The following is a 57,671-nucleotide window of genomic DNA, read 5'->3' as shown; positions in this document are numbered from 1 at the left end:
CTGCCTTTAAATACAAAAGGCTCATGCAGACATAATTGTTGAACAATGTCATCGCGAGTAGCTAAGTCAGCAGTTGCAGTTAGGGCGATAACGGGAGTTTGTGGAAAGCGTTGCTTGAGTTGCCCCAATTGGCGATATTCCGGGCGAAAGTCGTGCCCCCAATGAGACACACAATGCGCTTCATCAACTGCGAATAAGCGAATGGGTAAGTCTTGAAGTGCTTGAATAAAATCCCATTGCATAAGCCGCTCTGGTGCAACATAAAGTAATCTGTATTGGCCTTGTGCTAAGCCTCGACAAACCTGTTGTTGTTCTGCCGGGGTTTGTGTGGAGTTTAAAAATGCCGCGTTGATCCCCGTTGCTTTTAACGCATCGACTTGGTCCTGCATTAAAGAAAGCAAAGGTGAAACCACAACGGTAATACCATCGAGCAATAAAGCTGGAATTTGATAACACAACGACTTGCCGCCGCCGGTTGGTAGCAGCACCAACACGTCTTTTCCTGCCGCGACTGCGTTAATTATTTCTTCTTGGCCATCGCGAAATGATTCATATCCAAAAGTGGATTGAAGAATACTAAGGGCGCGATTTGAAGCGGATGAAGTGTCGGTTGCGTGTTGTGTCATGGGAGCGTCGGCAATTTCAATTGAGGCGAAGTTTACCTATGTTTCGTTTGAAATGCATGTGGCTATTGTTAGTGCTCTACTCCCTTTTTTGAGTGTGCTGTCGCGCTTGGTCAACTTAATGATCGCTTCGGTCAATTTCATTTAACATTTTGCTGACTAAACTCAAACACACTTTTATGTGGAGTTAAGCATTTATGAATTTACCTTCTGATACAGTGTTAAGTGGTGAGCAACTGGGGAAGTTTGTCTCAGATATTTTTGGAAATCATATGCCGTTTGTTAATTTACTTGGCATGGAAATGGTGTACCAAGGCATGGACAAAGCAGAGATTCGCCTACCTTGGAAAGATGATTTAATGGGCAATCCCATTTTGAAAGTGCTTCATGGTGGAGTAACTGCTGCGATACTGGATACCGTTGGTGGATTGATGGCTATTTTACATGCCGTGTCAACGTGGCCCTCAGTGAGTATTGCACAACTGCAAGAGCGGGTGGGAAAGATGAGTACCATTGATATGCGTATCGATTATTTGCGTCCGGGAAAAGGAGAGTTATTCATTGCCACGGCAGAGGTGATACGAAAAGGTAGCCGTGTAGCGGTGGTGAGAATGGAGCTTCACAATGAAAAGGGCACGCATATCGCTTTTGGAACAGGCACTTATATGATCGGATAATACATCCAATAAAAACGTGAGTTTGTTATCTAAAATTTAACAAAACAATGCTTTGGCTTGTAGTAGAATTCGGCCCTCGAAATACACTGCTTTTGCACATTATTTCGTTACATTCCTTCCCTATTCGAATTTCACGTAGAGAGAAACGCATTGTTTTCAGATCGATCCAAACAAGGTGTCTTATTTGCACTCGGAGCCTATTTAAGTTGGGGAGTCGCGCCGCTTTATTTTAAAGCGTTGGGGAATATTCCCGCACCCGATATTTTAACGCACCGTGTTGTGTGGTCTGTTCTCGTATTGGTTCTATTTTTGTTTGTGGCGAAGCAGTGGGGAAAAGTCAGGGCGGCGCTTCGTAGCAAAAAAATCATGTTAATTTTGGCTGCCAGCGCGGTGTTGCTGGCAGGAAACTGGTTAGTGTTTATTTGGGCGGTGAATAATGACCACCTATTGGATGCCAGTTTAGGTTATTACATTAATCCTCTGCTAAATGTATTTCTTGGGCGCTTATTTTTAGGTGAAACACTTCGCCCAATGCAAAGAGTCGCCGTTGGTTGCGCGTTTATCGGCGTAGCAACCTTGCTGGTGGCTCATGGCAATTTACCGTGGATTGCGTTGTTCCTAGCTGCCAGTTTTGGCACTTATGGTCTGCTACGCAAAAAGATCCTTGTTGAGTCGATGCCGGGACTTTTACTTGAAAGTCTAATGATGCTTCCCTTTGCCCTGTATTTTTGGATTTTCCATGCATCAGAAAGTAGTCATTTTGCTACCAACGACTGGCAAACCAATGCCTTGCTAATCAGTGCAGGATTGGTGACGACGGTTCCATTGATCTTCTTTAATGCCGCCGCGCAGCGTATAAAGTATTCCACGCTAGGATTTTTCCAGTATTTAGCCCCGAGCATGATGTTTTTAATGGCGGTAATATTGTTTGGAGAGCCGCTTGATGAAGCGCGTTTGCTCACTTTTGTATTTGTATGGGCGGGGCTCGCTATCTTTACAATTGACTCTTTGCGCTTTTACCGTAAAGAAAGGAAATTGAGAAAAAGCATCGGTTGATGAATGATAGTTATGTGGTGTTCTAGCTGAACACCACTTGGTTATCACCCTGTTCTCTCGCCTTATGCAGATTAGCACCAGCCACTTTTAGCGACTCATGAATATCACCATTAAACTGGCTGGTGACACCTATGCTCACTTTGCTTTGAATTTCATTGCCTTCGAAATAAACCCTATGATGTGACACTTCTTCTTGGAATGCCTCAAAAGCTCCTGCAATGCTGGCAATGGGGAGGCCAGAAGAGTAGATGCAAAACTCTTCACCGCCAAAGCGAGATACGTGGCTATTTGGGAAGTGCTTTTCTAATAGTGCGGCGATTTCTTTTAATACTTTATCGCCGGCTTCATATCCGTAGCTTTCATTAATCCAATGCACCATATCCACATCCACCATACCAATAACCACGTTGACCGGCGCGATTTTCAGATTAGCGCTGATCCGGGTAAAGAAGTGGCGGCGGTTAGGCAAACCGGTTAGGTAGTCCGTGTTGGATGCACGTCTTATTGCTTCGATATTTTCGATGTATTCAACGTTTTGAATGACACGGCAAAAGAATTCTTCGTGACAGTAAGGTTTGTTTAAATAGTCGTTTGCACCGCTTTTAATGAATCGCGCTGACAACGCAGAACTTCCTTCACCGGACAAGCCTATAATGGCTAAGTCATCTTTGGAAATGGTGCGACGAATTTCCGCAACCATATCCAATCCGGTCATATTCGGCATATTTTCATCAGTAATGACAAGTTGAATATTTTTGTACTGGCGTAACGCTGCTAAACCTTCTTCTCCATCACTGGCTTCGTAAGTAATAAAGTTGTGACGGTCTAGCAAAGAAGTGATCATAGTGCGACTTAGGCGTGAGTCGTCCACGACTAATACTCCAATTTCACGGTTCTTTTCTAAACGTTTGATCAAACGTCCAAGGTATTCATATACCTGAGCATTTTCTTTGGGAATATAGTCAACGACATCACGATTAAGAACGCTGGTTCGGGTTGCTTCATCTAATCGACCCGTGATAACGACGGTTGGAATTGCGGCAGAAATAGTAAAATCGATGGCTTCACCATCTAAAGCGTCAGGTAAGCAGTAATCGACTACCGCACAAAGGAATTCGTCTGCATTGGTGCGAGCGAGTGCCATTTCGGCATCGGCAAGACAATTAACACCAACAGGTTCCAAGCCAACGTTCATAATCAGGTGTTTTATCACCTTCATACTCGTTACGCTATCTTCAATTACGAGAACTTTCGGTACTTCGTCTTGCATATTTATATTCTTTTTAGGCAAAAATGGAGGCTACTATAACCTAGCCGCATGTTACGTTTTATTAGACTTTAGTTAAAGAGGCATAGCTCATTACAAGTCGCTTCATTCCAGCGTTGTCAAAGTTAACTTGCACAATCGCGTTTTTTCCACAGCCTTCGAAGTTAAGAATAGTGCCTTCCTCGAATTTCGGGTGCTTGACTCTGTCACCCAAATTGAAGCCAGTCTCTTCGAATACCCCCTGAGAAGTGACTTGTTGGAAGCGGCTGCTAACAGGTTTAGAGACTGTTGAGCGTAATCTGACTTCTTCTAAGCATTCGCTTGGCATTTCACGAATAAAGCGGGAAGGGGTATGGAATTTTTCTTGACCGTAAAGTCGGCGCGATTCTGCGTAAGTGACGTAAAGTCGCTGCATTGCGCGAGTCATGCCTACGTAGCAAAGCCGGCGCTCTTCCTCTAAGCGACTGGATTCTTCAGCACTTTGCATACTGGGGAACATGCCTTCTTCAACGCCGGTTAGGAAAACTTGCGGAAACTCTAAGCCTTTTGCTGAGTGAATAGTCATTAGTTGAATAGCGGATTCATGGGCCTGCGCTTGGTTTTCCCCCGAGTCCAACGACACTTGTGCTAAAAATGCCGCCATAGGTGTCATGTCTTCTGCTTCTTCGGGCACAACAAACTGCTTACAAGCCGTCACTAACTCCTGCAAGTTTTCCACACGGGTTTGGCCTTTTTCCCCTTTTTCCGCTTGGTACATCCCCATTAACCCAGATTGATTCATAATTTTTTCTGCTTGCTTTTCTAGCGGCAGACTTTGCACGTTTTGTTCTAGGCTTTTAATTAACGCCATGAAATTATTCAGTGCGTTGGCTGCGCGGCTTGATAAACGCTTTTCTGCAACTAAGTAAGCACTTGCTTGCCACATAGGCTTCTTTAATTCTTTAGCCGCTTCACGTATTTGCGCAACACTTTTTTCTCCTAGGCTTCTCGCTGGTACGTTGACAATACGCTCGAAAGCGGCATCGTCTTCAGGATTGTTGACCATACGCATATAGGCTAGCGTGTCTTTAATTTCCTGACGCTCGAAGAAGCGTAGTCCACCGTAAATACGATACGGCAAGTTTGCATGGAGTAGTGCTTCTTCCAGTACACGAGATTGTGCGTTGTTGCGGTATAAAATGGCGTTATCCGAAGGAGACCCGCCGCTTTCTATCCAACGTTCAATTTGCGACACAATGAAACGCGCTTCGTCAACTTCATTAAAGCCGGCATATAGTTTGATAGGCTCACCTTGGCCTGACTCGGTCCAAAGTTCTTTGCCTAATCGAGATGAGTTATTGCCGATAACGGTATTGGCGGCTTTTAGGATGTTACCGGTGGAACGATAATTTTGCTCCAAACGTATCGTTTTGGCATTGGGGGAGTCTCGTAAAAAGTGTTGAATATTTTCAACATTTGCACCGCGCCATCCATAAATAGATTGGTCATCATCGCCCACAATCATCATATTGTTTTTATCGTTGCACAAAAGGCGAAGCCAAGCGTATTGGATGTTGTTGGTGTCTTGAAACTCGTCTACCAAAATGGCGCGAAAACGCTGTTGATAGTGAGCCAAAATATCAGGATTATTGAGCCAAAGTTCATGAGCACGCAAAAGCAGTTCAGCAAAGTCCACTAAGCCGGAGAGATCACACGCATCTTGATAGGCTTGATAAATATCGCGCATCTGGCGCTTTTCGTAATTGTCGCCAACTTCGATGTGTTTTGGGCGCAATCCGTCATCTTTATTAGCGTTGATATACCACTGAATTTGTTTGGGTTGCCAAAGCTTTTCGTCCAAGTTTAAGGACTTAAGTACACGGCGAATGAGGCGGTATTGATCATCAGAATCCAGAATCTGAAAATTTTCTGGCAGATTGGCGTGTTGGTAATGACTGCGTAAAAGTCGGTGTGCTAAACCGTGGAAAGTCCCCATCCACATACTGCTGAGCGGCACGCCCATGAGTTGCTCGATACGTCCACGCATTTCACGCGCGGCTTTATTGGTAAAGGTTACTGCCAAGATATTGCGCGGGGAAATGCCTTCAACCTGCATTAACCACGCAATTCGATGCACTAATACACGGGTTTTTCCACTGCCCGCCCCCGCGAGAATAAGCATATCGGAAGCTGGTGCCCTAACGGCATCGCTCTGTTTTTCATTGAGGTTATTGAGGAGGTTGGAAACATCCATAGGCGAATATCACGAGTTGCGGAAAAACAATGCCGCGATTATAAACATAAATACTGTTTATTTATACACTCACTCGGCGTCTTTTATTTTGGAGGCGTTATGCTCGATGCGAGTTTGCCACAACATCGGGCCAATAATGAAGGTGATGCCAAGCAACATGGTAGAATCAATGTTTTCACCGAAAAACCACCATCCTAAAGCCAGCGCAAAAATTAACCCGGAATATTCTGCAATAACGATCCCCCCGGCTTCAGCCTTGCGATAGGCAAAAACACACGTAATTTGATAAATTCCCAAACTAATTGCACTGCCGAATATTAAATACCAAAGCTCTTTTGTGAATGGTTGCCAGTCGGTTAAAGATAATAGCCCAAGTAAAGGCAGTGAGCAGGCGGTGCTCCAATAGAAAACGCTCATTGAAGATATATGGCTAGGGATGATACGTGTTGTTAAGTTATACACAGCAACACATAAACTGGCCGCAATACCAGCCGTCACACCCCAGCCAAAGTCGTTTGGTTTGAGCGCGATAAGCACGCCAACAAAACACAACATAACGTTGATAATACGGTGTTTTTGCACGGCTTCATTGAATAGCCACAATGCAATGAGTAGGGTAAAAATAGGCGTTGTATAAAACACGACATGCGCGGTTGATAATGGCAGGTAAGACAAAGTAACAACCACACAAGCGCCGCCTACTAATATCAAGTTACCCCGAAAAAATTGGAGTTTGGGATGTTCAAAGCGTCGACTAGAAATGGGTTGCCGAATAAAAAAAGGAAATAACACAACAACAACAGTGAGCTGGCGTAAGAATAAGTATTGGTAGATACCCGAAAAAGATGAAAACTGTTTGATGAATACATCTGCAATAACGCCGGAAAAGTTCCCGAAAAGTAGTGCAACAATGGCGATCAGGGCAAGTGAATATCGAGCGCTAATGATCGTTTCCTCTCACCATATGAATATGGGAAATACCGTCTTCTAAATAGGGCTCACCAACTTGAATAAATTGATACTGGCTGTAAAAGTCTTTCAAATGAGTTTGAGCGCCAATTTTTATGGGATACGCAGACCATTGCGTTAAGCATAAATCAAGGGCCTCTTTAACGACTCTATGTCCCAAACCTTGACCTCGGTAATCCGGCGAGACAAGTATTCTGCCGATGCTACTGGCTCCTGAATAGGATGCGCCCGGCGCGAGGATTCGGGCATAGCCCGCGATTTGGTTGCCTTCTTGAATTAGCAAGTGACGTGTTTCTGGGAGAGTGTCAAGGCCGTCTAGTTCTTGGTAGTAACATGTTTGCTCGACCACAAACACACTCACTCTAAGCTGCATAATCCGGTATAGCTGCTTGGGAGATAATTCGTTAAATGAAAGAATATTGCTTGTCAGATTATTATTGCTTTGCATAGTTAACTCTATTACAACGGGGAAATCCGTTTGCTACTGAAATAAAGGCGGCTAAGGATAGCAACGAAATACCTGAATTGCTTTACCTTGCGCGCCAAAATACCAATACCTTCACGAAAAAGAATAGGTTAGGAGAAGTTAATAATCCGTAGCCCTTGTTCATTTGATTGACAAGCGGTGAGACTTTGAGCACATCGGTATAGAGTTGTGTTTTCAATGGTGGAATCAGGGTTTTTGGTTGCCGGTTAAACTCGGTTAATAATGTTGGCGTGATGAGGCACTTTACTGAGTTTAGCGAGCTTTCTTCTTACCTTCTCGGGAAATTCTACTTGTTTCCATAGTGCTTCACACACGGTTTCGGTGTCATTCCACTGCTTTGATTTGATCCAATCAATGAGTATTTTTGGATCATTTGGAAACTTAACAGCTTCGCCTTGAGGAATGAGCAGCCAATTTTCTACTTCATCTACATCGAGTGTGTTCATGGTGTGGCACAGCTCTAGCGTTTCCAGAGTGAGTGCATTCGAAAGTTGTTCAAATTGTCCATGTAAAGGCTTAATTAAAAGCTTCTTGCCGAGTTGTAAGCACTCACTTGATAATTCAAATCCACCATTAGCAATGACACCAGCACAATGGTGTAGCGAGTGATGAAATGCGCGTTTACTGGTGGGATGCCAGTGCAGGTGACTTTCTTGAGTGCTGTTTGTTATTTCGGGGTGATATATCTCGAAGGTATATTCTGTAAGGCTTTCTAGAAGCGCTCGAATCTCATCAATGTCTTCAAAAGGCAAATACACCAAAAAATGTTGGCCCTGTTGACTGGCGCTAAATTCATCATCAATAAAAGGTGGCATGATGTTGTGTCCGAAGTGATACCAGTGAACACCTAATTGTACCGAGGTAGGAGCAAAGTATTTCATGATAAATTCATCAAGTAATTTTTGCCCTCGTTTTGGAACAGAGTGCATAAACGCGGCTTGATGACTAATAGAGATTGAAGCAATATTTTGCCGTTTGGCTGCCCAAGCGCTAACAGGCTCGAAATCATTTAAAACCAAATCATAACCGGATAAATCTAATTGTTTTACATCGCGCCAAAACTGCATCGGTTTGGCGTTTTTTAATGTAAGCCATTTATTGATTGCGCCGTTTCGGTGAATGAAGGTCAAGCCTTGTCGTGTTTGATAATCGCCGAATTCTTCCATATCGAAGTATTTATCGGCATTGCGACCAGTGAACAAATAGTCAACATGAACATCAGGGTGCTGAGAAAAAGCTCGGGCCATAACGCGAGCACGGGTAATGTGCCCGTTTCCGGTTCCTTGTATGCCGTATAAAATTTTCATCATAAGAGATTACGCAAGAATGTTAATGCTAAGCACTGAAATGGTTAAGCCAAGAAGGGCACCAGCAATGATGTCCGTTGGATAATGTACGCCCAACAATACTCGTGACACCCCAACTGTGCTTGCCCATAAATACACAAACACGGTGACGCTAGGGTAAAAATACGCAAGCAGTGAGGCCATTAGAAATGCGGCTGTGGTGTGTCCCGATGGTAAACTGAATTTGTCCGAGGGTTCGACAAACGCGTTAAAGTGATTAAAAAAATCACATGGTCGTTGGCGTTTAAAACTTTTCTTCAAAATGATGAATAGGGGTAATTCCAAGCCGTAAGCGAGTAATCCCGTGTAAAGAAAGATAACGCCATGAGTGGGCTCGAATGCCCAGAGCAATATGGCAAGCACAAGGTAAAGATGACCATCACCGGTTTTTGAAGCCAGTCTAACCCAAGCGCAGTTCCGCTTCGTCACTTTGCCGTAAAGCCAGTGAAAGAGCTGGGTATCGTAGCGTGTGATAATGTTCATCCTGATGCCACCAATATTTCTAAGATGGTGAAAATATAAACATCCTGTATTAACAGGTTGTGACGCCTTGGCTACAGCCTGATGACATCTCCATGACGAACAGATGACAGTGCGCCTTGTAGAATAGAAAATGACAGACACTTATTTGCGATAATGTTGACGTGTTTCAAGCCATTATTAATTACTTAATCACGGGGTTTACTTTAGTGCGTTGATAGGAATCGATTTGTGTTTATACTAGTAGCCAAACCATTTCTTAAAGCACTTATGGCAAAACTCCTTCATAAGTTGTTGAGAGCAATGAGAATAACCATCTTCTTCAAGCAAAATACAGTTAGGTATTTTTATGCAATATAACACTTCGGAACTGTGCGATTTATTCGCAGATAATATTGATGTCGTAGAACCTATCTTTGTTAGCTACGGCGGGAGAGACTCCTACGGTGGCGTTGTTGTAACGGTAAAATGCTTCGAAGACAGAGGGCTTATCGACATCATGTTACAGAAGCCAGGGGAAGGAAAAGTGCTGGTGATTGATGGTGGTGGCTCGTTGCGACGTGGTTTAATTGATAGTGAGTCGGCTCAGATAGCAGCGGATAACAACTGGGAAGGCATTGTTTGTTATGGTTGTGTAAGGGAAGTCGACAAACTGGTTGATATTGATATTGGTATTCATGCCATTAGCGCTATGCCCGTTTCAGCAGATACTGAGGAAGTTGGTAATCCTGACATCGCAGTGAATTTTGCTGGCGTTACCTTCTTACCTGAAGATCATATATACGCAGATAGCACGGGAATTGTACTGTCGCCAGAGCCGCTGGATATTGAATAACCAAAGGAATCTGTGTTGAAGCTACATTACCCTAACCCCGAGCATCTTACTGAACAGTTTTCCACCCGTCCGGGAGAGATGAAAATTGGGCAGCAAGTTTGCCTTGCACAACCAAAAAAGGCGTGGGATGAATACTCATGCCGCTATGCATTAGTCGGCATCCCTGAAGATATTGGGCCTCGTGCCAATTTGGGATTTGCTGGGGCGACAGGTGCATGGCAGGCGTTTTTAAAATACTTTCTGAACTTACAATCAAACAGGTTTTTATCTGGGCAAGACATCCTCATTCTTGGTGAAGTGGAAACGCAAGATATTCAAGCCACACCAAATGACACAGAGGCATTGAGACGCGCATGTGAAACCCTTGATTTAAGGGTTTTTGAGGTGTTGTCGCAAACCTTTAAAGCGGGACTGATTCCAATCATTATTGGTGGCGGGCATAACAATGCATTTCCAATTATGCAAGCGTGTCATCAGGCAACCAATCTGTCATTGGCTGTGGCAAATTTAGATCCTCATTCAGATTTCAGAGCAATGGAAGGGCGACATAGCGGCAACCCGTTTCGTTATGCACATGATGCCGGCTTTTTGAAGCGATATGCGGTGTTGGGCTTGCATGAACAGAAGAATAACCAAGATAGTTTGGACGCGCTAAAAGCGTGTGGTTTTCCTTGGTTTAGTATTCAACAAACGCATTGGAGCAATTCTCACAACTTTGACCAGTGTTTAGAGCAGGTTGGTAAATACCTTCTGGAGTCAGGTTTGCCTGTAGGTGTAGAGCTTGATCTTGACGCCATTACTAATATGCCGACGAGTGCGATGACGGCGGCGGGGGTTTCACTGACGGATGCATTGTATTACGTTGATCAAATGGCGCGATTACCGCAAGCTCAGTATTTGCATTTGGCGGAAGGCGCTCCGCAACGACATGCGATAAGCCCTCAAGAAGGGGAAAGAATTGTCGGACAATCGTTGGCAGAGTTGGTTAGTATTTTTGTTAAGGCTAAATCCTGTTAATGGGCATAAAAAAACCTAGCGAGTGCTAGGTTTTTAAATCTAAATCAAATGCGAAAATTAGATATTTTCGTTAATGAACTCTGCAAGTTGGCCCTTAGAAAGTGCGCCGACTTTTGTTCCCGCAATTTCACCGTTTTTAAACAATAAAAGTGTTGGAATGCCGCGAATTCCGTATTTTTGCGGAGTTTCGTTATTCTCGTCGACATTCATCTTGGCAACTGTTATCTTGTCGGCATATTCGTCAGCAATTGTACTAAGAGCTGGGGCAATCATTTTACAAGGTCCACACCACTCCGCCCAGAAATCTACTAGTACAGGTTTGTTAGAGTTAATGACTGCTTCATCAAAAGATGAATCGTTCACATTGATAATATTTTCGCTCATTAATGTCTCCAGGATGCCGTTGGCGCGATTTGGTAATAGAAAACGCGCAGTATATGCGTCTATTAATATATAAACCATTAACTAATGCAAGCAATGATAAGCTATAAGCTATGCAAACAACACATTTAACAGAAATACATTTCTCAGAATTAGGGTTAGATAAACATGTTCTGGATGCTATGAAGGCAACCAGTTTTGAGCATTGCACCCCGATTCAGGCACTAGCCTTACCACCACTTATTGAAGGTCAAGATATAGCCGGCCAAGCTCAGACCGGCACGGGCAAAACTATGGCATTTTTGGTCGCAACCTTCAATCATTTACAAAAAAACAAGCACACTAAAACAGGTCAACCGCGTGCGATTATTATGGCACCCACCCGAGAGCTGGTGGTGCAAATTCACAAAGATGCTGTGGCGTTAAGTGAACATACTGGCATTAGTCTCGGCTTAATTTACGGTGGCGAAGGGTATCAAAGCCAGAAAGAAAGCTTAGAGGCTGGGGTTGATATTGTGATTGGGACAACCGGTCGCATCATTGATTATTACAAACAAGGTATTTTCTCGCTCGACAATATTGAAGTAGCAGTGTTAGATGAGGCCGATCGTATGTTTGATCTAGGTTTTATCAAAGACATCCGCTATTTGTTAAGGGGGATGCCTCCTGCGCCTGAGCGACTTAACATGTTGTTCTCAGCTACGTTGTCATATCGCGTCCAAGAATTAGCCTATGAACATATGAATAGCCCAGTTCATGTTCGCGTTGACCCTGAGCAAATGACCGCAAGTCGTGTGCAAGAAGAACTCTTTTATCCTTCTGATGAAGACAAGATGTTGCTTTTACTCACCTTGTTGGAAGACGAATGGCCAGAAAAAGCAATTGTCTTTGCGAATACCAAGCACAGCTGTGAAAACATCAACGATTGGCTTGTTGCCGATAAACATCGTGTTGGTTTACTCAGTGGTGATGTGCCGCAGAAGAAACGCTTAGGCATTCTTGAGGATTTCAGTAAAGGTCGTATTGATGTTCTTGTTGCAACAGATGTCGCTGCAAGAGGATTACATATTGACAAGGTCACGCATGTATTTAACTATGACTTACCAGACGATGCCGAAGATTATGTGCATCGCATCGGCCGTACCGGTAGAGCGGGTAAGAGCGGTCATGCAATCAGTTTCGCATGTGAAAAATACGCCTTAAACCTGCCCGCAATTGAAGAATATATTCAGCATACTATTCCGGTAACAGACTATGACTCAAGCGCTTTGCTCGATGATGTGGAAAAACCTCGCCGCCATTTTAAAAAGCGAGTAACCCGAGACAAGCGCCATAACAAAATTAGGCAATCGAAACGACCTTAATGGATATATCGCTACGTCAACCTCAATTAAAAGTTACGCCGGATTTATACGCAGCTGTCGATCTCGGTTCCAACAGCTTTCATATGGTGGTTGTAAGCGTAGCGAAAGGTCACGTCCAAATTATCAACCGTATTAAACAAAAGGTTCGCCTTGCCTCTGGTTTAGACAAAAACAATAATCTTGATGATGCCAGCATGATTCGCGGCTGGCAGTGTTTGGCGATGTTTGCTGAGCGTTTGCAAGATATTCCTTCCGATAACATCAGAATTGTAGCAACTGCAACCATACGGCTAGCGAAAAACGCAGATGTTTTCGTTGCAGAAGCGGAAAAGATTCTTAACCATTCCATTCGAGTTATTAGTGGTGAGGAAGAAGCTAGGCAAATCTATAGTGGCGTTACTTACACGTCAGTTTCCCAAGGTAATACGTTAGTTATCGATATTGGCGGTGCAAGCACTGAAATCATTATCGGTAATGGTTTTGAACCTATCGACTTGGTGAGCCTAAATATGGGCTGTGTAACCTATATGGAACGCCACTTTCCCAAAGGGAAAATTACCAAGAAGGGCTTTGATGAAGCCATAAAAGCAGCAAAGGAAATGCTAGCGCCGGTTTTGCCTCAGTTTACAGCGTTTAGTTGGGAGCATTGTTTAGGTGCGTCAGGTACGCCGCAAGCGCTTGATGAAATGTTGTCAGCCCAAGGAATAAACGATTCTATTCGTCTTGAATATTTACAGCGCTTTAAACAAGACTGCTGCGATTGCCGACAGATAGAAAAATTAGATCTCGTCGGGCTTCATGAACACCGTAGAAGTATTTTCCCTAGTGGGTTAGCTATTCTTATCGCCTTATTTGAAAGCCTTAATATTGAATCTATGCAGATTTCGGGTGGGGCATTAAGAGAAGGCATCATCTACAACATGCTAGAAGAACGAAACCCGCAAACTGGGCGAGTGCAAACCGTTGAACATCTCGTTGAGCGCTTTTTTATAGATGTGCATCAGGCAAACCGAGTAAAAGAGCTTTCTTTGCAGTTTTTCAAACAGCTTAATTTGCAAAGCTATTATGGTTTCGATTTAAAAGTGGTGCTGGAAGTCGCTGCTATATTGCATGAAATAGGGCTGCAAATTGAATATAAAAAGCATCACTTACACGGTGCTTATATTCTACAGAACTTACCTTTGATTGGATTTAGTCGACAACAACAAGACTGTATCCGTATTCTAGTGCGGAATCACAGGGAAGAAATGGATTTACAAACACTGTCGGTCTTATCCGCTGGTTTACAGCCAAATATCTCCATATTGATACGCATTTTGCGGTTGTCTAACGCCTTGTGTGTTAGAAGAAAAGATGATGTTTTACCCAGCATTTCCCTGAGCTGGGAACAGCAGGTACTTTCGGTCTTGTTTCCGAAGGGGTGGCTTGATGCTCATCCCCTTATTTCGGCAGAATTAGAGTCCGAAAGGCAATTCCAGAGCAAGGTTGGTTGGAAGTTACATTACGCTTAGGTTTTGAGCACTAACGTCTAATCCATTCGGGTTTTAAAGGCAGCTTAGTTAATAAAGGTGCCATTCTTTCATAAAACGGCAGCATATCCTTACAGGTGGCATTTTTAGGGTAGTTCACCTTCCAAGGGTCGTTAATGAGCCATAAATTTTGATTAACCACAGTCATGCCTTCAATAGAATAATTGTTCATCGTTTCCCATTTGGGGCAGTTTTCGCTCAAGGATTCTGCGAGAAAGTCCAAATACACTATCTTGCTAGGCTTTTGCTTCAACGTATCAATAATCCAGACTTGGTTGTCGTTTCGTGCAGCAGCCAGCAAAAAGCCACTGTTTTTTGAGTCTGCATAATAGGCCAATGCATTGATAGGATGGTTTTTACCGTCTTCGATGTGAGGAATATCAAGTCCACTGTCTTTGACGGTTGCCGCCTCAGGTGACTCCCAGAATGCGTCGGTAATTTGCAGTTCAAAAATGCGAGCATGACCACTCGCGTCTTTTTCTAGCCCCAAATAAAGCGTGTTTCCTGCACCAAAGGTTAACCCTTCCACACCATCATTTGGCGAGTTGCCAATCCGGTACTTTTTCGGGAAGCGAAGCGGCTTGGTATGGGTAATAATGCCTGACTGGTCGTCTTGAATCTCAACACGAAGTAATACGGTTGGGTGTTTAGTTGAGCCTGTGTCTCCGTATCGAGATAAACAATCTCCCTTTAGCTCAAAGTGATAGGCATCCTCGGTAACGATGATCATCACTTTTTCATCATTCGGATGCATTGCCATACCTTCCAAGTCGGGACCATAATCTAAATACGGAGAAAAACACCCGTTTTTAACAGCGTTAGATTGAGCGAGGGGAAACGTGTTCTCCGATAATATCGCCGTTGAGGGGTCGATAGGAAGTAGTTGCAACTGCATGTCTTTATGTGCGCTACCATCTCCAATACTTAAGAGTTGTCCTTGTCGATAAACAAGCGCAGAAGTTTGGGGGTCGAAAATGACATCGCCTTGCGTGTTTTTTATCCAGTAACTTTTCAGCGGAATGCGCGACTCCTGTGCCGCAGATGTGAGGGTTGCTAAACTCATACAACATAGTAGTGTGAGAAGTCTAATAATCACGACTCTTCTCCATGAATAACGTCCTAAGCGAGGCATTCTAACCGATGATTAAACGCTTGGGTAATGACATTTTATGTGATCAATTTCCAAATAAACATGTAAAGGTCATCGGAACCTTTATGTTGATGAAAGTGAATAATTTAAGGGTGTATGGAATAGGCGATGAAAACAAGACAGCAGGTAATTTGTCAGGTATTTGATTACGTTGACGGGGCTCGCCCTGACAAGAAACCAGCCCTCTACAAGCATCAAATCATGGCAGGTAGCCCATTTCGTTTCCTTCGAGGTGCTGCCTCTTTGTTTTATCACGATATAAAAAATGCTGTGATCACATTGCCTGAGTCACTAGCGGATAAGCGACTATTAACTTGCATAATGGGTGACTGCCACATTTCTAATTTTGGCTTCTTTTCGGAAGAAGGTTCACATGGGGATACCATTATTTTTGCGCCAAATGACTTTGATGATGCGTGTGTTGGTCATGCAACGTGGGATTTGTTGCGCTTTCTAGTGTCGTTGCATTTAACTCAGGACTACTGCCAACGCGTTATTCGAAGTGAGGTTGAGACTGATGAAGTGGCGTTGGACAGGATAAAAAGTACAGTGTCGGATGTTGAATTATCGCAATCGCTTCATGCATTTTTGGCGAGTTATGTAACTATGTGTGAAAAGCTCTGTTGCGGTGAAGTAGATCGCCGTTATGTGTTAAATCAATTTAAAAAAGGCCATGTACTGCGTAAATTAGAGAAAAAAGCGCAGAAGCGAGCGGCTGGAGGTAAACATTTTACGACCAAAAGCGCTTTGGCTAAATTGATTGATATTGAGGCTAGTGGTCCACAGTTTGATTTTACTTCACCTAAGCTGAGTAAGGTTGAGAATCCCTTATTCTCCGAAATTAAATCCGTTTTTCGTCCCTATGTTGACGATGATATTCTTGATGTTGCGGAGCGTCTGGGCGCTGGCACTGGCTCCGTAAATATGAAGCGGTATTATTTGCTGGTTGGCCCCAAACGCTTTAATCAAGAAGCAGACTTACCGCTGTGCCATATCGTTGAGGTAAAACAACAAAGAGTTGCCGCCCCTGTTACGTATTTTGCTAACTACGCGCCACAAAATCAGCAAAATGCTGCTCACTTAACGGTCACTTGTCAGCAGCGTATGCAACGTCGTCCAGATCTTGTTTTAGACGATGTGGAATGGCGTGGACATCATTGGCTTGTAAGATCCCGACATCATGCAAAAGTCGGCATCAAACCTGAATTATTGGGATTAAGTGAATCGTCAAATTGCTCAGGCATGGTATCGTATGCACACGAATGTGGTTCGGCATTAGCGCTAGCACATTGCCGTGGAGATCGACGTTCTCATCGCTTTGAGCAGGCTGTGATGGAAATATTACCAGAGCATGTAGATGTTTTATTGGAATCAGCAAAAGCCTATGCAAATCAAACAATTGAAGACTATATTATAGTCAAAGAAATGCTTGAAACAGGATAGAAGTTTATCATGGAAAAAGAATCAAATAGTCTGCCAGCAATCGTTTGTGGGCCAATGGTGCGTCGGCTGACGAATGATGATTTAGTGATTTGGTTAGTCACAACTTTGGATAGCGGCCTAACCTTGGATCTAGCACTTTATCAATCTGATGAAAAACGGACTAAGTTAGCGCAATACAGCGTGTCAACGGCAAAAGGTGATGACCAGTTAACCCATCATTGCATTCCCATCGGACAGCGTGCTTTTGTGCGCCTACTACATTTCCGTTTCGCAGAGCCTTTGTTGGAAAATACCCTTGTAGAATATGATCTCCAATGTCAGAGTTCAGGGAATAAACTCGCTGCGATTATGCCGGATTTGGCGTTAAACGGCGCAGAAAAGCCACAAGTTTTGTTTAAGAAAAAAATTGATAACTTGTATCACGGTTCCTGCCGCAGACCACATTTCCATTCGCAAGATGCCTTATCTCAAATCGATATTCACCTCTCGCGCGAACCGATTTTAGAACGACCTGCAATGTTGATGATGGCAGGAGATCAAATCTATGCTGATGATGTCGCTGGTCCCCTGTTGGTGGCAATTCATCAAGTCATTAATTTGCTTGGTTTACACTCTGAGCGGTTAGAGGGCACATTAGTTGAAAATGCCGAAGCGCTATATCAACACGAGCACTGCTATTATCAACGTATTCATTTATTACCCGACGAAGATGCTAACGAAAAGGTAGAAAAGTGGTTTTTCAAAGGGAAAAAGAAACCAGTATTTACCTCAATTCACACCGACAATCATTTGATTACGGCAGCCGAAGTGTATGCCATGTATTTATTGGTGTGGTCGCCTGAGCTGTGGTCTTTTGTCGACTTAGATATGCATAATGTCGCGCCTAAATTTAAGGAACAATATGAGTCAGAAAAAGTCATAATTGAGTCATTTAAGCAGGAGTTACCCGCTGTTAGGCGCGTATTCGCGCATATCCCAACGTATATGATTTTTGATGACCATGATGTCACCGACGATTGGAATTTAACGCGTGGTTGGGAGCAGGTGGTGTATGGCAATGCGTATTCCAGACGCATCATTGGTAATGCGCTTTTAGGGTATTGGCTATTCCAAGGGTTAGGGAACGCACCAGACGCATTTTCAGGCTTAATGCCTTTTGCAAATCGTTGTTTTTCTGCACTGGAAATGCAACAACAGGATGACTTCATCACAGAGCTTTTAGCCTTCTCCAATTGGGATTATGTGTTACCAACGGAACCTAAATGTGTTGTGTTGGATACGCGAACCCATCGCTGGCGTTCGGAAGACGGCGATAATAAGCCTTCAGGATTAATGGATTGGGAATCATTGTCACGTTTACAACAAGAGCTTTACGATCAAGAAAACGTGATGGTCATTTCGGCCGCGCCCATTTTTGGCGTTAAATTAATTGAAGCCATTCAGAAAATATTTACGTTTTTTGGCAAAGCGTTAATGGTCGATGCGGAAAACTGGATGGCCCATAAAGGAACCGCAAAAGTCATTCTTGAAACTTTCCTTGATAAAAGAACACCCGATCAAATCACGGTACTTTCTGGCGATGTGCACTATTCTTTTGTTTACGATGTTTTTCTCAAAGGTGCGCGTGATGATCAACAAGCGCGAGTTATTCAGGTAACTTGTAGTGGAATTAAAAATGCGTTTCCTGACAAATTGATTCGGTTCTTCGACAAGCTTAATCAATTTCTGTACGGGCGTTGGTCACTATTTAATTGGTTTACAAAGCGTCGGCATTTATCGATACGTCCTCGAAAACCAAGCCTGCATTCAGGTGGCACTTTGGCGAATAATGCAGCCATTAGTCGGGTGTACTTTAATGCAGACAATAATCGAGTCCGTGTTGAGTTGTATTGTCATGATGAAACTAAGGTTAAATTCGAAAAACAAACCTAGTATTTTGCTTTAGAAATATTAGAGACACACCTTTGAATTATTGATGAAACGTCCGACTTCTAGTTTTTAAGTTAGTGAGAAACTAGAAAGTCGGTGTTTTTATTGGTTGTTCCTAAGTCATTAATAAATGACGTTGACAAGGTGTAGTGTAATTAATGTCTTCTATTCACTCCGAATCTCAGCATCCTGCCGTATCGGATATAAAAAGCTTATCCCCAAATGCGCTTGTTGAAATTATTGAGCAATGCTCAGGAATTTGTTGCATCTGTGATGAACAAGCTGAAATCAAATATTTAAATCAAGCTGGCACACACTTTTTCGGCTTAGAGCTGGAAAGCATCATTGGACGAAGTCTGCTAGATTTTGTGCATTCAGATGATTTAGATGTGGCAACGGAGTCGATTGTTCGACTCTGCTCTCAGCCCGGGTGCAATACCCGCTTTTGTACGCGCTTTGCGCAAGCTAATGGGCAAGATGGATTTCTCACATGGAGCTTTAAAAGCGATGCCTCGTCGCGCTTACTCTATGGCACCGCAGAAATCGAAAATAGCTCAAGTTATATGCTAAATCGTGGGCTATATCGCAAAGACTTAAAAGCGGATTACTTTTACTTATCGGAAGAATTATCAGGTATTGGTTTTTGGCGGGCCGACTTGGAAACCCTTGTTATTTCATGGACTGAGCGTGTGTTTGAGATACATGATCTGCCTTACTCAGATATCGCGCCAACATGGCAAGAGTGCTTAGCGATGTATCACCCTGATGATCGGGATAAAGTGCACCAGTGTTTAAAGCTGGCGGTGTTAGAGGGGGAGTCCTTCTCTATCCAGTTTCGTTTACTCACCCCTAAAAACCGCCAAAAATATGTGCATGCTCGTGGTTATGTTGAATCTCTACCTAATGGAAAACCGAAAGCGATTGTAGGCACCTATCAAGACATTTCAGTGCAAATGTCGATGCGAGAAGAATTACAACACTTCTCAAATATCGTGAAGTATTCCAATTTAAGCGTATTAGTGTGTGACCAAGAGCGCCGTATTTCTTGGGTCAATCAGGGGTTTGAAACGCTGACGGGTTATACACTTGAAGAAGTCATTGGGCAACATCCTGCGCAGCTACTACACGGTGCTAAAACATCTGAGCAAACAAAAGAATACGTTCGAGATCAGCTTAGTAAGGGGGAAACGGTTGATTGTGATGTATTGAATTATAACAAGGCTGGCAAGAGTTATTGGATCCGTTTAACCATTACACCAATCAAGGATGATGATGGCAATCTCGTTAAATTTTTAGGATTCCAGACAGACATCACTCAAAAGAAACATTCCGAAGAAGTGATGCGTCAAGCGAGTCATTTGGAGTCTTTGAATGTCATGGTTGGAGGCATTGCCCATGACTTTAATAATGTGTTGGGTATTGCCAAATCAAATATAGATTTGCTTTCAAGTGAAGTTGAAGCACAACAAGGTGCGGATATTTATGTTAAGAAAATAGCAAAAGCGGTAGATAGAGCCGCGCAACTCACACAAAAGCTATTACAGTTTTCCAAGGTATCTCATTCCGAGAAGACCGCCAATCATATACAAGCCTGCGTAAAAGACGCTTCGTTGTTGCTTGATAAGTCGTTTGCCAAAGCCATCGAGTGTCACTTGTCATTGGAAGATAAGCCTATTTGGTGCAGCGTAAATAAAACTGACTTAGAAGATTGCCTGATTAATTTGGCCATTAATGCCCGTGATGCCATCGATTACCAAGGCTGCATTAATATTGTTGTTGGATTAAGCCGCCCTCCGGGAAATTGCACGGTGGGATATTTGCCATCGAACGAGATCACACAAGATTATTGCATGATTGCCGTGAAAGACACTGGAAGTGGCATCGCCAAAGATGATTTGGAAAAGGTTTTTACACCCTTTTTTACCACTAAGCCGAACGGAGCGGGAACCGGCTTAGGGCTAAGTATGGTGTATAACTTTGCAAGGCAAAGTCATGGATTTGTGGGGATGACAAGTGAAGAGGGCGTCGGCACAACGGTCTACATTTGGTTGCCATTATGCCAGCCAGCCGTTACTAAAAGCCCCCAAGTTTTGCCAGACAAATCCGACACCAAGGCATTAAACATTCTGTTACTGGATGATGAAATGGACTTGTTAGATGTGACTGCTGCCATTCTAAGCCGTGATGGGCATCAAGTAACGAGTTGTCACAATGCAGAAATGGCGGTGCAGATGTTGAGCGAAAAAAGCTTCGATCTGTTTTTATCTGACATTCTCATGCCGGGTGAAAAGCAACCGATCGATGTGATTAATAAAATCAAAGACACAAATATTTCGACAAAAATTATGTTAATGAGTGGTTATCAAGGAACCAATAATGAAGCATTAACGAATTTTCCAATACTACAGAAACCTTTTTCTCGAGATAAGTTGTTGTCCTCCATACATGAGTTATTTAAATGAGTACATCCATAGACCCCAACGCTCCCGGAGCTTATTTGGAAGCCCTTGCTCGCGGAGCAAGCCATGATGTGAACAATGTGTTTGCGCTAATTTTGAGTATGTCTGAGATAGCATTGCTGGATTCAGACTTACCTAGCCAAGCACATTATTCGTTAGAAAAAATAATCAAATACATTGAGAGAGGCAGAAATATCACAGAAGCCGTTTCCGAATATGGTAATAGTTTTCGCCATAATTTGAAAGAAGTGGACATGCATATTTTTATGCTGAGATTTGAAAGTCTACTTCTAACACTTTTGCCTAAAGAACAAAAATTACAGGTGAATATATCACCCGAAGTTAAGACTATTACGGTGGATGAGAATTTACTAAGTCGCGCTCTTATGAATGTTTGTCGAAATGCAATTGAAGCATTGCAAGATTCTACGCTAGACGATAAAAAAATTTTCATTGAAGTACAAAGATTAGTAGAAGAAAAAATTGAAATAGCGGTGATCGATAACGGCCCCGGGATTGCTCCAGAACTGCAAGAAAAAATATTTGTTCCTTTTTTTACTACTCGAAATGGGAGTCAATTTACGGGAATGGGGTTAACTTGTGCGCAACAAATTATGTTCGTTCATTCTGGAGAGTTACTTGTTGAATCTCCTGATTCACATCAAGGAACTATAATTAGGCTACGCTTCCCAACAAAAACGGTTTAATGGCGTTATTCTGCATCATAAAAAAATGATAATTATCAAATAATTGTGGTAATAATAGTTGAATTAGAAAATATAATTAACCTTTTTTAATAAAATTATTTTTATATCTCCTATAATTAAAGATGGCGTGCAATTTAAAGGTGTGGTTGGCCATCTTCGCTTTATTAGCAAATAAAGCGGGCCTGCCTTAATCGCTACCAAATACGAAAAAAATAATAACGGATCTTGTATTGATAGGGGCTTTCTTTGACGACCTTGCTGCTAGTAGAAGATGATGAGCAATTGCTGTCGGTCATCGCCGCATATTTAGAATTGAACGACTTTAAGGTGCTTCAGTGTGAGGACGCGGCTGGTTGCTTAATGACAATTGAGCATCATCACATTGATTTAATTGTTCTAGATTTAACTTTGCCAGATGAAGATGGCTTAGTCCTGTTACGTCGCCTCAGAGCGAGCAATTCAATTCCTATTATTGTCGTTTCGGGCAGGACCTCAGGAAATGATCGTGTTGCCGGGCTGGAGTTTGGCGCGGATGATTACTTATGCAAACCCTTCTTGCCTAAGGAGCTTTTATATAGGGTAAACAATATTTTGTCTCGAAGTGGTGTTGTTGATAAAGCACTAGACAACCAAGTTCACTTTCATGGGTGGCGCTTAGATATGTCCGACAAAGCATTGTTTGATGATAGAGGCTTTGAGGTGCAGTTAACGCGTCACGAATTTCAATTACTGACCGCCTTAGCGAGACATCCGGGACGGACATACAGTCGAGAAGAATTGATTGATATGTTCAATGACTTAGAAGGACCTGAGAGTACACGGGCAATCGATATTACTATCAGCCGATTGCGTAAAAAAATCGAAATGAATGTAAAAAAGCCAGAAAAAATCATTACTGTAAAAGGATTGGGCTATAAACTTTCACGAGGATAGGCCGTGTTTTTAAATGCAGTGGGTTCATTGGTAACGTGCTCACTGCTTGATGGTGACAGAAACCAACTCTGCGTTATTTCTGAAGTGATTGTCCGTTCATTCCCTCTTTTCTAGGATTCTCCCAATCTTATCAAGATAGCCATGTGATTTTTCACACGAAGGCAGGTTATTTTCAATAAAAAACGGTGTTACATCAAAAAATGAGGGATTTTTTACGATGTGAAACATTACAGAAATATTGGAAAAACGTTAATGAAGTATTAACAAGGTAGTATTGATTTCAGTAACCAAGTACATGACCGAAGTAGTTGGTTCATTGGGACTATCCCTCCCTATTCACCATCGGTTCAAGGACGAACCAATTTTTATCAATCATGAAGATAGAGGTGAACAGGACCTTCAATGCCTTTCACTTCTTCATTTTCATACCTAAACTCTAGCTTTTCCAATAAAGCGATTGAACTTGCATTCGCGGGATCAACAATTGCAACGATTTTATCAGCAACATTTTGCTGTTTTGCTGTTTGCATCAAGGCTTGTGTTGCTTCCAAAGCGTAGCCTTTTCCACGTCCGGCCTTGGCAAAGGCATACCCAAGATCGGGATAATCCAAGAAATCCCTTTTCAAAATACCTGCCAAGCCCACTTTCTCTCCCGAGCTTTTTTCCTCAACGACCAACATGCCAAACCCTAGTGTTTTATAGCCGGAAAGTGTCGGTTCAATCACCTTTGATATGGCAGAGGCTTCATCAACAATGCCGCGATCGCCAATGAAACGAATAAAGTCGGCGTCATTCATAACTGAATGAATAAAAGCGGCATCGTCGAGTCGATATTGACGAAGGTTAAGTCTTTGTGTTTCAAGCGCCAATAATGTGTTCATGTTGGGTGCTGTTATTACTATTTTTCCTGACGATAAGGGAGTACGTCTAGTTGTGCAAGTAGGTCGTCGATGCGCTCCGCGATTTCCTCATTGATACTGGCTGCACGAGGATAAAACGGTGTATCTCTGTCGTTAACCCAATGTGCTTGCTGTTTCTCTTCGTCTTGCTTGTGGGCATTCAACCAGCCGAAGGTTGAGGTAATAAAGAGTGAGGCGAAATTTTCGTTGGCGCTTTCTAAACAACCTGCAATGCAGGTATCCAGATACGATTGGTAAATAGGGTGATTTTCACACGGCTGCGACGGATTAAGCACTTCACAAACCCAAAATTTCGCTTGAGATTGAGGGACCTCATCACTTTCATTAAAAGGGATGACTTGTGAAGGGTCCACAGGCGAAAAGCGGTAGTTCTTTTCTCTGCTTTGCAATTCGGGGGTTATTTCATCAACTGGGACTAATAACGCATTGAGCTGTGCGTGTTCGTTTTCCGTTGCGCCAACACTGGTGAATTTCTCAATAGGGCAGTTCACCACCCATCCTCGTTGCCAACCAGAAAGCAATACTGGAGTGCCCTTGGCGTCAATGTTGCTGTATCGATAGCGGCTATCGTGGCTCATTAAGCTGCCATAGCCTAAGACGTAATGTTGTTCAGACATAATGCTTGCGTGCTCTCCTCTATTCTTTAAAAAAGTGATCACCAATAAAAAAGCTGCGTTAGGTGAGCGTTTTGCAATGTTATACTGCGCGAATAATGTTTATTTCTCAAGGACACCTCATGCCCTGGATCCAGTTAAAGATAAATACAGAAGAAGAACATGCAGAAAAAATTGGTGAAATGTTGTCAGCCAATGGTGCACAGGCCGTTACCTTCATGGACGCCAAGGACACGCCAATCTTTGAACCAGAATTGGGTAAAGTCACGTTATGGCCACGAACTCAAGTGATTGGCTTATACGACGCCGAATTTGATGTTCAGGGAGTGGTTACTCGTTTAGAAAAAGCCAATGTGTTGGGAGAAGGCTTCAAATACAAGCTAGATCAGCTTGAAGATAAAGACTGGGAAAGGGAATGGATGGATAATTTTCATCCAATGCAGTTTGGCGACCGTGTGTGGATTTGCCCGAGCTGGTGCGATGTGCCGAACCCTGATGCAGTGAATATTATGCTCGATCCCGGTCTGGCCTTTGGTACAGGCACACATCCAACAACATCTTTATGTTTACAATGGCTCGATAAATTCGATGTTAAAGACAAAGTCGTTGTGGATTACGGTTGCGGCTCCGGCATTCTTGCGATTGCGGCATTATTATTAGGTGCGAAAGAAGCCATTGGTATCGACATCGACCCTCAAGCGTTAATTGCCAGCAAGGCCAATGCTGAACGAAATGGTGTGGCGGATAAGCTGAAACTTTACTTGCCGGCAGATCAACCCAAAATGCAAGCCGATTTAGTGATGGCTAATATTTTGGCTGGTCCGTTAGGTGAGTTACGTGAAACGATTTCTGATTATTGTAAGCCAGAAGGCTATTTAGTGATGTCGGGAATTTTGGATGTTCAAGCTCAACGTATCGCAGATTTGTATTCTCAAGACTTCGACATGGAAGCAATTGCACTGGAAACCGAATGGTCGCGTGTTTCGGGTAAAAAACATCCTTTAAAATAACCGCAAAAGAGCATGGATCGCTCGCGCATTTTATGCTAGGAAATGCAAGGTTTTTACCCCTCTAGCCCTTGTGTTGTATGGTTTTCCATCGTCCTTACAAAAAAATTAACTTTTGTTTAATTTATAGCCTTTTCAAGTCCACAAAAAAACCGTACACTTAGCGCCCTTTTTTAGAGCTGAGCATTTTTTGCCCAATATTAATCGATCTAAAATCATGCGCATTGGTCCTTATCAGTTGGAAAACAATTTGGTACTTGCACCAATGGCTGGTGTGACAGATCAACCTTTTCGGGAGTTATGTAAAGCGTTAGGTGCTGGCTTAGTTGTATCCGAGATGTTATCGAGCAATCCTAGAGTATGGGATTCAGAAAAGTCTCGAAAGCGAATGGAATACGGCGGCAACGAAGGTATTCGAGCTGTGCAAATTGCAGGTTCGGAACCGGAACAAATGGCTATTGCTGCGCAGCATAATGTCGAAAATGGTGCTCAAATTATTGACATTAATATGGGGTGCCCGGCTAAGAAAGTGAATAAAAAGTTGGCGGGCTCAGCATTGTTACAGTACCCGGATGTGGTAGAGGCGATTATTAAAGCCGTCGTAAATGCAGTGCCAGTCCCCGTCACTTTGAAATTCAGAACGGGGTGGGATACGGAAAATAAAAACGCCGTTCATATCGCCCAAATTGCTCAGGACAACGGAATTTGTTCCTTAGCTTTACATGGTAGAACGCGAGCCTGTTTATACAAAGGTGAAGCAGAATACGACACCATCAAAGCAGTAAAGCAGGCGGTTTCTATTCCAGTAATAGCGAATGGCGATATTAGTTCAGCACAAAAAGCAAAATTCGTTTTGGAACATACTCAAGTAGATGGTGTGATGATTGGGCGTGCTGCTCAAGGCAATCCTTGGATATTTCGAGAGATTGAACACTATCTGCACACTGGCGAATTACTTCCCGCGCCAACATTGTCCGAAGTAAAGAGTACATTGTGCTCTCATATCGGTAATGTACACCGGTTTTACGGTGAATATTTGGGAGTCAGAATCGCCCGTAAACATGTTGGGTGGTATCTGGCGGGGCAAGATCCAACGAGGTCATTCCGCAAAACTTTCAATGCATTAGAAAGCACCGAAGCGCAGTTTGATGCATTGGAAACCTATTTTAATCGGAGGGTTGGTGATGACTCAGGTCATGTTTCACCAGCCGCATAACCTAAAACAACTAAAGAGCAGACGTGCATGTTTGATCAAAATGTATCTTCTCCATTTACTACGACAGTAACAACTCCTTCTCAAACGCAAGCGCAAAAGCCATTGCGTGACTCGGTTAAGCAAGCGGTAAACAAATACCTTAAGCAATTAGACAACCAAGATATTGATAACTTGTACGAGCTTGTATTGGCTGAGGTGGAAACGCCTCTACTAGAGGAAATCATGACTTATACGCGCGGCAACCAAACTCGCGCAGCGTTAATGATGGGCATCAACCGCGGTACCCTTCGTAAAAAGCTAAAACAGTACGGCATGAACTAAGATACGCTACACTGATAAAAGGCACCCAACTGGGTGCCTTTTTGTTTTGTCCTGTTTAATTTAACCATTTGGTCCAATTTTAGTATTTAAAGGTAGTTGAGGTTCAGTATTCATGGATTCCGCCAAGCCCATCCGTAGAGCATTATTAAGTGTTTCAGATAAAACCGGCATCGTAGAGTTTGCCAAAGCATTGTACGACCAAGGTGTTGAGATTCTATCCACTGGCGGCACAGCCAAGCTTCTTGCTGAAAATGCCATCCCCGTTATTGAAGTATCTGATTACACGGGTCATCCAGAAATCATGGATGGCAGAGTAAAAACATTACACCCTAAAGTGCATGGTGGAATTCTAGGACGTAGAGGGCAAGATGAGTCAATCATGGAGACTCATGGCATTCAAGCGATCGATTTAGTGGCAGTGAATTTATATCCGTTTAAACAAACCGTAAGCAAAGAAGACAGCTCCTTCGAAGATGCGGTAGAAAACATTGATATTGGCGGTCCAACTATGGTGCGTGCAGCCGCAAAGAACCACAAAGATGTGACCATTGTGGTGAATGCGAGCGACTACACCACAATCTTGAACGAAATGCGTCAAAACAACGGCTCAGTGTCTAGCGAAACGCGTTTTAGTTTAGCGATTGCAGCATTTGAGCATACGGCGCAGTATGACGGCATGATTGCTAATTACTTCGGTACGATGTTACCGGCTTATGAAGAAGTCGTTGCCGATGACAATGAAGAAAGTGTTGAGTTTGAAGGCTCAATGTTCCCGCGTACTATCAATATGCAATTTACTAAAAAGCAGGGTCTTCGCTACGGTGAAAACAGCCATCAAGAAGCGGCTTTTTATGTTGAAAATGAGGTTGTTGAGGCGTCTGTTTCCACAGCGGAACAGCTTCAAGGAAAGCCTTTGTCATACAACAACATTGCCGATACCGATGCGGCGCTTGAGTGTGTGAAAGAGTTCGATGTGCCTGCATGTGTGATTGTAAAACACGCAAATCCTTGCGGTGTTGCCGTTGGCGCAAACATTTTAGAAGCGTATCAACGCGCCTTTAAAACCGACCCAACCTCTGCTTTTGGTGGCATTATCGCTTTTAACCAACCACTTGATGCCAACACAGCAAAAGCCATTATTGAACAACAATTCGTGGAAGTCATTATTGCGCCAAGTGTTGATCAAGATGCAGTGCCAGTTTTAGCCGCTAAGAAAAATGTACGTGTTTTAAGTTGTGGCGATTGGCGAGGTCAGCTAACGGAAGAATTCGACCTTAAACGTGTGAATGGCGGCATCTTGGTACAAGAACGCGATTTTGGCATGGTTGAATTAGAAGATCTAAAAACAGTAAGTGAGCGCACACCAACAGAGCAAGAGTTGAAAGACTTGCTCTTCACTTGGAAAGTGGCGAAATACGTAAAATCGAATGCCATTGTATATGCAAAAGATCAAATGACAGTGGGCATTGGTGCCGGGCAAATGAGCCGTGTGTATTCGGCGAAAATTGCAGGCATTAAAGCACATGATGAAAACCTACAAGTTGCTGGTTCCGTGATGGCGTCAGACGCATTTTTCCCCTTCCGTGATGGTATCGACGCGGCTGCCGAAGCGGGTATTACTGCGGTGATTCAACCGGGTGGTTCAATGCGCGATGAAGAAGTGATTGCCGCTGCCAATGAACATGGTATCGCCATGGTGTTTACGGGTATGCGACACTTCAAGCACTAAGCGATGGTAAGTGCTGGTCAAAAACTGAAAATATCGGGTTACATTTTATTTTTACATCACAAAATGTAATCCCGCTTTGTGCGGTGTGAAAGGATAGAAGATGCATTACAATGGCGAAATTATTATCAATCAAGAACCGAAGGTTAATATGAAAAAAGTCATTGCTTCTCTGATGTTTATGTTGGCTACCAATGTAGCCGTTGCCGACCCTATTGTTGATGCTGTTGCGAATGATGCGCGTCCCGCACAGCAGCGATTACGTGACGAATTCCGTCATCCTCAACAAACATTACGTTTCTTTGGTATTAAGCCAGAAATGACCGTTGTGGAAATTTGGCCGGGTGGCGGTTGGTATTCCAACATTTTGGCACCAATGCTCAAAGAGAAAGGGGAATACTATGCAGCACACTTCTATGTTGATGCTGATACCTCAGCGTATTTTGCCAATTCTCGCAAAGGCTACGAAGAAAAAGTGGCTAATTTCGCACCGTACAAAAACGTTAAAATGACCACGTTCCACCCAACCGAAATGAACGACATTGCGATGGAAGGCAAAGCTGATCGCGTGTTAACTTTCCGCAATATCCACAACTGGTACATGCGTCAAGGCAACGAAGGGGTTGAGAAAGCATTCCAACAATTCTTCAACGCATTGAAAAAAGGCGGTGAATTAGGCGTGGTAGAACATCGTTTACCTGAATCTGCCCCTGTAGCAATGCAAAAAACATCGGGCTACATGAAGCAATCTTATGTGATTCAAGTGGCTCAAAAAGCGGGTTTCAAGTTGGTGGCAGAAAGCGAAGTCAATGCGAATCCTCGTGACACAGCGGACCATCCAAAAGGTGTTTGGACCTTGCTTCCTCGTTTAAGATTGGGTGAACAGGATAAAGAAAAATACATGGCGATTGGCGAAAGCGATCGCATGACTCTAAGATTTGTTAAACCTTCAGATAAGTAATTGCATGAAAGTATTAGTAATTGGTAGTGGCGGTAGAGAACATGCCTTGGCCTACAAGGCGGCGCAATCGGCGTTAGTTGATACCGTTTTTGTTGCCCCCGGTAATGCGGGAACAGCATTAGAATCTGGTGTAGAAAACGTGGCTATTGACGTGGAAGATTACCCGTCGTTATTAGCGTTTGCTAAATCAGAAAACATTGGGCTAACCATTGTTGGCCCAGAAGTGCCGCTGGTGGCGGGGATTGTGAATCAATTCCAAGCAGAAGGTTTGGCGATTTTTGGTCCAAGCGAAGGCGCGGCTCAGCTTGAAGGCTCTAAAGCATTCACCAAAGACTTCCTTGCTCGACACAATATTCCCACCGCCGCTTACGCTACCTTTACTGATACCGATGAAGCACTTGCTTATTTAGCGCAGCAGTCAATTCCTATCGTGATTAAAGCCGATGGCCTAGCTGCTGGTAAAGGTGTGGTAGTGGCGTTGACGCGCGAAGACGCCGAAGCTGCGATTAAAGATATGCTTTCTGGTAATCGTTTTGGTGAAGCGGGAAGCCGCGTGGTGATTGAAGAGTTTCTTGAAGGTGAAGAAGCCAGTTTTATTGTGATGACGGATGGCGAATGCATTCTGCCGTTTGCCACAAGCCAAGACCACAAACGCGTGGGTAACGGCGATACCGGGCCTAATACTGGCGGCATGGGGGCTTATTCTCCTGCGCCGGTGGTAACGCCTGAAGTTCACGATCGCATTATGAAAGAAGTGATTGTGCCAACTGTAAAAGGCATGGAATCTGAAGGCAACAAATATCTTGGTTTCCTTTACGCTGGTTTGATGATTGCACCAGATGGCACGCCGAAAGTGATTGAATACAACTGCCGTTTTGGCGATCCAGAAACGCAACCCATTATGATGCGTATGCAATCGGATTTGGTGGAACTATGCTTAGCTGCGATAAACGGCACCTTGTCTGAAAAGCAAATCGACTTCGATTCTCGCGCAGCCATTGGTGTGGTACTTGCCGCAGGTGGTTATCCAGATTCCTACGCCAAAGGCGAGGTGATTAGCGGCTTGCCAACACAAGCCTCTGACACAACCAAAGTGTTTCATGCTGGCACTAAGCAAGACGGTGAAAATGTGGTGACTAGCGGCGGTCGAGTATTATGCGTTACCGCGCTTGGCGATAACGTAACGCAAGCCCAAGCTGCTGCCTACCAAGTGGTTAAACAGATTACGTGGAACGACGTTTACTACCGCGACGATATCGGCTACCGCGCTATTGCCAGAGAATCGTAAGTTCTTGGTTTTTAATCTCTCGGTTCTCAACCACTTTCAAACGCAGTTGAAACCGTGAAGTCATAAAAACTAAAACTGAAACTGAAACAAAAAGCCCCGTTGTGAATTAACAACAGGGCTTTATTGATTTTAGCGCTACATCAAAACTGCAAATAAATCACTTCAGTATCCGTATGCCTAATTGGATACGACCATGCTCGAATGTATTTGTCTTGTTTCTCAATTTCGCTGATAAAAGAAAATAAAGCGTTACGTTCTTGGTAGTTTGCTAACAATATGCACTGCAAATCTGAACACGAAAAGTTATATAAAGACACAGCAAATTGCTCAGCAAGAGGAAAGAGCATTTTCGTAATGTAATCGTGGTGATGTGCTGCGGTGTTGCTATCTCTATTTAGCCCATGCATTTCAGTAGAGATGGTTTCCAAATACGTATCTTTGTCGGTCGCCACTTGTTGCAAGGTTTCGGCTGTGGAGTGGCTAATAACCAAATTTCCCTTTGGATGAATGCGAGCGCGAATAATATCTGCGCCATTATTAATGACTTTAAGCTTAAAAGGCTCATCTTCATAAAGACGCTTAAAGTGCTGATATAAATCGCTTGATTCATCCAAAAATCGAAGACCTGTCGATAGCATCTTTTTTCTAGAAGCGATTAACCCAGTAGAGAGTATTGCATCACTCAATGTGGCTGTAGATGCGTCATTTTCTGTATGTGTTTGTGCTTGCTTAAATAAGGTCGAAGATGCTTTTTCGTGATGGGAGGAGGAAATGCTTTCTTTTTCATTTGTTTGAACCGAAGATTCCGGTTTCTGGCTCAAAGAAGCGTTTGGATTGTTGCTCTGCGTAACGCTGAAATATAGAACAATACTGAGGGTGCTAACAGCAATTAATACTGGGTAAGTGCTCATTAAAAAGTGTGTCTTCATTATGTTGCAAAAAAGTATCTCAACTGGAGAAGATCACCAATAAGTATTGATTTGGTGATCTCAAAAAAATCGATTCCTAGGGATTTGGCTCTAGTTTATCATCTTCACAAGATTGGCAAATATAGCCACCCCCTAGGGTTTTAACGCATTTAGTGCAAGTTACAGAGGCGTAAATACAACTGCTCATAACCGTTATTTATCTCCGTAAATCTTACGCTAAATTGCAAAACTAGCAGCAGTCTTCACCAATATCTTCGTTCCACAGTTCTGGGTTGTTGGCGATAAAGTCTTCCATTAACTGAATGCACTCTGCGTTTTGTACCACTTCAACTTCTACACCGCGAGAGCGCAGTAATTCTTCTTCGCCCATGAAGGTATGGTTTTCGCCCACAACCACTTTGGGAATGCCGTAAAGTAGAATTGCACCAGAGCACATTGAGCAAGGGGAAAGCGTGGTGTAAAGCACGGATTCTTGATACACCTTGGCGGGTTGTCTGCCAGCATTTTCCAGTGCATCCATTTCGCCGTGTAAGGTTGTGCTGCCTTGTTGAATACGTTTGTTGTGTCCGCTGCCCAGCACCTTGCCGTTGTGAACAATCACTGCGCCAATGGGAATGCCACCTTCTTCAAGCCCTTTTTTGGCTTCTTCAATGGCGAGTTGCAAAAAGTCTGTCATAAATAGTCCTTGGATGCTGCGCATCAATGTGGTGAATTGAGTAAACGAGAAAGCTGCAAACCGGCATGTTCAATCCAATATTGTAGTGCCGCGGTAATGCTTCTTACATCGTGTAACGCATTGTGTTCTTTGCCGTTTAATTGAATACCTAAACTGGCAGCGAGCTGCCCGCTGTAGGTGTTCGGGAAATTAATATTTTGTTGTTGTAAGCGTTCTTTTATATCAAAAAGTCCAAGAGCGAAAGAGGGAAATGCGGTATTTGTAAGTTGGCAATTCTCGCGCAGAATCTTGGCATCGTCGCCCCATGAGAATGCGGGTAGTTGCCCGTTACCGCAAAATTGCCAGAATTGCTTGAGTACAGAAGGAAAGTCCACCCCCAAATTATGCAAAGTGTTTTGTTCTATACCCGTTAGTTTACTGATGTAGTCACTTAATTGCGGGTTAATCGAGGGGATCACCAATTCGTTGAAGGATTCGATGATTTTCAATGCGTTATCAAGGATTTGTACTTTTACCGCAGCCAGTTGAATAATTTCACGATGTTCCCAAGGTTCGGACCATTGTCTTTCCTTTGAGCCCGCCCATGCGGTAAACTCGGTATCGTAAATAACAAATTCTTGCATGGTAAAGATCAGTGAGCAGGTAACTATCTGATAACTATGGATGAAACCCTACCTAAAAGCAATTTCAAGGGGTTGTTATGTTAAATCAGCCCGCATTTTTATACGTTTGCCGTGCATTTTTTCAGCAAATTATTTGCCTGATTCCTTGACCCTTTACGTTCCCCGGCTTATAAATAGCGGCAAATTAATGAGAGGACTAGTATGTCTGTAAAACATCCAATTCTTGCTATTACTGGTTCTTCTGGCGCCGGAACAACAACTACAACTAACGCTATCCGCCATATCTTCCATAATTTAGATATTAAGGCGGCAATGGTTTCCGGCGATAGTTTCCATCGTTATACACGTCCTGAAATGGAAGTGGAAATTCGAAAAGCCCAAGAACAGGGCAAACACATTAGCTATTTTGGGCCCAAAGCAAACGATTTTTGCGCGTTAGAGGACTTGTTCAGAGAGTATGGGAAAACCGGCTCAGGTAAACATCGTCAATATTTACATTCATTTGATGAAGCGGTGCCCTTTAACCAAATGCCGGGCACATTTACGCCTTGGCAAGAGTTACCCAAAGATACGGACCTGCTTTTCTACGAAGGCTTACATGGTGGAGTGGTTACTGATGAAGCAGATGTAGCTAAGCAAGTCGATTTGCTAGTTGGTATGGTGCCTATTGTAAATTTGGAATGGATTCAAAAAATTGTGCGCGATACCTCGGACAGAGGCCACACCCGTGAAGCGGTAATGAGCAGTATTGTTAGAAGTATGGAGGATTACTTTAACTACATTACGCCACAATTCTCCCGTACTCATGTTAATTTCCAGCGTGTGCCTACGGTCGACACCTCTAACCCAATCAGCGCCCGTGAAATTCCACTATCCGATGAAAGCTTTGTAGTAGTGCGTTTTCGCCGTGAAATGCGTAACGTGGATTATCCGTACTTACTGCAAATGATTGATGGTGCGTTTATGTCGCGCATTAATACTATGGTGGTTCCCGGCGGGAAAATGGGATTAGCAATGGAGCTGATTCTTACGCCACTTATTGAAGAGTTAATGGAGAAGAAGCGCCGAACGAGTGTGCAAATGGATTGGGTTGCTGGAAAGTAGCTAAACTGACTTAATTCGGGAGGTCTCCAAAACAAAGAGACCGACAAAACAAAAAGGAGCGAATTCAGCTAAACTGAATCGCTCCTTTTTTAATGCTTATTCAAGACAAGAACTAAATACCTGTTCCAAACTATCAGTCTCCCAAGAGAATTAGGAGCAAACCCTCAGCCTCAGGGAAGCGGCTGTGGAGCCTACATGGAAGTATCCACGGCGAGTTTGCGATAAATCGCTATGGGTGACTGACAATTAAACACAACTATTTAGCCGTAGAACGGCGGTTCTAAATCTTCGAAACGTTTTGGATCGTAAAGGAAAGGCTTAAGATCTAACGTGGTTTCTTTTCCGCGTACAATTTCGTTGATAAGTGTGCCGGTAATAGCTGAACACAAAATACCAGTACGGAAATGACCGCAAGCGTTGATATAGCCTTCGATGCCATCCATTGGTCCCAAGATTGGGATCTCATCACGGGTTCCCGGACGCAAACCTGCCCAAGTACGCTTAATGTTCATTTCTTTTAGAATTGGCAAACACTTAGACGCACCTTGCGCTAAGCCTTTCAGCTCAGGCAGCGTATTGGTTGTGTCGTAACCTTTTTCTTCCGTCGTTGAACCGATTAGCACTTCGCCGTTATCTTTTTGAGCAATATAACAGTCACTGGTGCTAATACAGCCGCGCATAATCTTAGGCAGCTTTTCTGAAAGCACGATTTGGCCTTTAACGGGGTAGACAGGAATCGTATGGCCTGTTGCCCACTCACATAATTGTGATGCCCATGCGCCGCCCGCATTAATCATGGTGTTGCAAGAGATAGTGCCTTTGTCTGTACGAACACCAACAACACGATTACCTTGAGTCTCGACGCCAGTAACCATGGTGTTTAAGTATAAGTCGACACCATTTTGACGCGCCGCTTCGGTGTAGCTGTCAATCAACAAAAAGGGACTAACTTGGTGATCGCAGGTGAAGTTCATCGCGCCAATGGCTTCTGGTGTTACGTATGGCTCTTCTTCTCGCAGTTCATCAGCGTTTAACCACTTAACTTGATCACTTAAGTGTGGAATGCCAGAAGCGATTTGGTCTGCGTAAGCACGGTCATGCTCATCGTACATCACGAATTTCAAACCAGTTTCTTCAAATTTGAAGTCGATATTATGTTTTTCGCGCAATTCTTCGTGTAACGATGGGAACATATTGTTCGACGTTAATGCGAAGTCAAAGAAGAAGTCTGGTAATTGGTGCGGACGAAGTGGAGGCAATTCACCGCCATTTTCTTTGGCTTCGTTCATCTGTTTAGAGAGGGTTTTGAAGAAGATAACTCCACAACCTAAACCTACAGACTCACCAATGGCCCATAAACCGCCGGCTGAGGCGCGAGAGGCGTTGCCCGGCTTTTTAAAGTCAACTAACGCAACTTTAAGATCTTTTTCACGGCTTAAGAAATAAGCACAAGCAGCTCCAACAGCGCCACCTCCGGTAATGACTACGTCGTAATTTTTATTCATGTTTAGTCCTCCATCATGGCAAAGGAGATTGGTTCTACAGGGAAGCGTGCTCGTAGCTGCCCCATTCTTTCGGCATGACCTGCTTGCTTAAATCTGTCGTAGCAATAAGCAGAGCAAATCTTGCCTTGGCAATCGCCTAATCCTGCACGGGTTGCCATTTTTAAGCTGGTGATGTCTTTAACTCCGCGTTCGAATGCGGCGTCGATTTGGCTTTTCTTGACGTTCTCACAACGACAAATCACGGTGTCATCGTCGGGTAAATCCAACATGCCTAGTTGACGTTCAGAGAAACGGTCGAAGCCGAAGCGGAAGTTTCTGACACGTTGCAAGCCTTTACGGGCTTTATTTGTGCGAGAGGCATGAGTCGCGGCATCAATCGCTCCCATGCGAAGTGCAATATCCAGAGCGGCGATTTGGCCCTCAAAAGCGGCTCCATCAGAACCCAAAATACCACTTGTGTCGCCCGCAACGTAAACATTGTCTTTGCTCGAACGTTGGTTGCCGCTTAAACGCGGAACGTAACTACTTTGATACGAGTATTCGTGCTCAAGGTTAAGTAGTTGGGTAATTTGCGTGCGCGCCACAAAGCCGTAACCAATACCGATAGAATCCAGTTTAGCTGTACGCGCTTTAGAAAGATCGGCTTTCCATTCTTTGTCGTAAGGGGCTACGGTGATTTCTTCCACGGCTTCTTTGCCTTCGGCTTTAACAATGCCCCAGCCATAATGGAATGGCACGTTATTACGTTTTAGGTAGCTCATCATGCTCAGACCGTTAAGGGTAAGCATCGGTTTGTTAAGCAGGGCAACCGCTTCTTTAGCAAGTCGGGTGAATGAACTCGCTTCGTAAACGCCCTCAACTTCAACGCCTGCTTTATGCAACTGACAAGCAATTAAGGGTAGCAATGGACCTGTACCACATAGCGCCATTTTTTCACCGGGACGAACTAAGCCGCTTTTAATTTGAAGCTGCACGCCACCCATCATCATCACACCGGGAAGTGTCCAGCCCGGGAAAGGTACTGAACGTTCATGACAGCCTGTTGATAAAATGAGGTAATCGTAATTCAGGCTCGAAAGTGATTTCTGATCAGAGAGAATTAAACCGTTAGCTCCGTCAGGACCAATAACGCTGGTTTCCAACTGAACATCGATTTTGTCTTTGTTGTTGTGATATTTGTCTTGCAGTGACTTTTGTGACTTCTGATAGAATTCATCTAAATGAGGGAGCTCTTCTGTGTGGCGTAACGGACCTCGGTAAACCACGCCGCCTAACTTCGTTGCTTCATCAATAATTTTGCTAGAAATGCCGAACTCTGCAAGTTGTGCTGCCGCAGAAATTCCAGCTGCGCCGCCACCTACAATGATAACTTGTTGATTTTTAGTTGACATTTGAATCCTCACTTTCAGGCTGATCAGATGATGCGACCTTTTCTTCGAAGTCGGCGCTGGTAACTAGGGGCTGATTATCTTTGATACCCATATCGTTGAAACGGTTGGACATAGTCGTCACTCGCATTCCGTCTCGAATTAGGGTTTTGCATGAACGCTGTTTATATTTGCCGTCAATGTTTACTAGGCAGCTATGGCAAATACCCATACCACAATAAGCGCCTAAGTTAGCTTTATAGTCGTTTTGCATTATTTGATTTTTCTGTACCGCATGAATAGCACTTAATACAGTTTCGCCTTCGACAACGTTAACCGGTTCATCATCTATATAAATTTGGATTTGGGATTCACCAATAGGGGTGATATCAGCTTTTCTGTTCAACATAAAAGTTATCCTTTTTTTTATTCAATTTTTTTGCCATTAAAAGGCCAAATTAGATACCAAATCACCGTGTTTGATTCATGACCTACAACCAGCCCAACGGCCCAGCCTCATTGGAAAATTAAACGAGGTTAAAAAAATATCCAAGGCGCCGGATTATAAGACCCAAAACTTAAAAGAAATATTATCTAAATGTGAAAAATGTTAGAAAGTAATGGAAAGATAACTATACATTCGAAGGTTTTCATTAAGGTAGGTAATGTAACCGATTGTGAAATTAAATCTAATCATTTAAGACGTTAATGTATTTTGCTCAAATAATTGCCTTTTTTTGTTATTTTTATTACGTCATATTGGGCTAAAAAAGGGGAGCGAAAAGTTTTGTAACACAAGGAATGGCGCGGTTTTCATTGATTACTTCTTTCTCTGCCTATATTGAAATATAGTGTTTGCGTAACTCAGGATAAGGTAGCAATTTATGGGACAAGAAACCCCAAAGATTTTAGTTGTCGATGACGACATGCGTTTACGTAGTTTGCTGGAAAGATATTTAGTTGAACAAGGATATCAGGTTAGAACAGCGGCAAACTCGGAACAAATGGAACGTTTACTTGAACGAGAAAACTTTCACCTAATGGTATTAGATTTAATGCTACCCGGTGAAGATGGTTTATCGATTTGTCGCCGTATGCGTCAGAGCAATAATATGATGCCAATTATCATGTTAACAGCCAAAGGCGAAGAGGTAGATCGTATCATTGGGTTAGAAATGGGCGCTGATGACTATTTACCAAAACCTTTTAATCCAAGGGAATTGCAGGCGCGAATCAAAGCCGTACTGCGACGTAACACCGCAGAAGCGCCGGGAGCGCCCTCCAGAGAAGAGCAAATTGTCCAGTTTGCCCAGTACTCACTTAATTTGGGCACACGAGAAATGACCAATAACGGTGAGCCAATGGCGTTAACCAGTGGAGAGTTTGCCGTACTAAAAGCTTTAGTGACTCATCCTCGGGAGCCATTGTCACGAGATAAGCTAATGAACTTAGCTCGGGGACGTGATTACAGTGCACTTGAGCGTAGTATTGATGTGCAAGTGTCTCGTTTAAGACGCATGCTGGAAGAAGACCCAACCAATCCTCGCTATATTCAGACGGTTTGGGGGTTAGGCTACGTGTTTGTGCCAGACGGTGCAGAGCAAGTTCAAGCTAGTTAATTTAGTGACCTCTTCCGATAAATTGCTCAATATGAGAGGGGCCAGATGCATTTAAAACCTCGAAGTGCATTTGGTCAAACCGTGCTGTTAATTGGCATATTGCTGCTCATTAACCAAGTGGTGTCTTATCTTTCGGTTACTTACACTTTTATCCGCCCTAGTTATCAGCAAATCAATAGTCTGTTAGCAACACATATCAAAGTGTTGTTCCTTGAAGACGTTGATTATTTGAATCCTCAGTTTCATAAGCGTTATTTTGCCGCAACAGGGATCCGAATTTACAGTGAAGAGGATGCGGTTGAGAATGGTTTGGCTCAATCGACTTATTATCAGTTTTTATCCCGTGAAATGAGTGAAGCCTTAGGTGGCCCCGCAGAAGTCCGAGTTACGCCGGGAGAACCCCAACGCTTTTGGGTGAGACCTCCGCAAGCGCCTAACCTCTGGATTACGGTACCAATGACGGGGGTTGGTGAGGCTAATATTTCTCCACTTACCATTTATTTGCTGGTCATCGGCGTACTGAGTGTTGCTGGTGGATGGCTCTTTGTTCGACGCTTAAACCGGCCGCTACAAGCGCTTTCTAAAGCGGCGCATCAAGTAGGGAAAGGACAAATTCCCCCGCCTCTAAATGAGGAAGGGACCAGTGAAATTATCGAAGTTACTCGAACCTTTAACCAAATGGCGCGAGGAATTCAGCAGCTCGAAGATGATAGAGCATTGTTAACTGCGGGCATTTCCCATGATTTAAGAACACCATTAACACGTATTCGATTGGCTACGGAAATGTTATCTGAAAATGAGTCTTGGATTCGGGACGGAATAATTCAAGATATTGAAGATATGAACGGTATTATCGATCAGTTCACCGATTATGTTAGGCAGGATTGCTCTGAAAAAACGGAAATAATGGATATTAATGAACTGATTGGTGAAGCAGTTCAAGCTCGGAATGTGGAAGGGCATCATCATATTACGGTTTCCTTGCAACCTCTACCTAATATTCAGGCTCATCGCGTTGCGATTAAGCGCATTTTGGATAACTTAATTGAAAATGCGTTTCGTTATGGCAGTGATAACATTGTCATTTCTTCTCTCCACGATGCCAAATATGATCAAGTCACGTTTACCATTAGAGACTTTGGTTCAGGGATACCGAAAACCGATATTGAAAAGCTTTTCCAACCGTTCACACAAGGTGATAAAGCCAGAGGGAGTGTAGGTTCTGGTCTTGGTCTTGCGATAGTGAAAAAGGCTGTTGAAATGCATGGAGGTAAAATCATGCTGAGCAACCATCCAGAAGGAGGCATGGTTGCGACGGTAAGCTTACCAACAAAACTCACACCGAAAAAAAAGCTACGTAAAGGAATTGAAAACGCTTAACCCTTCACTTCAACACTATCCGTAATAAGGTGTAATACCACCTTTCTATTTCTTCTTCTAACCTCTGTTGCATCATGTATTCACGATGAAAGAACAGAGGAAAAACTAATGAAAGATGTATTTTTAGGATTATCCGAACAATACGATACAGGCAGCATCCCAAGTGTAGCGATTAATGCATCAGGTCAGGTGCTTGAAGTGCATAAAAATGAAGAAGGCTTCAATCTCTACTATCGACTAGGTGAGCTTAATAAAGCAACTGTAAGCTGGGGACAGAGCACTAAATATGACACCGGTAATACCCCCTCAGTTGGCTTAAATAACAAAGGTGTGGCGGTAGAAGTTCATAAAAACGAAGCTGGTAGCACCTTGTATTATCATGTTGGCAATGTGTCGGGAGGTGCGGTTTCTTGGGGAAGCTCGCATAAATATGACAAAGGCATAGAACCCAATGTGGCAGTGAATGACGATGGAATCGTTGTAGAAGTTCACAAAACCCAAAGTTCGTTCAGTAGTGGGCTCTATTATCACGTTGGACAAGTGAATGGGAGTAAGATCGATTGGCATAGTAGTCATGAATATGATTCAGGAAGCTATCCGCAAGTTGCTTTGAACAACAATGGTTATGTGGTCGAAGTACATCAATCTCAAAGTACAAGTACAGTTTGGTATCACGTTGGTCGTGTCAACGGGAGTAAAATAGACTTTGGTGATAGCCATCAATTTGGAACAGGCGGTTCGCCAAGTGTCGCGTTAACAGATGATGGTACCGTCGTTGTTGTTTATAGCAATGGCGGCACATTAATGCAGCGACAAGGAAGCATCAATGGAACACAAATCAATTGGCAAAGTGATGCAGTTGAGTTTGATGATGGAAAGCGCCCGTCTATTGGCATCGCTGCGGATACCGCAGTGCAAGTGCATCCAAGCGAAACGGTTTTGTATGGATTATGGTATTCAACGTCACTGCTCACGAACCGTGCTGCTTGGATGCAAGACCGACTTAGTGAACTCGGTAATCGCACGGTAGCACAGTTAGCACTTCCTGCCTCTCATGATTCCGGTATGTATAAAGGTGGTTTGGCGATTTTAGGAAAAACACAAGATCTCGACATCAAACAACAATTGGAAGCTGGTGTTCGTTATTTCGACCTGCGCCCGAAATGGACCGGAAGCAAATTTGTTATCTATCACGGCCCCATAAATGGTCCCGATTTGTCGGAAGTGCTCAGCGATATAAAAAGCTACTGTCAGCAAGGCAATAAAGAGTTAGCAATATTGAAGTTCTCTCACTTTAGCGATATTGGCTCAAGTCATTATTCCGATTTTTGTCAGGAAGTTGAAAATGCGATTGGTGACTGGATGGTAAAAACTAAGCCAGAAGGAAAACGGCTTGCTCAAGGAACACTAAACGAATATGTAAGCAATGGCCCTGCGATGATGGTTGTGATTGGTAATGACTTGGCAATCAACGAACCTCGTCAAGGTTTTTGGGTATACAAGGATTGGGACTCAGAAAAGGTGGCTCAAGCAGACTTGACGGTATTTGATGAATATTCGAATACGATGAGTTTTAGTAAAATGAAGCAGGATCAATTTGAAAAGTTCGAGAATTTCACAGGGCAGTGTAAAAAAGACTCAAGTGTGCCATGTGATTTGTTCTTATTGTCTTGGACACTCACACCTCCCACGGCTGTATGGCCTGTATCTAAGGAAGCAAACCGTGCCTTAGGTGAAGCAATGGTTGAGTTGCCCGCCCAAAATCAATATGGAAAGATTGTAAATATGCTCTACGTTGATTATGTGGAATATGCACGAGTGGCAGATGTGGCGATTATCCAGAATAACACCAATCCTTTGCCTTAGAATAGGTGTGGCGGCAATGCATTATCGGCTTGCCGCCGCAGATAACTTAATGAAGTTTGCTGCTATTTGGTTGAGCATCTCCAAGGATATTTTGAAAATCCTCCTCAGTGAATTTGTATTCAGCAAAACAATACTGACAGCTCGTCGAGATTTTACCTCGCTCATCAAGCAAATTTCTGACTTCCTCGGTTGGTAAAGAGGCAATGGCTTGATTCACTTTTTCTTGACTGCAAGTACAAGAGAAAGACACATCAACGGGGTCGAATAAGCGGACCTCTTCTTGATGGTAAAGTCGGTGCAAGATTTCTTCCACTGGTAGCTCTGTAATTTCTGCTTTAGTAATCGTTTTGGTTAGGTGGGCAACGTGCTCAAATGTGTCATTCTGTTTTTGATGTGAGGTATCTGATTGCGGTAATGCTTGTAACAACATACCTGCCGCTTTCACTTCCTTTTCTGTCATCAACGTGTGCAGTACGATTTCGGTAGCAAGCTGTTCAGATTGCTCAAAATAGCCTTTTAAACATTCTGCTAAGCTCGGCTTATCAAGCGCGACAATTCCCTGATATTGCTGACCTTTTTTCGGCATGATAGTAATGGCTAATACGCCTTTCTTGCCAACAATCTCGGAAAACGATTCATCACTAAGCTCTCCATCCCAACGTGCAATACCTCGCAGTTGTTGTTGGTGATTACCGTTAATCAAGGCGTATTTCAAAGCACCTTCTTCACATTGCAATTGTAGGCTGATTTCACCTTCGAATTTTAGTGTGGCGGTAAGCAAACTGGTGGCAAGCATCATTTCCGATAAAAGGGTTTGTAAACATGGCGGGTATGCTTTGGTGTCGAGCATGGCTTTCACACTCTCGCTTAACTGCACTAATTCACCACGAATGTGCGCCTCGCTAAATAAAAAGCGGTGCAGTTGATCTGTTTTTTGTGTACTCAAGGGAACTCCGAATAACTTATATTGCGGCTGAGAGCGGAAAGGTTAAGCTCCCATCAGCATCAAATTAGGATAACTAGAACTGTGGGCCATTTTAGCAGTGTAGTGAGTTGAACGAAAACAACATTAAACTAAGTTTTATTGATGTTTCATCTTTATCAATTCACGACGTTGTTTTTTATCAGGCTTATTCTCTGGTCGAGGGCTATGAAAGCTTTGCGTTTGTCTTGCGAGTTTGTTTTCTTCGCGTTTCTTCACGCTCTGCTCGGTTTCCCGATATAAGGTTTGCGCAATAGGGGCTCCCTGACGCTTATCCATAATTTTTTCGATAATGACTTCCTTCATATCGAAGCCCGCAGGAATGGAAACCTTTGCACCTAGTTCAACCACTTTGCTTGGTTTAGCGCGCGCGCCATTATATTGAACACGACCCGATTGCACCATTTCTCTGGCGGTTGCCCGCGTTTTAAAGAAGCGGGCTGCCCAAAGCCATTTATCAATTCGGACGGCAGCAGTATTGTTGGTCTCTTTCTGATTGCTCATGTAATCTCGTTTTTACCTTATGCTGATTATTAGATTCACTTAAGCGGTAAGCCGGTGGCAACAGGTATTCTGTATTGTTAGCAGCTTGTTTACGTTTCAGAGCTAACTATCATAACCCATGTTTCAATAAAATCATTTAATCTTAGTTTGTTAGTCGTGCGAATAACTAAAGTCGTTTCGATTGAATAAAAAACTGGCTTGTTCCACGTCAATTGAGTGATGATGCAAAAGTTAAACGGCGGCTCTAGGAAAAGCCTCTACATTATGTAAAGATACCTCCCGGTAAATAAATTGGTCCAAATATTAGGCTATTCAGCATTCATTCAATGAGTTAGCTTAATGTTGTAACTCTTTGCCCGAGTTTGTTCAGAGAATTTGACAAAATAAACATCAACTTTGTTATTTTTTTGTAATTCGGCTCGGATATGGTTGTACCCTTTTGGGCGAGCATCTATTATGTGCAGCCCTATTTTGGGTATAGTTTTGCTCAAATGACAAATTTTTAAGCTAGAACGAATACATTTTTATGACAACAAGTGACGAAATTATCAGTCAAATTTGGCGACAAATTCAGCGCTATCAGCAGACAATAAATACTGCTGTTGTTGCTTTGTTGGTGATTTATTTAATCGTTCTCGTAGCTGATTTCACCTGGCGTTTACTACCCGAACCGAATGCCGAACCTGCATCTTCACAAGCTAGATCAGATGCGTCTTCTCAAAATGCCTCTTCTCAAAATAGCGTCAATATTTCAGGCGTCCAAAATTTGAACTTGTTTGGTAGCGCAAATGAAAAGCCAAAGAAGGTTGAACCTATCGTACAAGACGCGCCTCAAACCCAACTTAATTTAAGACTAACGGGAGTGGTTGCATCCTCTCTCGTTGAGGCCGGTGCGGCCATTGTTGATTACCGAGGGCAACAAGCAACCTACGGTATTGGTGAGAATATTGAAGGAACTCGTGCTTCTATTCATGAAGTATTGGTTGACCGCATTATCATCCGTAATGGATCTCGCTTTGAAACCTTGATGCTAGATGGCGTAGAGTTTAACAAATTAGCGCGTAATCAGATTGTCGGAAGCCAGAGGGCTGAGGAAGAAGACTCAGGTCCGCCTTCGCTAAAGTCACTAAATTTAAAAAACGTTAATAGCCCTGTTTCCAGTGAGCAATTAGCGAACTTAAGAGCAAAACCGGAGCGCTTCCTAGATTTTATTAAGATTACGCCAATGAGAGACGGAGGCGATCTAACAGGCTATCGTGTAAACCCGGGGAAAAATACCAGTTTATTCGCAAATTCGGGGCTACGTGATAATGATGTAGTAACCGAAATTAATGGGCTCGATCTGACAGACGTCGGTCAGGCAATGCAAGCCATGGAAGTGCTTCGAAACTCTAAAAAAATGGAACTTACCGTACTACGTGACGGTGTAGAAGAAGATCTTTACCTAACCTTGCCTGAGTCGGAAGAAGAATAACATAGGATAAGAATATGCGGCTTATCACCCAAGTCTTAAAAACCTTACTCGCAACATCAGTATTTATACTACCAACGATCAGTGCTTCAAGCATTGCTGCGGAATATTCCCCTAATTTTAAAGGGACGGAAATCACGGAATTTATCAATATTGTTGGTAAGAATTTAAAAAGAACCATCATTGTTGATCCTAATGTACGTGGCAAAATTACGGTTCGTAGTTATGACTTATTAACAGAAGAACAGTATTACCAATTCTTCTTAAATGTGTTGCAAGTTTATGGCTATGCCGTAGTAGAAATGCCAACAGGCGTTTTGAAAGTGGTTCGCGACAAAGACGCAAAAACGTCGAATATCCCGGTTATTGATGGCCAGTTGTACGATGGCGATGAGATGATCACGCGCGTTGTGCCTGTTTACAGTGTGCCGGTGCGTGAACTTGCACCTATTCTACGCCAGTTAAATGACCAAGCAGGGGGCGGTAATGTTATCAGTCACGACCCTTCTAACGTCATGATGCTTACAGGCCGGGCGGCAGTCGTAAACCGTTTAACAGAGATTATTGAGCGGGTCGATAAGGCCGGCGACCGCGAGGTTGAAATTGTTAAGCTGAAATACGCTTCTGCATCAGAGATGGTTCGCATCATTGAAAGCATTAACAATTCACAAAACAAACAAAATACGCCTCCAAACCTTGAGCCTAAAATAGTTGCTGATGATCGTACAAATAGCGTGATCGTTAGTGGCGATATTAAAGCGCGTCAACGAATTATTAAGCTTATCTCGCGTTTGGATAAAGAATTAGAAACCAACGGTAATACCCGCGTTACTTTCCTTAAATACGCTAAAGCAGAAGAGCTTGTTAAAGTGCTCCAAGGAGTGAGCGCCAGCATTAAAGCAGAAGGTCAGCAACAACAAGGTAGTGCCAATTCTCGTCGCCGTAATAGTGATCGCGACATCAGTATTGAAGCACATGTCGACTCAAATGCATTGGTTATCACTGCGGAACCGGACATGATGTCATCATTGCTAGAGGTTATTCGCCAGTTAGACGTGCGTCGTGCGCAGGTGCTAGTTGAAGCAATCATTGTTGAAGTCTTTGAAGGTGACGGCACAAGCTTGGGTGTTCAGTGGGCAACATCAAGTGGTGGCGGTCAGCAATTTACTAACGGCACAGTTCCAATTGGTCAGCTCGCCGTTGCTATTGACCAAGCGCGTGACAGAACGATTCGCAGCAACGTTATTGGTAGTGAAAATGGTGAAGTGACGCCTATTGAAGAAACCGAAGAGGGTGATCCAACGTTATTAGCCAACTTGTTGGGGAATGTGAATGGCTTTATGGTCGGTATTGTAGAGGATGATTGGGGAGCGATTGTGCAGGCAGTAAGCTCGGATACCAATTCTAATATCCTTGCAACGCCACATTTAACCACGATGGATAACGAAGAAGCCTTCTTTATTGTTGGTCAAGAAGTACCAATTATCACCGGCGCTCAAACGGGTTCAAACAACGCCAACCCTTTCCAAACCGTAGAACGTAAGGAAGTCGGTACCAAGTTAAAAGTCACTCCGCAAATTAACGAAGGCTCGGCGGTTCAGCTTATTATTGAGCAGGAAGTGTCGAGTGTTAGTGGTGCTACTGCCGTTGATATTGCAATCAACAAACGTGAAATTAAAACCACCGTAATGGCTGACGATGGCGACACCGTTGTGTTAGGTGGCCTGATTGATGAAGATATTCAAGAAAGTATCTCTAAGGTGCCGTTGTTAGGTGACATTCCATTCTTAGGTAACCTATTTAAATCAACAACGACCAGTAAGCGTCGTCGTAATTTGCTTGTCTTTATTCGTCCGAAGATTATTCGTGACGGTATTACCATGAATAAGATCAGTCATCGCAAGTATAACTTTATTCGAGCAGAGCAATTGAAGCGTCAGGCTGAGGGCATTCCATTAATGCCTAATACGGATACGCCAAGCTTACCTGATTGGAAAAACCCGCTAGAGCTGCCGCCATCTTTCGAAGATTACTTGCAGCAGAAAGACGCCGAGGCGAAGGACTAATCATGTCTGAAACGGCTAGCCTAAAAACCACAACACAAGAAGTGCTCGATGAGGTTATCGAGCATGAAATTGATGCTGCTGAAGTCGAACAAGATGGGGCGATTAAACAGCTATCGTTTGGTTACGCTAAGCGACACCATGTATTGCTTAATATGGCGACTGAGCCTCCAACGGTTTACTACACAGATGAAACACCTTTTCCCGTATTTGCTGAAGTAAGGCGATTTTTGGGGGAAGGCTTCACCTTAGAAGAAGTTGAAAACGACCGCTTCGAAGGGCTACTTACAGACAGTTATCAACGTGATACTTCTGCCGCTAAACAACTGATGGAAGACATCGGTAATGAGTCGGATTTATTCTCTTTAGCAGAAGAACTGCCTGAAACAGAAGATTTGCTAGAGAGTGAAGATGACGCGCCAATTATCAAGCTAATCAATGCTATGTTGGGCGAGGCGATTAAGGAAGGCGCTTCCGATATTCACGTTGAAACGTTTGAAAATCAATTAGTTGTGCGGTTCCGTGTCGATGGTGTTTTACGTGAGATCTTAAGACCCAATCGTAAGCTGTCATCGATGCTGGTTTCGCGTATAAAAGTTATGGCGAAACTCGATATCGCTGAAAAGCGCGTTCCGCAAGATGGTCGTATTACCTTGCGTATAGCTGGTCGAGCGGTGGATGTGCGTGTGAGTACCATGCCAACTGGTCATGGTGAGCGCGTGGTATTACGTTTGCTTGATAAAAACAACGCTCGCTTAAATCTAAAAGATTTAGGCATGACACCAGAAAACCGCAAAACTTTTTCCCAGCTTATCCGCAAGCCCCACGGCATTATTCTGGTTACGGGTCCAACAGGATCCGGTAAAAGTACCACGCTGTATGCCGGACTCTCGGAAATTAATTCGAAAGACAGAAACATTCTTACCGTTGAAGACCCAATCGAATTCGATTTACAAGGTATCGGACAAACACAGGTTAACCCACGTGTTGATATGACATTTGCGCGCGGTTTGCGGGCTATTCTTCGTCAGGATCCAGACGTTGTAATGATTGGGGAAATCCGTGACCTTGAAACCGCGCAAATTGGTGTTCAGGCCAGTTTAACCGGTCACTTAGTGTTATCAACGCTCCATACAAATACCGCTTCGGGTGCTATTACGCGCTTGGAAGATATGGGAATTGAGCCATTCTTGCTTTCTTCTAGTTTGTTGGCGGTATTATCGCAACGCCTAGTTAGAACCCTCTGCTCTGATTGTCGTGAAGAACATACTCCAACCGATCGTGAACGAGAGCTATTGGGCATAAAGCCCGGTGAGGAGATGCCTGTAATCTATGCGCCTAAAGGCTGTCCTGCTTGTAACTATACGGGGTATCGGGGCCGTACGGGGATTCATGAATTGTTAGTGGTGGATGAGAATATTCGCGACCAAATTCACAACGGTCGTGGCGAACAAGCAATTGAAAGGTACATTCGTCAGTTTACTCCTAGCATTCGTGATGACGGGTGTCGAAAAGTTTTGGAAGGCCGCACTACGCTTGAAGAGGTATTGCGTGTAACTAGGGACGAATAAGATGGCTGCCTTTTCGTATAAAGCAATGGATAAAACCGGGCGCAATAAGTCCGGTGTGTTAGAAGGCGATAATGCAAAACAAGTTCGCGCCCAACTTAGAGAAAAAGGCTTAATTCCTCTTGAACTTGAGCAGGTTGCGGAAAAAGCAAAAAAACAAGGTTCTTCTGGTTTTACGCTCTTTCAACCATCAATTTCAACGTCGGATCTGGCGCTATTAACTCGTCAGCTCGCTACCTTAGTTGAGTCTGCATTACCGTTGGAAGAATCATTACAAGCGGTAGCTGAACAGTGCGAAAAACCACGTCAGAAAAATATGATGCTGGCAGTGAGAAGCAGGGTAGTAGAAGGTCATTCTCTTGCTGATGCTATGGCCGATTTCCCCTCTATTTTTGACAACCTATTCCGAGCGATGGTTGCAGCAGGGGAGAAGTCTGGACATTTGGATACCGTGTTAAATCGGTTGGCTGATTATACGGAAAAGCGCCAACATATTCGCAGCAAAATATCTCAAGCAATGATTTACCCCATTCTTATGCTGACCATTGCCTTTGGTATTGTAAGCCTATTGTTAACCTACGTTGTTCCTAAAATTGTGGGGCAGTTCGACACCATGGGGCAAGAATTACCTGGGGTCACTCAGTTCTTAATTGCCATCAGTGAGTGGTTTAAGTCATACATCGTTTTTGTCATCGTTGCGGTTATTCTGTTGGCAATTGGTTTTAAACGCATGATGACGGTTCCCAGTTTCCGCTTAAAAGTGCATCAAAGGATGCTTGGCCTACCCGTATTTGGCAAAGTGATTAAAGGGTTAAACACAGCACGTTTCGCCAGCACATTAAGTATTTTAACCGCTAGTGCGGTACCTGTTTTGGATGGTATGCGTATAGCTGGGCAAGTGCTCACCAACGATTATATTAAGAAGCTGATTTTAGAGGCGGCTACGTTAGTTCAAGAAGGATCGAGCCTTAAAGTTGCGCTAGAAAAAACCAAAACGTTTCCACCCATGATGATGCATATGATTGCTTCCGGTGAGAAAAGTGGTGAATTACAACAAATGTTAGCAAGGGCTGCGGATAATCAAGACCGCGAATTTGAAACTCAAGTCAATATTGCGTTGAGTATCATGACCCCTGCAATTGTTTTATTGATGGCGGGGATTGTGTTCTTCATTATTATCGCCATTTTGTTACCAATCGTATCCCTGAATTCTTTAGTGTAAAGAAGGAGAAGCAGTATGAAAACAAAGGGCTTCAGCCTAATAGAAGTAATGGTTGTTATCTTAATTATTGGTTTGATGACAGCGATCATTGCCCCCAATATTTTGGGTAATACCGAAGAAGCGAAACTGAAAAAAGCTGCGGTTGATGTACAGCAATTGGAAGGCGCGCTAGAGATGTACAAGCTACGCAATAACGTGTTTCCTACAACGGAACAGGGTTTAGATGCGCTGGTTAATGAGCCAACAATTGAACCTATCCCACGTAATTACCCAACGGATGGCTTTATTAAGCGTTTACCTCAAGACCCTTGGGGTAACGATTATCAATTGCTCAGCCCGGGGGAGTTAGGCACGATTGACTTGTTCAGCAATGGTCCAGACGGTCAAGCAGGTACTGATGATGACATCGGTAACTGGAACCTAAGCGACTTCCTGAATTAATAACATGTACTGCCTGTACTCATTGAATGATGCAATATTGTGAGAACCACAACCGCACCCAAACATCGTCATGAAACCGGCTTCACTTTATTAGAGGTGATGCTGGTTATCACTTTGATGGCGCTGTTTGTCAGCTTTGTGGTGGTGAATATTGGGGGCAGAAGTCAGGCTGAGTTGCTTGAAAAAGAGGCTCGGCGTTTCCAAGTTGTTGTTGATATGGCCTCAGATATGGCCATTCTTAACCAACAACAGCTAGGTTTACGCATTGAAGAAGACAAACAACTCTATCAGTTTATGTATCTGGATCAGGAGCAAAAATGGCAACTGTTTTCAGGTGACAAAATACTTAAAGAAACCGAATTATCAGAGCCTTTTACCTTGGAATTGGTCCTTGATGGGCTTCCTTGGCAAGGCGATGACAACCTGTTTGATCAGGACGTTTTCGACGAAGAATTATCTATTTCTGACGAAGGTGTAGAAATAGGCAATGAAGAAGAGAAAAAGCTACCTCCACCACAAATTCTGATTTTCTCCAGTGGTGAAATTACACCCTTTAGTTTGGTGTTCAAATTTGAACCGGATTTTAGCGATGAGCCTATTACCTACTTTAAGGTTAATGGCATTGATGAAACGCCACTTGAATTAGAAGGGCCATTGGATTCGCTATGAAAATGAATAAATTGCTGAAAAAAATAAAAGGCATGACGCTCGTCGAAGTGATGGTTGCGTTGTTCATTTTCGCATTTTCTTCAGTTTCTGTGATGAATGCAGTAACAGAACATTTGCGAGGAGTGTCTGTTTTACAAGATCTCACTTTCGCTACGTGGGTTGCTAATAACCGCTTAACTCAGTTGTCTTTAGAAGAAAAATGGCCACCTCAAAATAATGCCAAGGGAGCCGAAGAAATGGCCGGGGCAACGTGGTATTGGCAACAAAAAACCGTGGAAACACAAGAAAAGGACATGCTCTCCATTGAGGTAAGAGTGAGTTCAGATGAAGCGGGGGAAAACATTATCACCAGTGTTACCACGTTTTTATCGCGACCCGTTGTTGGAGCGCGTAATGCTCGTTAGACGATCTCGCGGCTTTACTTTGCTGGAGATAATGGTTGCTATCGCCATTTTTACGATTATTGGGTTGGCATCAAATAGTGTGCTAAATCGGGTACTGGATAGTGATGAAGCGTCACAAGAAAAGTTTGCTGCACTACAACGATTGCAACGCATCATGCTCACAATAGAGCGAGATTTGCTACAAGCTACAGCGCGCCCTGTTAGGTCTTCAACGGGAGACAACAAGATTGTTTTAAAAGGGGGAGAAAACTTCCTCGAGAGCGAAGCGGATGGTATTGGTTTTGTTCGGCTTGGCTGGCAAAACCCACAATTAATGTTACCAAGAAGTACGTTGCAAGCCGTGGGTTATCGACTTCAAGAAGGCAGGCTGGAAAAGGTCTATTCCAATTATGTGGATAACGTAGTAGGAGCAGAACCCAGAGTGAAAGTGTTACTTGAGGATGTAGAAGATTTCCAAGTTGAGTTCTTTTTACGTCAAAAACAAGACGCCGAAGATACCTCTAACTGGGGAGACAACTACTCAGGAGAAGAACTACCCAAAGCGGTCGCCTTGATCATCGAAACCAAAAGTTTTGGCCGTATTCGTAGGGAATTTGCATTAGCTGCTGGAGGCCCTGCATGAAGCAACGGGGCGTCGCACTAATTGTCGTGTTGTTGATTGTGGCAATGGTCACAATTATTGCTACAGAAATGGCAGGACGTCTACAGATTCAGGTGCGTAGAGCGGCGAATTTAAAAGATGGGAATCAAGCTTATTGGTATGCAATGGGCGCAGAGGAGTACGCTGCTATTGCCATACGCAAATTATTGGAAGAAGACGAAGATATCATTCATATCAAACAACCTTGGGCATCTTCCGAACTGGCTTTTCCATTGCCCGGTGGCGGCATTCAAGCGCAGCTAGAGGATATGCAAAGTTGTTTCAACTTGAACGCATTGGCTGAGGGGGGAGAGCAAGGAAACGCTAACGGCAATGCGAATGGCAATAATAACCAAGGGAATAACAATACCGGTGGTAACAACCAAAATAATCGTGGTAGTAATCAGCAAAATGGTATTGATGGATTAGCAACCGCTTTTCATCGTTTACTCCGTAGTCAGGAGTTAAATGTGCCAAGCCTCAGTGCCGATACGTTAAAAGATTCCCTAGTAGATTGGTTGGATGAAGATTCTAACTTAAGTGGCAGTTTTGGTGCAGAAGACCCTGATTATGAGTCCAAACAGCATCCCTATTTAGCTGCTAATGGTCTAATGACCAATAAAACCGAATTAAGATTAGTGAAAGGTGCAGAGCTGCCTTGGATTAGCGAATTAATGAAGTACGTTTGTGTTATTCCAAATGAAACTGCGCTGAAAATAAATGTTAATACATTAACGCCTGAGAGAGCGCCTTTGTTAGCGGCTTTAACAGGTATGTCTGTTGCTGATGCAAATAACCTCATTAGCAACATTCCTTATGATAAAAAAGAAGACTTTTTAACCCAAAGTGAAGTTGCTTCTCAAGGGCTTTCTGATGAGCAACAAGCGTGGTTTGATGTGACAACACGGTATTTTATTTTACATACCAAAGCTAGTTACAATAATGCTTCTTTTGCTATGTCAACCGTGTTCAAAGTAGACGAATCGGATAATGTACAAATCATTCGTCGAGAATTTGGAGGTAAACTTTAAGTGGAACAGTTGGTCATCCGTTTAGGTTCGCAAATACAAGAGCCCGTTAATTGGCTAGTGTGGTCTGCTGAACAGAACGAGATCATTGCGTCTGGGGTGTTACCCGATGCCTCTGAATTGTCGACTCTGCGAGACAGAGCTGGCAACAGATCCATTATTGCATTGGTCCCCGGCAGTGACGTTTTGTTAAAGCAAATAACGCTTCCAGCGAAAGTCGGCAGCAAAGCATTGGCTGCTATTCCGTTTATGCTTGAAGATGATGTGACCACTGACATTGAGTCGACCTATTTTGCTATTGGTGGTCGAGAAGGTGAGTTGCAAAACATCGCGGTTGTGCAAAAAGAAAAAATGCACTTTTGGATAGACACCATGAACGAGGCTGGATTGAGCTGTTCTCGACTGGTGCCTGATGTGCTCGCGTTGCCTCATGTTGAAGGTGCTTGGACGGCAATGATGTTGGGTAATGAGATATTGCTCAGACAGTCGCATTGGCAAGGTGTTCAAGGGGAGGTTTCGTGGATGATTCCCGCAATTGCACACCTAACAAAGCATCAGGAAGAAAAAGTTGTCATTCAAAACCTGACAGAGCTAGAAATTCCTGCCATTCCGAATACCGAATTGCAGCCCGATATTTCAGCATTGCCAATGGAAGTGCTGGCAAAGGGCGCGATGGCCTCAAGTTTCAATTTATTGCAGGGTGAATTTAGGCCGAAACAAAACACCAATGGTGGATTTAAAAAGTGGCGTTTAGCGGCGATTTTGGCCGGAGTTTCATTGCTAGCGACCTTGGCCGACAAAGGTTGGCAGGCGAGTCATTACAGCAGTGAGTCAAACGCATTAAAGGCAGAGATCCAAGAAGAGTTTCGTCGGGCGTTTCCTGAAGTGAGACGTATTGTTAGTGTACGTAAGCAAATGAACCAAAAAATGCAGGTCTTGGAAGGGAGTAGCGGCGGCACATCAATGCTGGTGATGCTTTCCCAACTTTCTCCTGCTTTTTCCAGCAGCAAAGTAAAACCTCAAACGATTCGTTTTGATAGAAATCGCGCGGAGATTCGTCTACAAGCGGTAGCTAGTAATTTCGAATCTCTAGAGAAGTTTAAAACATTGGCTGAGCAACAAGGGTTCGAAGTGCAACAAGGCGCTATCAATAACCGAGATGATCTCGTTATGGGATCCTTGATCATAAGGAGTTAGCGTGAATCAATTATTAGAAAAATACAATGCCCTGAATGATCGCGAGAAAAAATTAGTGGTTATAGCGAGTGTGGTTATCGTAATTGCACTATTTTATTTTGTTATTTGGTCGCCATTGCAACAATCCATCAAAACCAACAGAGCATCGGTAGAAAGGCAGCAAGAACTCCTAGTTTGGGTTAAAGAGAATGCAACAAAGGCGATTCAACTAAAGCAATCCGCTGGCAGCCATGGAGGCTTTAATGGCTCGCTACCACAAGCTGTTAACCAAACAGCTGCACGCTTTAGTATCGATATTTCACGGATGCAGCCTCAAAAAGATGACATTCAAGTGTGGGTTGATAAAGCCCCTTTTAATAATGTGTTGGCTTGGCTGCAACAACTGGAGCAGATGGGAATAAGCGTCGCTGAGGCCGATATTGCTGAATCTGACGAAGTTGGCATGATTAAGGTTCGTCGACTAAGACTCAGTAAATAATATTTCAGTACAGCGGGGCTTTAAGTCCCGTTTCTTTTTTACAGCTTAACAAAGAGGTCGTGGTTTGGAGTTGCAACAACATAAAGTTAAGTTAATCGTCGTTGCTGTAGTGTTTTATCTTATATTGGTTGTTGCCAACCTACCCGCAACACAAGTTATCAATCGTATCCCATTACCTTCGAGTATCAGCATTACTGGTGTCAATGGAACACTATGGGACGGGAGCGCGGATACCGTTACTGTAGAGGGCGTACAAGTTGAATCATTACACTGGGATTTAAGTGTTTTTTCGCTACTGATAGGAAAGGTTAGTGTCGATATTCATGCGGGTAACGCTAATCTGCCGGATCTTATCTCGTTTAAAGGCAACGTGAATTTCTCGTTATTTAGCCAAACGCTTGATGTTCAAGAGGGAACGCTTTTCTTGCCAACCCACCTTGTGTTAGCGCAGGTGCCTTTACCCATTCCTGTGCGGGCATCTGGTCGTTTTTATCTAGATGCGAGCAATATTACTTACTCATTAAAGAAGAACCAATGTTTAGCCATTACAGCCAATGGTGGTTGGGGTAACGCTGCGGTTTCGGGCACAACTGGCATGATCGATTTTGGGCAGTTCAAAGCTCAAATTCAGTGTGTAGAAGACAGCATTCAGGTACAAGTTAACCCCGAAAATGTGCTGAACTTGGACGTCACTGCGACGTTATCGGCACAAGGCCAAATTAAGGCAAATGGACGCTTTAAGCCTAATGAAACGCTTCCTAAAGAAGTACATCAAGCCGCTTCCTTGTTTGGGCGAGCTGATAGCCAAGGCTACTATTCGATCGCTATCTAATCTTACATGGCCTCTAACTCGCTCAATAAAGGCTGTATTCGCTCTTCCGATAAACTAGGAATGGTGTCTTAAAAACGTTTTCATGACAGAATTTTTTGAAAGTTTCAGCGTCTTCGTAAGTATAATGGCGTCTGAAGCTGATATTGTTTGCCTGTTACCAACAAAGGCTTTAATTTGTTTTTCTGCTTTTTTATTTGCCTCAATAAACTCTTGAGTGCTTACTGATTCCGGTAACATTGTGCATTTCCTCTCTTACATTAAAGCAACTCTAACAATTGTTTATAAGTGCCATATTTTTTCGCTAACGCAATAACATGATTGTGAGAAGGAGAAGAAAATCCTCTCTCCCAATTATTAATTGTCCGACGAGTTTTTATATTTATGGACTGAGCTGCTTCCGTTTGTGTCATACCTGCTTGCTTTCTCCAAGTACGCAATACATCGCCAGTAATGATGAGGTTGTGTTCATAAGGACTCATAAATAACCATTCCTGTTTTTAAAATTAATATTAAATGTAAATCATGATTGAGTATGTCGCAAATCCATAATGACTAGTTTAATAATCTTTTGACCTTTTTTGGGTGTAGGATTTAATACCCTTTATTTTTAACGCCTGAAAGAAACAAAATTATACATCTTAAAACCTTTCATTAGTCTCTTCGGCAAATCAAAAAAAAGTTATGTAAGTCATTACTTTATATAAGTTTTATCGAATATAACCCTTTGCTACCGGGGGCGTTTGGAGGTAAGGTAAGAACGCTTTCATTCTGTTCTCCACCCAAGAAGAGGTTGCTTATGTTGGAGTTAGATATCGATGGTGCAGAGACCATTCGGCGAAGGGTTAAGTATATTATTCAGATGGATTTCACGAATATTGCTCATTTCTATGAGCATCTTTATGGTGTCACTCCTGAGAAGGGAAAACTTCAAACATTCAGAAATTACTTGAACCGAGGCAAGGTTAATGCAGAGTTCTTACAATTGTTAGCGCAAAAAACTCGTATGGGCGAAATAGCACTTAAGCATTTGTTTGATAAGCAGTTGCATTGCGAATCTTTATTTAAGGACAAAGAGGTAGATTGAGGTGTATGAGATGTATCTGCTTGTTTTTGTATTCGAGTTTCTTTGCGGTATGGAAGTGGGCAGGTACCAATCTTTTTAATCTTCGGAAAGGTTACTGTCGGGTAAATAAAAATTACATAATAGACTTGGTAAAACCTTAAATATCTCCGGCTTTAAATTAATTCGTTATTATTTAATTTTTTTAAGAATATAAGCGAATCTTCTTTGATTTGTCTTTTCTTCTCGTCCTCCATTTTATTTAGGTTGTTTAGTGGCATCCTTAAACGACTATTTTTGCTAAGTTTTTCTTGGTTTTTTAGTAAAAAATACCAATAAAGGTAGTTAAATGGGCAAGCTTTTGGGCCAGATTTTAAATTAACGTCATAATGGCATTTAGTACAATAATTAGACATTTTACGGATGTAGTTACCGCTGGCGATGTAAGGTTTGCTGGCAAGCTTGCCGCCATCAGCGAATAATGCCATGCCGGTTACATTTGGCAGTTCAACCCATTCAAAAGCGTCAAGATAGACAATCCAAAACCATTCATTGATTTCATGAGGGTCTACTTGAGTGAGTGACGCAAAATTGCCTAGAACCATTAACCGCTGTATGTGGTGAGCGTAAGCATTTTCAAGTGTTTCGGTCACACATTGCTTTAAGCAATTCATTTGCGTTTTGCCATCCCAGTAAAGTGTAGGCAGTGCTTGTGTGGCGTTGAAGAAGTTTTCTTGGCGATATTCAGGCATCATCATCCAGTAAACGCCCCTTACGTATTCCCTCCATCCTAAAATTTGTCGGATAAAGCCCTCTACAGCGTTTAAAGGCGCTGTGCCAGCGTAAAACGCCTGTTCAGCGGCCTGAATGACTTCCAGTGGTAAAAGCAGGCCAACATTGATATAGGCGCTAAGTAGAGAATGAAACATCCAAGGCTCGCCTTGGATCATGGCATCTTGATAAGTGCCAAAAAAGGGCAGGCGGTGTGCAACGAAGTCGTTCAATACCTGTAGAGCCTGTTCTCGTGTGACGGCTAGGTTAAAGGGATGCAATGCGCCAAAGTGTCCTGAAAAGCGTGATCCGACATCCTGTAATACTTGGTGTG

Annotated in this window: 56 protein-coding genes (2 of these 56 cut by a window edge); 34 read left to right on the top strand and 22 right to left on the bottom strand. The window is 43.2% G+C overall.

Annotation, left to right across the window (positions count from 1 at the left end; all coding sequences use genetic code 11):
- On the bottom strand, window positions 1–626 hold the beginning of the coding sequence (gene recQ / locus HJG39_RS09830) for a DNA helicase RecQ (protein ID WP_268408832.1). It extends 1,192 nt beyond the left edge of the window; the window shows 626 of its 1,818 coding nt (coding positions 1–626); its start codon is at window positions 624–626; its stop codon lies beyond the left edge, outside the window.
- 194 nt (window positions 627–820) lie between these two features.
- Between recQ and HJG39_RS09825 the strand changes: the two genes are divergently transcribed.
- Both HJG39_RS09825 and rarD read left to right on the top strand, forming a co-directional pair.
- On the top strand, window positions 821–1,300 hold the full coding sequence (locus HJG39_RS09825) for a thioesterase family protein (protein ID WP_268408829.1): 480 nt from the start codon (window positions 821–823) through the stop codon (window positions 1,298–1,300).
- A gap of 150 nt (window positions 1,301–1,450) precedes the next feature.
- Window positions 1,451–2,356, top strand: coding sequence for an EamA family transporter RarD (gene rarD, locus HJG39_RS09820; protein ID WP_268408826.1), 906 nt, complete (start codon window positions 1,451–1,453; stop codon window positions 2,354–2,356).
- A gap of 22 nt (window positions 2,357–2,378) precedes the next feature.
- Here rarD and HJG39_RS09815 read toward each other — a convergent pair whose 3' ends face one another.
- From HJG39_RS09815 to HJG39_RS09790, 6 genes are all read right to left on the bottom strand, one after another.
- Window positions 2,379–3,626, bottom strand: coding sequence for a response regulator (locus tag HJG39_RS09815; RefSeq protein WP_268408824.1), 1,248 nt, complete (start codon window positions 3,624–3,626; stop codon window positions 2,379–2,381).
- A gap of 61 nt (window positions 3,627–3,687) precedes the next feature.
- Window positions 3,688–5,856, bottom strand: coding sequence for a DNA helicase II (gene uvrD / locus HJG39_RS09810; protein ID WP_268408821.1), 2,169 nt, complete (start codon window positions 5,854–5,856; stop codon window positions 3,688–3,690).
- Between the two features lie 69 nt (window positions 5,857–5,925).
- Window positions 5,926–6,768 carry a DMT family transporter gene (locus HJG39_RS09805; protein ID WP_268408973.1) on the bottom strand — a complete coding sequence of 281 codons (843 nt, stop codon included), beginning with the start codon at window positions 6,766–6,768 and terminating at the stop codon, window positions 5,926–5,928.
- A gap of 28 nt (window positions 6,769–6,796) precedes the next feature.
- Window positions 6,797–7,273, bottom strand: coding sequence for a GNAT family N-acetyltransferase (locus HJG39_RS09800; protein WP_268408818.1), 477 nt, complete (start codon window positions 7,271–7,273; stop codon window positions 6,797–6,799).
- A 245-nt stretch (window positions 7,274–7,518) separates the two neighbouring features.
- Complete coding sequence (locus tag HJG39_RS09795; protein ID WP_268408972.1) at window positions 7,519–8,619, bottom strand: MJ1255/VC2487 family glycosyltransferase; 1,101 nt, start codon at window positions 8,617–8,619, stop codon at window positions 7,519–7,521.
- Between the two features lie 9 nt (window positions 8,620–8,628).
- Window positions 8,629–9,141, bottom strand: coding sequence for a phosphatase PAP2 family protein (locus HJG39_RS09790; RefSeq protein ID WP_268408815.1), 513 nt, complete (start codon window positions 9,139–9,141; stop codon window positions 8,629–8,631).
- A gap of 346 nt (window positions 9,142–9,487) precedes the next feature.
- Between HJG39_RS09790 and rraA the strand changes: the two genes are divergently transcribed.
- Entirely contained in the window at window positions 9,488–9,973 is a 486-nt protein-coding gene (gene rraA / locus HJG39_RS09785; protein ID WP_268408812.1) for a ribonuclease E activity regulator RraA, read from the top strand.
- 15 nt (window positions 9,974–9,988) lie between these two features.
- The gene (locus tag HJG39_RS09780) at window positions 9,989–10,990 is read left to right on the top strand and encodes an arginase family protein (protein ID WP_268408809.1); all 1,002 of its coding nucleotides are present in this window, start codon (window positions 9,989–9,991) and stop codon (window positions 10,988–10,990) included.
- Window positions 10,991–11,047: 57 nt separating this feature from the next.
- On the opposite strand, the gene trxA is transcribed toward HJG39_RS09780, so the two are convergent.
- Complete coding sequence (gene trxA / locus HJG39_RS09775) at window positions 11,048–11,374, bottom strand: thioredoxin TrxA (protein ID WP_268408808.1); 327 nt, start codon at window positions 11,372–11,374, stop codon at window positions 11,048–11,050.
- Between the two features lie 110 nt (window positions 11,375–11,484).
- Between trxA and rhlB the strand changes: the two genes are divergently transcribed.
- Together rhlB and HJG39_RS09765 are read left to right on the top strand one after the other, a co-directional pair.
- On the top strand, window positions 11,485–12,735 hold the full coding sequence (gene rhlB / locus HJG39_RS09770; RefSeq protein ID WP_268408805.1) for an ATP-dependent RNA helicase RhlB: 1,251 nt from the start codon (window positions 11,485–11,487) through the stop codon (window positions 12,733–12,735).
- Entirely contained in the window at window positions 12,735–14,246 is a 1,512-nt protein-coding gene (locus HJG39_RS09765) for a Ppx/GppA phosphatase family protein (protein ID WP_268408803.1), read from the top strand. Before rhlB ends, HJG39_RS09765 begins: the two co-directional genes overlap by 1 nt.
- A gap of 10 nt (window positions 14,247–14,256) precedes the next feature.
- Here HJG39_RS09765 and HJG39_RS09760 read toward each other — a convergent pair whose 3' ends face one another.
- Window positions 14,257–15,360 (bottom strand): hypothetical protein, encoded by a 1,104-nt coding sequence (locus HJG39_RS09760; protein ID WP_268408802.1) that lies wholly within the window; start codon window positions 15,358–15,360, stop codon window positions 14,257–14,259.
- Window positions 15,361–15,522: 162 nt separating this feature from the next.
- On the opposite strand from HJG39_RS09760, the gene HJG39_RS09755 reads away from it, so the two are divergent.
- The 5 genes from HJG39_RS09755 to HJG39_RS09735 all read left to right on the top strand — a co-directional run bounded on the left by HJG39_RS09755 (window position 15,523) and on the right by HJG39_RS09735 (window position 22,885).
- On the top strand, window positions 15,523–16,857 hold the full coding sequence (locus tag HJG39_RS09755) for a DUF2252 family protein (protein ID WP_268408799.1): 1,335 nt from the start codon (window positions 15,523–15,525) through the stop codon (window positions 16,855–16,857).
- 9 nt (window positions 16,858–16,866) lie between these two features.
- Entirely contained in the window at window positions 16,867–18,789 is a 1,923-nt protein-coding gene (locus HJG39_RS09750; protein WP_268408798.1) for an alkaline phosphatase family protein, read from the top strand.
- A 155-nt stretch (window positions 18,790–18,944) separates the two neighbouring features.
- Window positions 18,945–21,248: a PAS domain S-box protein gene (locus tag HJG39_RS09745; protein WP_268408797.1), complete on the top strand. Its 2,304-nt coding sequence runs from the start codon at window positions 18,945–18,947 to the stop codon at window positions 21,246–21,248.
- Entirely contained in the window at window positions 21,245–21,952 is a 708-nt protein-coding gene (locus tag HJG39_RS09740) for an ATP-binding protein (protein ID WP_268408795.1), read from the top strand. Before HJG39_RS09745 ends, HJG39_RS09740 begins: the two co-directional genes overlap by 4 nt.
- 246 nt (window positions 21,953–22,198) lie before the next feature.
- Window positions 22,199–22,885: a response regulator transcription factor gene (locus tag HJG39_RS09735; protein WP_268408792.1), complete on the top strand. Its 687-nt coding sequence runs from the start codon at window positions 22,199–22,201 to the stop codon at window positions 22,883–22,885.
- Window positions 22,886–23,253: 368 nt separating this feature from the next.
- Here the strand turns inward: HJG39_RS09735 and HJG39_RS09730 are convergent, their stop codons facing one another.
- Together HJG39_RS09730 and HJG39_RS09725 are read right to left on the bottom strand one after the other, a co-directional pair.
- Window positions 23,254–23,766, bottom strand: coding sequence for a GNAT family N-acetyltransferase (locus HJG39_RS09730; protein WP_268408790.1), 513 nt, complete (start codon window positions 23,764–23,766; stop codon window positions 23,254–23,256).
- A 17-nt stretch (window positions 23,767–23,783) separates the two neighbouring features.
- On the bottom strand, window positions 23,784–24,422 hold the full coding sequence (locus HJG39_RS09725; protein WP_268408789.1) for a gamma-glutamylcyclotransferase: 639 nt from the start codon (window positions 24,420–24,422) through the stop codon (window positions 23,784–23,786).
- Between the two features lie 119 nt (window positions 24,423–24,541).
- Between HJG39_RS09725 and prmA the strand changes: the two genes are divergently transcribed.
- The 6 genes from prmA to purD all read left to right on the top strand — a co-directional run bounded on the left by prmA (window position 24,542) and on the right by purD (window position 30,938).
- A complete protein-coding gene (prmA, locus tag HJG39_RS09720) occupies window positions 24,542–25,429 on the top strand; it encodes a 50S ribosomal protein L11 methyltransferase (RefSeq protein WP_268408788.1) in 888 nt (295 codons plus the stop codon).
- Window positions 25,430–25,643: 214 nt separating this feature from the next.
- Complete coding sequence (dusB, locus tag HJG39_RS09715) at window positions 25,644–26,642, top strand: tRNA dihydrouridine synthase DusB (RefSeq protein ID WP_268408787.1); 999 nt, start codon at window positions 25,644–25,646, stop codon at window positions 26,640–26,642.
- A 27-nt stretch (window positions 26,643–26,669) separates the two neighbouring features.
- Complete coding sequence (fis, locus tag HJG39_RS09710) at window positions 26,670–26,963, top strand: DNA-binding transcriptional regulator Fis (protein ID WP_268408786.1); 294 nt, start codon at window positions 26,670–26,672, stop codon at window positions 26,961–26,963.
- Window positions 26,964–27,075: 112 nt separating this feature from the next.
- The gene (gene purH / locus HJG39_RS09705; RefSeq protein WP_268408785.1) at window positions 27,076–28,692 is read left to right on the top strand and encodes a bifunctional phosphoribosylaminoimidazolecarboxamide formyltransferase/IMP cyclohydrolase; all 1,617 of its coding nucleotides are present in this window, start codon (window positions 27,076–27,078) and stop codon (window positions 28,690–28,692) included.
- A gap of 172 nt (window positions 28,693–28,864) precedes the next feature.
- Window positions 28,865–29,650, top strand: a complete 786-nt coding sequence (locus HJG39_RS09700) for a class I SAM-dependent methyltransferase (protein ID WP_442781019.1) — start codon at window positions 28,865–28,867, stop codon at window positions 29,648–29,650.
- A 4-nt stretch (window positions 29,651–29,654) separates the two neighbouring features.
- A complete protein-coding gene (gene purD / locus HJG39_RS09695; RefSeq protein ID WP_268408784.1) occupies window positions 29,655–30,938 on the top strand; it encodes a phosphoribosylamine--glycine ligase in 1,284 nt (427 codons plus the stop codon).
- 140 nt (window positions 30,939–31,078) lie between these two features.
- Here purD and HJG39_RS09690 read toward each other — a convergent pair whose 3' ends face one another.
- From HJG39_RS09690 to HJG39_RS09680, 3 genes are all read right to left on the bottom strand, one after another.
- Window positions 31,079–31,849 carry a hypothetical protein gene (locus HJG39_RS09690; RefSeq protein WP_268408783.1) on the bottom strand — a complete coding sequence of 257 codons (771 nt, stop codon included), beginning with the start codon at window positions 31,847–31,849 and terminating at the stop codon, window positions 31,079–31,081.
- A 247-nt stretch (window positions 31,850–32,096) separates the two neighbouring features.
- Window positions 32,097–32,543, bottom strand: coding sequence for a nucleoside deaminase (locus HJG39_RS09685; RefSeq protein ID WP_268408781.1), 447 nt, complete (start codon window positions 32,541–32,543; stop codon window positions 32,097–32,099).
- 23 nt (window positions 32,544–32,566) lie between these two features.
- Window positions 32,567–33,166 (bottom strand): 3'-5' exonuclease, encoded by a 600-nt coding sequence (locus tag HJG39_RS09680; RefSeq protein WP_268408779.1) that lies wholly within the window; start codon window positions 33,164–33,166, stop codon window positions 32,567–32,569.
- Window positions 33,167–33,367: 201 nt separating this feature from the next.
- On the opposite strand from HJG39_RS09680, the gene HJG39_RS09675 reads away from it, so the two are divergent.
- Window positions 33,368–34,270, top strand: a complete 903-nt coding sequence (locus HJG39_RS09675) for a phosphoribulokinase (RefSeq protein WP_268408778.1) — start codon at window positions 33,368–33,370, stop codon at window positions 34,268–34,270.
- 260 nt (window positions 34,271–34,530) lie between these two features.
- Here HJG39_RS09675 and HJG39_RS09670 read toward each other — a convergent pair whose 3' ends face one another.
- The 3 genes from HJG39_RS09670 to HJG39_RS09660 are packed head-to-tail and all read right to left on the bottom strand — an operon-like array spanning window position 34,531 to window position 37,551.
- Window positions 34,531–35,775 carry an NAD(P)/FAD-dependent oxidoreductase gene (locus HJG39_RS09670; protein WP_268408777.1) on the bottom strand — a complete coding sequence of 415 codons (1,245 nt, stop codon included), beginning with the start codon at window positions 35,773–35,775 and terminating at the stop codon, window positions 34,531–34,533.
- A 2-nt stretch (window positions 35,776–35,777) separates the two neighbouring features.
- Window positions 35,778–37,166: an FAD/NAD(P)-dependent oxidoreductase gene (locus HJG39_RS09665; protein WP_268408776.1), complete on the bottom strand. Its 1,389-nt coding sequence runs from the start codon at window positions 37,164–37,166 to the stop codon at window positions 35,778–35,780.
- Window positions 37,156–37,551, bottom strand: a complete 396-nt coding sequence (locus HJG39_RS09660) for a (2Fe-2S)-binding protein (protein ID WP_268408775.1) — start codon at window positions 37,549–37,551, stop codon at window positions 37,156–37,158. The genes HJG39_RS09665 and HJG39_RS09660 overlap by 11 nt, the downstream gene beginning before the upstream one ends.
- A gap of 475 nt (window positions 37,552–38,026) precedes the next feature.
- Here HJG39_RS09660 and ompR point away from each other — a divergent pair, with 475 nt between their 5' ends.
- The 3 genes from ompR to HJG39_RS09645 all read left to right on the top strand — a co-directional run bounded on the left by ompR (window position 38,027) and on the right by HJG39_RS09645 (window position 42,007).
- On the top strand, window positions 38,027–38,761 hold the full coding sequence (gene ompR, locus HJG39_RS09655) for an osmolarity response regulator transcription factor OmpR (RefSeq protein WP_268408773.1): 735 nt from the start codon (window positions 38,027–38,029) through the stop codon (window positions 38,759–38,761).
- 45 nt (window positions 38,762–38,806) lie between these two features.
- Window positions 38,807–40,141, top strand: coding sequence for a two-component system sensor histidine kinase EnvZ (gene envZ / locus HJG39_RS09650; RefSeq protein ID WP_268408771.1), 1,335 nt, complete (start codon window positions 38,807–38,809; stop codon window positions 40,139–40,141).
- Window positions 40,142–40,249: 108 nt separating this feature from the next.
- Window positions 40,250–42,007, top strand: a complete 1,758-nt coding sequence (locus tag HJG39_RS09645) for a phosphatidylinositol-specific phospholipase C domain-containing protein (RefSeq protein ID WP_268408769.1) — start codon at window positions 40,250–40,252, stop codon at window positions 42,005–42,007.
- A 46-nt stretch (window positions 42,008–42,053) separates the two neighbouring features.
- On the opposite strand, the gene hslO is transcribed toward HJG39_RS09645, so the two are convergent.
- Both hslO and HJG39_RS09635 read right to left on the bottom strand, forming a co-directional pair.
- Window positions 42,054–42,953, bottom strand: coding sequence for an Hsp33 family molecular chaperone HslO (hslO, locus tag HJG39_RS09640; RefSeq protein WP_268408767.1), 900 nt, complete (start codon window positions 42,951–42,953; stop codon window positions 42,054–42,056).
- Window positions 42,954–43,088: 135 nt separating this feature from the next.
- Window positions 43,089–43,493: an RNA-binding S4 domain-containing protein gene (locus tag HJG39_RS09635; RefSeq protein ID WP_268408766.1), complete on the bottom strand. Its 405-nt coding sequence runs from the start codon at window positions 43,491–43,493 to the stop codon at window positions 43,089–43,091.
- 526 nt (window positions 43,494–44,019) lie between these two features.
- Here HJG39_RS09635 and gspC point away from each other — a divergent pair.
- The 12 genes from gspC to HJG39_RS09575 all read left to right on the top strand — a co-directional run bounded on the left by gspC (window position 44,020) and on the right by HJG39_RS09575 (window position 55,506).
- A complete protein-coding gene (gspC, locus tag HJG39_RS09630) occupies window positions 44,020–44,967 on the top strand; it encodes a type II secretion system protein GspC (protein WP_268408764.1) in 948 nt (315 codons plus the stop codon).
- A gap of 14 nt (window positions 44,968–44,981) precedes the next feature.
- Complete coding sequence (gene gspD, locus HJG39_RS09625; RefSeq protein WP_268408763.1) at window positions 44,982–47,030, top strand: type II secretion system secretin GspD; 2,049 nt, start codon at window positions 44,982–44,984, stop codon at window positions 47,028–47,030.
- A 2-nt stretch (window positions 47,031–47,032) separates the two neighbouring features.
- Window positions 47,033–48,598, top strand: coding sequence for a type II secretion system ATPase GspE (gene gspE / locus HJG39_RS09620; protein ID WP_268408761.1), 1,566 nt, complete (start codon window positions 47,033–47,035; stop codon window positions 48,596–48,598).
- Window position 48,599: 1 nt separating this feature from the next.
- Entirely contained in the window at window positions 48,600–49,817 is a 1,218-nt protein-coding gene (gene gspF, locus HJG39_RS09615; protein ID WP_268408759.1) for a type II secretion system inner membrane protein GspF, read from the top strand.
- 15 nt (window positions 49,818–49,832) lie between these two features.
- Complete coding sequence (gspG, locus tag HJG39_RS09610; RefSeq protein WP_268408758.1) at window positions 49,833–50,258, top strand: type II secretion system major pseudopilin GspG; 426 nt, start codon at window positions 49,833–49,835, stop codon at window positions 50,256–50,258.
- A gap of 39 nt (window positions 50,259–50,297) precedes the next feature.
- Window positions 50,298–50,927: a type II secretion system minor pseudopilin GspH gene (gene gspH / locus HJG39_RS09605; RefSeq protein WP_268408756.1), complete on the top strand. Its 630-nt coding sequence runs from the start codon at window positions 50,298–50,300 to the stop codon at window positions 50,925–50,927.
- Entirely contained in the window at window positions 50,924–51,331 is a 408-nt protein-coding gene (gene gspI / locus HJG39_RS09600) for a type II secretion system minor pseudopilin GspI (protein ID WP_268408755.1), read from the top strand. The genes gspH and gspI overlap by 4 nt, the downstream gene beginning before the upstream one ends.
- Entirely contained in the window at window positions 51,321–51,953 is a 633-nt protein-coding gene (gene gspJ, locus HJG39_RS09595; RefSeq protein WP_268408754.1) for a type II secretion system minor pseudopilin GspJ, read from the top strand. The genes gspI and gspJ overlap by 11 nt, the downstream gene beginning before the upstream one ends.
- Entirely contained in the window at window positions 51,950–53,002 is a 1,053-nt protein-coding gene (gene gspK, locus HJG39_RS09590; protein WP_268408752.1) for a type II secretion system minor pseudopilin GspK, read from the top strand. The genes gspJ and gspK overlap by 4 nt, the downstream gene beginning before the upstream one ends.
- Window positions 53,003–54,196: a type II secretion system protein GspL gene (gspL, locus tag HJG39_RS09585; RefSeq protein WP_268408751.1), complete on the top strand. Its 1,194-nt coding sequence runs from the start codon at window positions 53,003–53,005 to the stop codon at window positions 54,194–54,196.
- 1 nt (window position 54,197) lies between these two features.
- Window positions 54,198–54,674 carry a type II secretion system protein M gene (locus HJG39_RS09580; protein ID WP_268408750.1) on the top strand — a complete coding sequence of 159 codons (477 nt, stop codon included), beginning with the start codon at window positions 54,198–54,200 and terminating at the stop codon, window positions 54,672–54,674.
- Window positions 54,675–54,738: 64 nt separating this feature from the next.
- Window positions 54,739–55,506, top strand: coding sequence for a type II secretion system protein N (locus HJG39_RS09575; protein WP_268408749.1), 768 nt, complete (start codon window positions 54,739–54,741; stop codon window positions 55,504–55,506).
- A gap of 54 nt (window positions 55,507–55,560) precedes the next feature.
- Here the strand turns inward: HJG39_RS09575 and HJG39_RS09570 are convergent, their stop codons facing one another.
- Window positions 55,561–55,743, bottom strand: a complete 183-nt coding sequence (locus HJG39_RS09570) for a hypothetical protein (protein WP_268408748.1) — start codon at window positions 55,741–55,743, stop codon at window positions 55,561–55,563.
- 20 nt (window positions 55,744–55,763) lie between these two features.
- Window positions 55,764–55,985: a helix-turn-helix domain-containing protein gene (locus HJG39_RS09565; protein WP_268408747.1), complete on the bottom strand. Its 222-nt coding sequence runs from the start codon at window positions 55,983–55,985 to the stop codon at window positions 55,764–55,766.
- 317 nt (window positions 55,986–56,302) lie between these two features.
- Here HJG39_RS09565 and HJG39_RS09560 point away from each other — a divergent pair, with 317 nt between their 5' ends.
- Window positions 56,303–56,590, top strand: coding sequence for a hypothetical protein (locus HJG39_RS09560; RefSeq protein WP_268408745.1), 288 nt, complete (start codon window positions 56,303–56,305; stop codon window positions 56,588–56,590).
- Window positions 56,591–56,742: 152 nt separating this feature from the next.
- Here the strand turns inward: HJG39_RS09560 and HJG39_RS09555 are convergent, their stop codons facing one another.
- Window positions 56,743–57,671 carry the 3' portion of a cryptochrome/photolyase family protein gene (locus HJG39_RS09555; RefSeq protein ID WP_268408744.1) on the bottom strand. The gene runs 613 nt beyond the window's last position, so 929 of the gene's 1,542 nt are visible here — the last part of the coding sequence; its start codon lies beyond the right edge, outside the window — the gene reads right to left on this strand; its stop codon occupies window positions 56,743–56,745.

This window comes from Alteromonas sp. a30 (assembly GCF_026788005.1).
Classification (GTDB): domain Bacteria; phylum Pseudomonadota; class Gammaproteobacteria; order Enterobacterales; family Alteromonadaceae; genus Paraneptunicella.
This window is presented reverse-complemented; position numbering and strand designations above follow the sequence as displayed.

Coding starts and splice junctions, on each gene's coding strand:
- HJG39_RS09825 (WP_268408829.1), top strand. CDS start 821: ATGAATTTACCTTCTGATACAGTGTTAAGTGGTGAGCAACTGGGGAAG.
- HJG39_RS09815 (WP_268408824.1), bottom strand. CDS start 3,626: ATGCAAGACGAAGTACCGAAAGTTCTCGTAATTGAAGATAGCGTAACG.
- uvrD (WP_268408821.1), bottom strand. CDS start 5,856: ATGGATGTTTCCAACCTCCTCAATAACCTCAATGAAAAACAGAGCGAT.
- HJG39_RS09800 (WP_268408818.1), bottom strand. CDS start 7,273: ATGCAAAGCAATAATAATCTGACAAGCAATATTCTTTCATTTAACGAA.
- HJG39_RS09795 (WP_268408972.1), bottom strand. CDS start 8,619: ATGAAAATTTTATACGGCATACAAGGAACCGGAAACGGGCACATTACC.
- HJG39_RS09790 (WP_268408815.1), bottom strand. CDS start 9,141: ATGAACATTATCACACGCTACGATACCCAGCTCTTTCACTGGCTTTAC.
- rraA (WP_268408812.1), top strand. CDS start 9,488: ATGCAATATAACACTTCGGAACTGTGCGATTTATTCGCAGATAATATT.
- trxA (WP_268408808.1), bottom strand. CDS start 11,374: ATGAGCGAAAATATTATCAATGTGAACGATTCATCTTTTGATGAAGCA.
- rhlB (WP_268408805.1), top strand. CDS start 11,485: ATGCAAACAACACATTTAACAGAAATACATTTCTCAGAATTAGGGTTA.
- HJG39_RS09765 (WP_268408803.1), top strand. CDS start 12,735: ATGGATATATCGCTACGTCAACCTCAATTAAAAGTTACGCCGGATTTA.
- HJG39_RS09755 (WP_268408799.1), top strand. CDS start 15,523: ATGAAAACAAGACAGCAGGTAATTTGTCAGGTATTTGATTACGTTGAC.
- HJG39_RS09750 (WP_268408798.1), top strand. CDS start 16,867: ATGGAAAAAGAATCAAATAGTCTGCCAGCAATCGTTTGTGGGCCAATG.
- HJG39_RS09745 (WP_268408797.1), top strand. CDS start 18,945: ATGTCTTCTATTCACTCCGAATCTCAGCATCCTGCCGTATCGGATATA.
- HJG39_RS09740 (WP_268408795.1), top strand. CDS start 21,245: ATGAGTACATCCATAGACCCCAACGCTCCCGGAGCTTATTTGGAAGCC.
- HJG39_RS09730 (WP_268408790.1), bottom strand. CDS start 23,766: ATGAACACATTATTGGCGCTTGAAACACAAAGACTTAACCTTCGTCAA.
- HJG39_RS09725 (WP_268408789.1), bottom strand. CDS start 24,422: ATGTCTGAACAACATTACGTCTTAGGCTATGGCAGCTTAATGAGCCAC.
- prmA (WP_268408788.1), top strand. CDS start 24,542: ATGCCCTGGATCCAGTTAAAGATAAATACAGAAGAAGAACATGCAGAA.
- dusB (WP_268408787.1), top strand. CDS start 25,644: ATGCGCATTGGTCCTTATCAGTTGGAAAACAATTTGGTACTTGCACCA.
- fis (WP_268408786.1), top strand. CDS start 26,670: ATGTTTGATCAAAATGTATCTTCTCCATTTACTACGACAGTAACAACT.
- purH (WP_268408785.1), top strand. CDS start 27,076: ATGGATTCCGCCAAGCCCATCCGTAGAGCATTATTAAGTGTTTCAGAT.
- HJG39_RS09700 (WP_442781019.1), top strand. CDS start 28,865: ATGTTTATGTTGGCTACCAATGTAGCCGTTGCCGACCCTATTGTTGAT.
- purD (WP_268408784.1), top strand. CDS start 29,655: ATGAAAGTATTAGTAATTGGTAGTGGCGGTAGAGAACATGCCTTGGCC.
- HJG39_RS09690 (WP_268408783.1), bottom strand. CDS start 31,849: ATGAGCACTTACCCAGTATTAATTGCTGTTAGCACCCTCAGTATTGTT.
- HJG39_RS09685 (WP_268408781.1), bottom strand. CDS start 32,543: ATGACAGACTTTTTGCAACTCGCCATTGAAGAAGCCAAAAAAGGGCTT.
- HJG39_RS09680 (WP_268408779.1), bottom strand. CDS start 33,166: ATGCAAGAATTTGTTATTTACGATACCGAGTTTACCGCATGGGCGGGC.
- HJG39_RS09675 (WP_268408778.1), top strand. CDS start 33,368: ATGTCTGTAAAACATCCAATTCTTGCTATTACTGGTTCTTCTGGCGCC.
- HJG39_RS09670 (WP_268408777.1), bottom strand. CDS start 35,775: ATGAATAAAAATTACGACGTAGTCATTACCGGAGGTGGCGCTGTTGGA.
- HJG39_RS09665 (WP_268408776.1), bottom strand. CDS start 37,166: ATGTCAACTAAAAATCAACAAGTTATCATTGTAGGTGGCGGCGCAGCT.
- HJG39_RS09660 (WP_268408775.1), bottom strand. CDS start 37,551: ATGTTGAACAGAAAAGCTGATATCACCCCTATTGGTGAATCCCAAATC.
- ompR (WP_268408773.1), top strand. CDS start 38,027: ATGGGACAAGAAACCCCAAAGATTTTAGTTGTCGATGACGACATGCGT.
- envZ (WP_268408771.1), top strand. CDS start 38,807: ATGCATTTAAAACCTCGAAGTGCATTTGGTCAAACCGTGCTGTTAATT.
- HJG39_RS09645 (WP_268408769.1), top strand. CDS start 40,250: ATGAAAGATGTATTTTTAGGATTATCCGAACAATACGATACAGGCAGC.
- HJG39_RS09635 (WP_268408766.1), bottom strand. CDS start 43,493: ATGAGCAATCAGAAAGAGACCAACAATACTGCTGCCGTCCGAATTGAT.
- gspC (WP_268408764.1), top strand. CDS start 44,020: ATGACAACAAGTGACGAAATTATCAGTCAAATTTGGCGACAAATTCAG.
- gspD (WP_268408763.1), top strand. CDS start 44,982: ATGCGGCTTATCACCCAAGTCTTAAAAACCTTACTCGCAACATCAGTA.
- gspE (WP_268408761.1), top strand. CDS start 47,033: ATGTCTGAAACGGCTAGCCTAAAAACCACAACACAAGAAGTGCTCGAT.
- gspF (WP_268408759.1), top strand. CDS start 48,600: ATGGCTGCCTTTTCGTATAAAGCAATGGATAAAACCGGGCGCAATAAG.
- gspG (WP_268408758.1), top strand. CDS start 49,833: ATGAAAACAAAGGGCTTCAGCCTAATAGAAGTAATGGTTGTTATCTTA.
- gspI (WP_268408755.1), top strand. CDS start 50,924: ATGAAAATGAATAAATTGCTGAAAAAAATAAAAGGCATGACGCTCGTC.
- gspJ (WP_268408754.1), top strand. CDS start 51,321: ATGCTCGTTAGACGATCTCGCGGCTTTACTTTGCTGGAGATAATGGTT.
- gspK (WP_268408752.1), top strand. CDS start 51,950: ATGAAGCAACGGGGCGTCGCACTAATTGTCGTGTTGTTGATTGTGGCA.
- HJG39_RS09570 (WP_268408748.1), bottom strand. CDS start 55,743: ATGTTACCGGAATCAGTAAGCACTCAAGAGTTTATTGAGGCAAATAAA.
- HJG39_RS09565 (WP_268408747.1), bottom strand. CDS start 55,985: ATGAGTCCTTATGAACACAACCTCATCATTACTGGCGATGTATTGCGT.
- HJG39_RS09560 (WP_268408745.1), top strand. CDS start 56,303: ATGTTGGAGTTAGATATCGATGGTGCAGAGACCATTCGGCGAAGGGTT.